Source organism: Streptomyces sp. NPDC048604, assembly GCF_043199435.1.
Classification (GTDB): domain Bacteria; phylum Actinomycetota; class Actinomycetes; order Streptomycetales; family Streptomycetaceae; genus Streptomyces.
The window spans coordinates 114029-168882 of sequence record NZ_JBICVX010000008.1 but is presented as its reverse complement, the minus strand read 5'-3'; the positions used below and the strand labels follow the sequence as shown (position 1 = coordinate 168882).

The 54854-nt window shown below is 73.4% G+C and carries 55 protein-coding genes and 1 pseudogene (1 of these 56 cut by a window edge); 28 read left to right on the top strand and 28 right to left on the bottom strand.

The genetic code is table 11. From position 1 onward, the window contains the following. Positions 1-505, bottom strand: partial view of a TerD family protein gene (locus ACGFMM_RS18540; protein ID WP_393647422.1) — the start only. The gene continues 860 nt to the left of window position 1, outside the view; only the first 505 of its 1365 coding nucleotides appear in the window; its start codon is at positions 503-505; the stop codon falls past the left edge of the window. A gap of 270 nt (positions 506-775) precedes the next feature. On the opposite strand from ACGFMM_RS18540, the gene ACGFMM_RS18535 reads away from it, so the two are divergent. The 4 genes from ACGFMM_RS18535 (at position 776) to ACGFMM_RS18520 (ending at position 5385) form a co-directional block, all read left to right on the top strand. Continuing rightward, entirely contained in the window at positions 776-1252 is a 477-nt protein-coding gene (locus ACGFMM_RS18535; RefSeq protein ID WP_393647421.1) for a DUF6643 family protein, read from the top strand. Positions 1253-1297: 45 nt separating this feature from the next. After that, a complete protein-coding gene (locus ACGFMM_RS18530; RefSeq protein ID WP_393647420.1) occupies positions 1298-2122 on the top strand; it encodes an MOSC domain-containing protein in 825 nt (274 codons plus the stop codon). Positions 2123-2244: 122 nt separating this feature from the next. Then, positions 2245-2853: a hypothetical protein gene (locus ACGFMM_RS18525; protein ID WP_393647419.1), complete on the top strand. Its 609-nt coding sequence runs from the start codon at positions 2245-2247 to the stop codon at positions 2851-2853. A 105-nt stretch (positions 2854-2958) separates the two neighbouring features. After that, on the top strand, positions 2959-5385 hold the full coding sequence (locus ACGFMM_RS18520; RefSeq protein ID WP_393647418.1) for a right-handed parallel beta-helix repeat-containing protein: 2427 nt from the start codon (positions 2959-2961) through the stop codon (positions 5383-5385). On the opposite strand, the gene ACGFMM_RS18515 is transcribed toward ACGFMM_RS18520, so the two are convergent. Beyond that, positions 5355-7784: a hypothetical protein gene (locus ACGFMM_RS18515; RefSeq protein ID WP_393647417.1), complete on the bottom strand. Its 2430-nt coding sequence runs from the start codon at positions 7782-7784 to the stop codon at positions 5355-5357. The genes ACGFMM_RS18520 and ACGFMM_RS18515 overlap by 31 nt on opposite strands. A gap of 125 nt (positions 7785-7909) precedes the next feature. On the opposite strand from ACGFMM_RS18515, the gene ACGFMM_RS18510 reads away from it, so the two are divergent. From ACGFMM_RS18510 to ACGFMM_RS18500, 3 genes are all read left to right on the top strand, one after another. Next, positions 7910-8761, top strand: coding sequence for a DeoR/GlpR family DNA-binding transcription regulator (locus ACGFMM_RS18510; RefSeq protein ID WP_393647416.1), 852 nt, complete (start codon positions 7910-7912; stop codon positions 8759-8761). Further along, positions 8758-9201 (top strand): SRPBCC family protein, encoded by a 444-nt coding sequence (locus ACGFMM_RS18505; RefSeq protein ID WP_393647415.1) that lies wholly within the window; start codon positions 8758-8760, stop codon positions 9199-9201. Before ACGFMM_RS18510 ends, ACGFMM_RS18505 begins: the two co-directional genes overlap by 4 nt. A 90-nt stretch (positions 9202-9291) precedes the next feature. Then, complete coding sequence (locus tag ACGFMM_RS18500; protein ID WP_393647414.1) at positions 9292-9777, top strand: SRPBCC family protein; 486 nt, start codon at positions 9292-9294, stop codon at positions 9775-9777. Here the strand turns inward: ACGFMM_RS18500 and ACGFMM_RS18495 are convergent. Next, on the bottom strand, positions 9755-10870 hold the full coding sequence (locus ACGFMM_RS18495) for a PLP-dependent cysteine synthase family protein (protein ID WP_393647413.1): 1116 nt from the start codon (positions 10868-10870) through the stop codon (positions 9755-9757). The genes ACGFMM_RS18500 and ACGFMM_RS18495 overlap by 23 nt on opposite strands. 203 nt (positions 10871-11073) lie before the next feature. Here ACGFMM_RS18495 and ACGFMM_RS18490 point away from each other — a divergent pair, with 203 nt between their 5' ends. Further along, complete coding sequence (locus tag ACGFMM_RS18490; protein ID WP_393647412.1) at positions 11074-11373, top strand: hypothetical protein; 300 nt, start codon at positions 11074-11076, stop codon at positions 11371-11373. Between the two features lie 172 nt (positions 11374-11545). Beyond that, on the top strand, positions 11546-12115 hold the full coding sequence (locus ACGFMM_RS18485; protein WP_393647411.1) for an ATP-binding protein: 570 nt from the start codon (positions 11546-11548) through the stop codon (positions 12113-12115). A gap of 84 nt (positions 12116-12199) precedes the next feature. On the opposite strand, the gene ACGFMM_RS18480 is transcribed toward ACGFMM_RS18485, so the two are convergent. Genes ACGFMM_RS18480 through ACGFMM_RS18470 form a run of 3 tightly spaced genes read right to left on the bottom strand, consistent with a single transcriptional unit; the run spans position 12200 to position 15881 of the window. Beyond that, positions 12200-14767, bottom strand: a complete 2568-nt coding sequence (locus tag ACGFMM_RS18480) for an ABC transporter permease (protein WP_393647410.1) — start codon at positions 14765-14767, stop codon at positions 12200-12202. Next, positions 14764-15573 (bottom strand): ABC transporter ATP-binding protein, encoded by an 810-nt coding sequence (locus tag ACGFMM_RS18475; RefSeq protein WP_393647409.1) that lies wholly within the window; start codon positions 15571-15573, stop codon positions 14764-14766. Before ACGFMM_RS18475 ends, ACGFMM_RS18480 begins: the two co-directional genes overlap by 4 nt. After that, positions 15570-15881, bottom strand: a complete 312-nt coding sequence (locus ACGFMM_RS18470; RefSeq protein ID WP_393647408.1) for an SHOCT domain-containing protein — start codon at positions 15879-15881, stop codon at positions 15570-15572. The genes ACGFMM_RS18475 and ACGFMM_RS18470 overlap by 4 nt, the downstream gene beginning before the upstream one ends. A gap of 169 nt (positions 15882-16050) precedes the next feature. On the opposite strand from ACGFMM_RS18470, the gene ACGFMM_RS18465 reads away from it, so the two are divergent. Both ACGFMM_RS18465 and ACGFMM_RS18460 read left to right on the top strand, forming a co-directional pair. Next, complete coding sequence (locus ACGFMM_RS18465) at positions 16051-16623, top strand: TetR/AcrR family transcriptional regulator (RefSeq protein ID WP_393647407.1); 573 nt, start codon at positions 16051-16053, stop codon at positions 16621-16623. Between the two features lie 36 nt (positions 16624-16659). After that, positions 16660-17241, top strand: coding sequence for a DUF4865 family protein (locus tag ACGFMM_RS18460; RefSeq protein WP_393647406.1), 582 nt, complete (start codon positions 16660-16662; stop codon positions 17239-17241). 7 nt (positions 17242-17248) lie between these two features. On the opposite strand, the gene ACGFMM_RS18455 is transcribed toward ACGFMM_RS18460, so the two are convergent. After that, positions 17249-18010, bottom strand: a complete 762-nt coding sequence (locus ACGFMM_RS18455) for an SAM-dependent methyltransferase (protein WP_393647405.1) — start codon at positions 18008-18010, stop codon at positions 17249-17251. Positions 18011-18183: 173 nt separating this feature from the next. Next, positions 18184-19413 carry an ROK family protein gene (locus tag ACGFMM_RS18450; protein ID WP_393647404.1) on the bottom strand — a complete coding sequence of 410 codons (1230 nt, stop codon included), beginning with the start codon at positions 19411-19413 and terminating at the stop codon, positions 18184-18186. A 168-nt stretch (positions 19414-19581) separates the two neighbouring features. On the opposite strand from ACGFMM_RS18450, the gene ACGFMM_RS18445 reads away from it, so the two are divergent. The 3 genes from ACGFMM_RS18445 (at position 19582) to ACGFMM_RS18435 (ending at position 22342) form a co-directional block, all read left to right on the top strand. Continuing rightward, complete coding sequence (locus tag ACGFMM_RS18445) at positions 19582-20259, top strand: endonuclease (protein ID WP_393647403.1); 678 nt, start codon at positions 19582-19584, stop codon at positions 20257-20259. Between the two features lie 78 nt (positions 20260-20337). Further along, entirely contained in the window at positions 20338-21558 is a 1221-nt protein-coding gene (locus ACGFMM_RS18440) for an MFS transporter (protein ID WP_393647402.1), read from the top strand. Positions 21559-21583: 25 nt separating this feature from the next. Beyond that, positions 21584-22342, top strand: coding sequence for a maleylpyruvate isomerase family mycothiol-dependent enzyme (locus ACGFMM_RS18435; RefSeq protein ID WP_393647401.1), 759 nt, complete (start codon positions 21584-21586; stop codon positions 22340-22342). Positions 22343-22408: 66 nt separating this feature from the next. On the opposite strand, the gene ACGFMM_RS18430 is transcribed toward ACGFMM_RS18435, so the two are convergent. After that, complete coding sequence (locus ACGFMM_RS18430; protein WP_393647400.1) at positions 22409-22846, bottom strand: MarR family winged helix-turn-helix transcriptional regulator; 438 nt, start codon at positions 22844-22846, stop codon at positions 22409-22411. An 87-nt stretch (positions 22847-22933) separates the two neighbouring features. On the opposite strand from ACGFMM_RS18430, the gene ACGFMM_RS18425 reads away from it, so the two are divergent. Continuing rightward, complete coding sequence (locus ACGFMM_RS18425; protein WP_393647399.1) at positions 22934-24448, top strand: MFS transporter; 1515 nt, start codon at positions 22934-22936, stop codon at positions 24446-24448. Between the two features lie 81 nt (positions 24449-24529). On the opposite strand, the gene ACGFMM_RS18420 is transcribed toward ACGFMM_RS18425, so the two are convergent. The 3 genes from ACGFMM_RS18420 to ACGFMM_RS18410 all read right to left on the bottom strand — a co-directional run bounded on the left by ACGFMM_RS18420 (position 24530) and on the right by ACGFMM_RS18410 (position 27260). Beyond that, on the bottom strand, positions 24530-25195 hold the full coding sequence (locus ACGFMM_RS18420) for a response regulator (protein ID WP_393647398.1): 666 nt from the start codon (positions 25193-25195) through the stop codon (positions 24530-24532). A 19-nt stretch (positions 25196-25214) separates the two neighbouring features. Then, on the bottom strand, positions 25215-26471 hold the full coding sequence (locus ACGFMM_RS18415; RefSeq protein ID WP_393647397.1) for a sensor histidine kinase: 1257 nt from the start codon (positions 26469-26471) through the stop codon (positions 25215-25217). A gap of 93 nt (positions 26472-26564) precedes the next feature. After that, a complete protein-coding gene (locus ACGFMM_RS18410) occupies positions 26565-27260 on the bottom strand; it encodes a TetR/AcrR family transcriptional regulator (RefSeq protein ID WP_393647396.1) in 696 nt (231 codons plus the stop codon). Between the two features lie 164 nt (positions 27261-27424). Here ACGFMM_RS18410 and ACGFMM_RS18405 point away from each other — a divergent pair, with 164 nt between their 5' ends. Then, positions 27425-27877 (top strand): nitroreductase family deazaflavin-dependent oxidoreductase, encoded by a 453-nt coding sequence (locus ACGFMM_RS18405; protein WP_393647395.1) that lies wholly within the window; start codon positions 27425-27427, stop codon positions 27875-27877. Positions 27878-27991: 114 nt separating this feature from the next. On the opposite strand, the gene ACGFMM_RS18400 is transcribed toward ACGFMM_RS18405, so the two are convergent. After that, the gene (locus tag ACGFMM_RS18400; protein WP_393647575.1) at positions 27992-29224 is read right to left on the bottom strand and encodes a geranylgeranyl reductase family protein; all 1233 of its coding nucleotides are present in this window, start codon (positions 29222-29224) and stop codon (positions 27992-27994) included. Between the two features lie 324 nt (positions 29225-29548). On the opposite strand from ACGFMM_RS18400, the gene ACGFMM_RS18395 reads away from it, so the two are divergent. Together ACGFMM_RS18395 and ACGFMM_RS18390 are read left to right on the top strand one after the other, a co-directional pair. Beyond that, positions 29549-30913, top strand: a complete 1365-nt coding sequence (locus ACGFMM_RS18395; RefSeq protein ID WP_393647394.1) for a dipeptidase — start codon at positions 29549-29551, stop codon at positions 30911-30913. 72 nt (positions 30914-30985) lie between these two features. Further along, on the top strand, positions 30986-31684 hold the full coding sequence (locus ACGFMM_RS18390; protein WP_393647393.1) for an MBL fold metallo-hydrolase: 699 nt from the start codon (positions 30986-30988) through the stop codon (positions 31682-31684). Between the two features lie 4 nt (positions 31685-31688). Here the strand turns inward: ACGFMM_RS18390 and ACGFMM_RS18385 are convergent, their stop codons facing one another. After that, on the bottom strand, positions 31689-32729 hold the full coding sequence (locus ACGFMM_RS18385; protein ID WP_393647392.1) for an NUDIX domain-containing protein: 1041 nt from the start codon (positions 32727-32729) through the stop codon (positions 31689-31691). 162 nt (positions 32730-32891) lie between these two features. On the opposite strand from ACGFMM_RS18385, the gene ACGFMM_RS18380 reads away from it, so the two are divergent. Beyond that, complete coding sequence (locus ACGFMM_RS18380) at positions 32892-33089, top strand: hypothetical protein (RefSeq protein ID WP_393647391.1); 198 nt, start codon at positions 32892-32894, stop codon at positions 33087-33089. Between the two features lie 68 nt (positions 33090-33157). On the opposite strand, the gene ACGFMM_RS18375 is transcribed toward ACGFMM_RS18380, so the two are convergent. After that, positions 33158-34108 (bottom strand): ROK family protein, encoded by a 951-nt coding sequence (locus tag ACGFMM_RS18375; protein ID WP_393647390.1) that lies wholly within the window; start codon positions 34106-34108, stop codon positions 33158-33160. A gap of 147 nt (positions 34109-34255) precedes the next feature. Between ACGFMM_RS18375 and ACGFMM_RS18370 the strand changes: the two genes are divergently transcribed. After that, entirely contained in the window at positions 34256-35284 is a 1029-nt protein-coding gene (locus ACGFMM_RS18370; RefSeq protein ID WP_393647389.1) for a LacI family DNA-binding transcriptional regulator, read from the top strand. Positions 35285-35291: 7 nt separating this feature from the next. Here ACGFMM_RS18370 and ACGFMM_RS18365 read toward each other — a convergent pair whose 3' ends face one another. The 6 genes from ACGFMM_RS18365 to ACGFMM_RS18340 all read right to left on the bottom strand — a co-directional run bounded on the left by ACGFMM_RS18365 (position 35292) and on the right by ACGFMM_RS18340 (position 41701). Beyond that, positions 35292-37118: a serine/threonine-protein kinase gene (locus tag ACGFMM_RS18365; protein WP_393647388.1), complete on the bottom strand. Its 1827-nt coding sequence runs from the start codon at positions 37116-37118 to the stop codon at positions 35292-35294. 102 nt (positions 37119-37220) lie between these two features. After that, entirely contained in the window at positions 37221-38510 is a 1290-nt protein-coding gene (locus ACGFMM_RS18360; RefSeq protein ID WP_393647387.1) for a DUF6986 family protein, read from the bottom strand. A gap of 167 nt (positions 38511-38677) precedes the next feature. Then, the gene (locus ACGFMM_RS18355; RefSeq protein ID WP_393647386.1) at positions 38678-39640 is read right to left on the bottom strand and encodes an electron transfer flavoprotein subunit alpha/FixB family protein; all 963 of its coding nucleotides are present in this window, start codon (positions 39638-39640) and stop codon (positions 38678-38680) included. A gap of 56 nt (positions 39641-39696) precedes the next feature. After that, positions 39697-40482, bottom strand: coding sequence for an electron transfer flavoprotein subunit beta/FixA family protein (locus tag ACGFMM_RS18350; protein WP_393647385.1), 786 nt, complete (start codon positions 40480-40482; stop codon positions 39697-39699). Positions 40483-40673: 191 nt separating this feature from the next. Beyond that, positions 40674-41180, bottom strand: a complete 507-nt coding sequence (locus ACGFMM_RS18345; RefSeq protein ID WP_393647384.1) for a flavin reductase family protein — start codon at positions 41178-41180, stop codon at positions 40674-40676. Between the two features lie 197 nt (positions 41181-41377). Continuing rightward, on the bottom strand, positions 41378-41701 hold the full coding sequence (locus ACGFMM_RS18340) for a TlpA family protein disulfide reductase (protein WP_393647383.1): 324 nt from the start codon (positions 41699-41701) through the stop codon (positions 41378-41380). 246 nt (positions 41702-41947) lie between these two features. Here ACGFMM_RS18340 and ACGFMM_RS18335 point away from each other — a divergent pair, with 246 nt between their 5' ends. Next, positions 41948-42670: a lysophospholipid acyltransferase family protein gene (locus tag ACGFMM_RS18335; protein ID WP_393647382.1), complete on the top strand. Its 723-nt coding sequence runs from the start codon at positions 41948-41950 to the stop codon at positions 42668-42670. 39 nt (positions 42671-42709) lie between these two features. On the opposite strand, the gene ACGFMM_RS18330 is transcribed toward ACGFMM_RS18335, so the two are convergent. The 5 genes and pseudogenes from ACGFMM_RS18330 to ACGFMM_RS18310 all read right to left on the bottom strand — a co-directional run. Beyond that, positions 42710-43396 (bottom strand): B3/4 domain-containing protein, encoded by a 687-nt coding sequence (locus tag ACGFMM_RS18330; RefSeq protein WP_393647381.1) that lies wholly within the window; start codon positions 43394-43396, stop codon positions 42710-42712. Positions 43397-43519: 123 nt separating this feature from the next. Next, positions 43520-44590, bottom strand: a complete 1071-nt coding sequence (locus ACGFMM_RS18325; protein WP_393647574.1) for a threonine aldolase family protein — start codon at positions 44588-44590, stop codon at positions 43520-43522. An 8-nt stretch (positions 44591-44598) separates the two neighbouring features. Further along, a complete protein-coding gene (locus ACGFMM_RS18320; protein ID WP_393647573.1) occupies positions 44599-45360 on the bottom strand; it encodes an SDR family NAD(P)-dependent oxidoreductase in 762 nt (253 codons plus the stop codon). Between the two features lie 35 nt (positions 45361-45395). Beyond that, entirely contained in the window at positions 45396-46802 is a 1407-nt protein-coding gene (locus ACGFMM_RS18315; protein WP_393647380.1) for a DUF6421 family protein, read from the bottom strand. A gap of 81 nt (positions 46803-46883) precedes the next feature. After that, positions 46884-47487: pseudogene (locus ACGFMM_RS18310) on the bottom strand (LLM class flavin-dependent oxidoreductase); the annotation flags it as partial. On the opposite strand from ACGFMM_RS18310, the gene ACGFMM_RS18305 reads away from it, so the two are divergent. Next, positions 47465-47683 carry a hypothetical protein gene (locus ACGFMM_RS18305; RefSeq protein WP_393647379.1) on the top strand — a complete coding sequence of 73 codons (219 nt, stop codon included), beginning with the start codon at positions 47465-47467 and terminating at the stop codon, positions 47681-47683. The pseudogene ACGFMM_RS18310 and the gene ACGFMM_RS18305 overlap by 23 nt on opposite strands. Positions 47684-47861: 178 nt before the next feature. Next, entirely contained in the window at positions 47862-48545 is a 684-nt protein-coding gene (locus ACGFMM_RS18300; RefSeq protein ID WP_393647572.1) for a glycerophosphodiester phosphodiesterase, read from the top strand. 34 nt (positions 48546-48579) lie between these two features. Here the strand turns inward: ACGFMM_RS18300 and ACGFMM_RS18295 are convergent, their stop codons facing one another. Further along, on the bottom strand, positions 48580-49131 hold the full coding sequence (locus ACGFMM_RS18295; protein ID WP_393647378.1) for a GNAT family N-acetyltransferase: 552 nt from the start codon (positions 49129-49131) through the stop codon (positions 48580-48582). A gap of 155 nt (positions 49132-49286) precedes the next feature. On the opposite strand from ACGFMM_RS18295, the gene ACGFMM_RS18290 reads away from it, so the two are divergent. The 4 genes from ACGFMM_RS18290 to ACGFMM_RS18275 all read left to right on the top strand — a co-directional run bounded on the left by ACGFMM_RS18290 (position 49287) and on the right by ACGFMM_RS18275 (position 52497). Next, on the top strand, positions 49287-49919 hold the full coding sequence (locus tag ACGFMM_RS18290; protein ID WP_393647377.1) for a DUF5134 domain-containing protein: 633 nt from the start codon (positions 49287-49289) through the stop codon (positions 49917-49919). Between the two features lie 110 nt (positions 49920-50029). Beyond that, positions 50030-50965 carry a M56 family metallopeptidase gene (locus ACGFMM_RS18285; RefSeq protein WP_393647376.1) on the top strand — a complete coding sequence of 312 codons (936 nt, stop codon included), beginning with the start codon at positions 50030-50032 and terminating at the stop codon, positions 50963-50965. 104 nt (positions 50966-51069) lie between these two features. Then, positions 51070-51708, top strand: a complete 639-nt coding sequence (locus tag ACGFMM_RS18280) for a phosphatase PAP2 family protein (RefSeq protein ID WP_393647375.1) — start codon at positions 51070-51072, stop codon at positions 51706-51708. 135 nt (positions 51709-51843) lie between these two features. Further along, positions 51844-52497: a TetR/AcrR family transcriptional regulator gene (locus tag ACGFMM_RS18275; RefSeq protein WP_393647374.1), complete on the top strand. Its 654-nt coding sequence runs from the start codon at positions 51844-51846 to the stop codon at positions 52495-52497. Here ACGFMM_RS18275 and ACGFMM_RS18270 read toward each other — a convergent pair. Beyond that, positions 52473-53984, bottom strand: a complete 1512-nt coding sequence (locus ACGFMM_RS18270; protein ID WP_393647373.1) for an LVIVD repeat-containing protein — start codon at positions 53982-53984, stop codon at positions 52473-52475. The genes ACGFMM_RS18275 and ACGFMM_RS18270 overlap by 25 nt on opposite strands. A gap of 185 nt (positions 53985-54169) precedes the next feature. Here ACGFMM_RS18270 and ACGFMM_RS18265 point away from each other — a divergent pair, with 185 nt between their 5' ends. Next, entirely contained in the window at positions 54170-54820 is a 651-nt protein-coding gene (locus ACGFMM_RS18265; protein WP_393647372.1) for a DUF305 domain-containing protein, read from the top strand. The last annotated feature ends 34 nt before the right edge of the window (positions 54821-54854 follow it).

The window sequence follows — 54854 nt, the reverse complement described above, 5'->3', positions numbered from 1 at the left end:
CGAGGCCCTCCAGGCCGGAGCCGTAGCCCTGTCCGACCGCGCGGAACTTCCAGGCGCCCTGCCGGCGGTACAGCTCGCCGAGGATGAAGGCGGTCTCGACGGTGGCGTCGGCGCTCTCGAAGCGGGCGAGCTCGGCGCCGGAGCCGGCGTCGACGACCCGTACGTGCAGTCCCGGCACGCGGCCGAACGGTCCTCCGTCGGCGGAGGCGGCGAGCACGATCCGCTCGATGGCGGGCTCGACGCGCTCCAGGTCGACGCTCAGGGTGTCGGTGACGGACCCGCCGGCGGTGCGCTTGCCGTCGTGCCGCACCGAACCCGAGGCGTGCACGGGCTGGTTGTAGAAGACGAAGTCGGCGTCGGAGCGCACTTTCCCCGATACGAGGAGTAGCGCCGACGCGTCGACGTCCGGAACGCCCGCCGATGAACGCCAGCCCAATTCGACGCGCACGCTTCGCGCCGGGACCGGAACATTGGCTCCTTTAAGCATGGACATGATCGCCCCCATCGAGAGTCCGCATGCACAGCGATTTCGTACGCCAACCTATTCCGAAGACCGTTCCCGCGGGGCGGAAGTGGCACGGAAGACCTTCCGGGCGTCAGCGGGGGACCCGCGGGTAACCCCTCCTCAGCTTGGACTTTGCGAGATCATCACCTTCCGCACCGCCCGTTTTTGTCACGTTCGCTCCCATTGGGGAATCAGTCGCCACACAGAACGCGTCAAACAACCTTCTTATCGGGCTACCCACCAGCCAATCGTGGGCTTAACTTATGTGCCATGACCTCCCCCCGGGCCACCTATGGCGGCGGTTACCACTCCGCCTCGTCGTTCCCCGACACCCCGATCTACGACTCCCTGGTCGCTGAACGGGGCACCCCTCAGATCGCGCCGATCCGAGTGCCTTCCGCGTACGACACCGGCCACAGCTACCTGCCGGCGCTCCCCGCGGCCCTGCCCGCCCTCCCGGCGGCCCCCAGCCCCATGCCGCCACCGGCCTACAACGGCGGCTCGTACGGCTACCCGCAGCAGATGCAGGCGGTCGCGCCCGCGCCGCTGCAGCACGCCCCGGCGCCGTACATCCCGCAGCAGCCCTCCGCCCCGCGCGGCTACCCGGGGCCGCAGGCCCCGCAGCCGCCCCGGCCGATGGCCACCGGCTACGAGGCGATGCGCCCGGCGGCCGCGCCGCGGCCGATGCAGGCGCCCTCGCCGTACGACGACCCGTACAACCGTCCCTACCAGGGCGGCGGATACTGATCGTCCGTCCGGCACGGCGGACGGAGCGGCTGGCAGGATGACCACATGTCGAGTCCTGTGCTGAGCTCCGTCCACATCCACCCGGTCAAGGCGCTGCGCGGCTTCGCGCCCGCCGAGGCGGAGGTCCAGCCCTGGGGTCTGGCCGGTGACCGCCGCTGGACCGTGGTGGACGCCTCGGGCAAGGTCGTGACCCAACGCGAGGTCGCCCGGATGGCGTTGGCCGCGGCGGAGCTGGTGCCGGGCGGGGGCATACGGCTGTCCGCCCCCGGGCTCGAACCGCTCACCGTGGAGGTCCCGGAGCCCACGCGCACGGTCCGGGTGGCGGTCTTCGGCACCCCGGTCGAGGCGGTCCCGGCGGGCGACGCGGCCGACGCCTGGTTCAGCGGCTATCTGGACGCCGAGGTCCGGCTGGTGCACATGGACGATCCGGCGGTCCGGCGGCCGGTCGACCCCGAGTACGCGCTGCCCGGCGAGACGGTCTCGTTCGCCGACGGCTACCCGCTGCTCGTCACGTCGACCGGGTCCCTGGACGCGCTCAACTCGCTGATCGCGCAGGGCGGCCACGCGGACGAGGGCCCGCTGCCGATGAACCGCTTCCGGCCGAATCTCGTCGTCGACGGCACCGGGCCGTGGGCGGAGGACGGCTGGACCCGGCTCGCGGTCGGCGAGGTGACCTTCCGGGTCGCGAAGCCGTCGGGCCGCTGTGTGGTGACCACGACCGACCAGCTCACCGGCGAGCGGGGCAAGGAGCCGCTGCGCACCCTCGCCGCGCACCGCAGGCAGGGCGGCAAGCTGGTCTTCGGGCAGAACCTGGTGCCCGAGCACACCGGCACCGTGCGGGTCGGCGACCCGGTCAAGATCCTCGACTGACCACGCGCCCGGCCCCCGCCCCGGCCCCACCCCGGTTGTCCACAACTTGCACGACCGCCGCGCGCGGAACCCTCCACCGGGGCACACTCGTTGCAGAACAGCGAGCCGAGGGGGTGCGGACCGTGGGGGCGTTCACCGGGCTCTGGCGCTGGCGGCACAATTCCCTGCGCCGGACCACCGACCTGGTCGAGGCCTGGGTCGCGTGCGTCGCCTTCCTGCTGCTCGTGCTCGGCGCGCCCGCGACCGGACTGTGGGCGGGCCTGCGCGCCGACGACGGACTGCAGCACGCGGCCCGCGCGCAGCAGGCGGAGCGCCGGCCCGTCACGGCGCGGGTGGTGCGAGTGGCCGAGCCGTCCGGTCAGGCCCTGCAGTCTCCGGACGCCGCGGACGAACAGCGGCTGCGCACCGCCGTGGTGGCCCGCTGGCCCGCCCCGGACGGCAGCCCCCGGTCCGGCACGGTGCACTCCCTGGACCGCGACCCCGAGCCCGGGGAGACGTTCCGGATATGGACGGACGCCGAAGGGCGGGCCGTCCCCGCTCCGATGCGGGCCGGCACGGCCCGCGCCCACGCGCTGTTCGCGGGCCTGTTCGCGGCCTCGGCGGTGGCGGTCGCGGCCGAGACGGCCCGCCGCACCGTCGTACGCGGACTGATACGCCGGCGGTACGCGGAGCTGGACCTGGAGTGGGCCGGAACCGGTCCCGACTGGGGCCGGGCCGGCACGGGATGCTGAGCCGCGGGGCCGGCGGAGGACGACCCGTCAACCCGCCCGCCCCGCGCGCGCTACGGTGGGGCATCGGATCAGCGGCGACGCATGAGGCGGGGGCAAGACACACCCATGGCACAGGGCACGGTCCAGGTGACGCACACCGGCACGTCGCGGTGGCGGCGCCGTACGGGTGAGTACGCCTCCCTCGCGGCGGCCCTGGAGGCCGCAGGGGACGGAGACGTCCTCACCGTCGCGCCCGGCACATACCGGGAGAACCTGGTGATCCGACGGGCCGTCACGCTGCGCGGCCCGGACGGCGGGCAGGGCTCGGTGCGGATCGCGCCGGCCGACGGCGTCCCGCTGACCGTGCGCGCGTCGGCGACCGTCCAGGACATACACGTCGAGGGGCAGGACTCGGCCGCGCCGGCGCTGCTGGTCGAGGACGGCACCCCCGAGCTGCTCGATCTGCGGATCGTGACCCGCTCGGCCGCCGGGCTCGAAGTACGCGGCGCCGCCCGGCCGACCGTGCGGCGGGTCACCGTCGACAACCCGGCGGGCGTCGGCATCGCCGTGCTCGACGGCGCGGGCGGGGTGTTCGAGGAGTGCGAGATCGTCTCCGCCGGGCAGGCGGGCGTCTCGGTGCGCGGGGCCGCGCATCCGCGCCTGGAGCGCTGCCGGATCCACCACGCCTCGGGCGCGGGCCTCACCGTGGTCGGCGAGGGCAGTGCCCTGGAGGCCCTCGGCTGCGAGGTGTACGAGATCAAGGGCACCGGCGTCCAGGTCACCGGGCGCGGCACGGCCCACCTGACCGACTCGTCGGTCCACCGCACCTCGGCGGACGGCGTCACCCTGGACACCGACGCGGTGCTCAACCTCGCCGACTGCGACATCCACGACGTCCCGGAGAACGCGATCGACCTGCGGTCCCGTTCGGTCCTGACGCTGACCCGGTCGACCGTGCGCCGCTTCGGGCGCAACGGCCTGTCGGTGTGGGACCCGGGCACCCGGGTGGACGCCAACCAGTGCGAGATCCACGACAGCACGGGCGACTACCCGGCCGTGTGGGTCAGCGACGGGGCGACCGCCGTGCTGGAGTCCTGCCGGGTGCACGACGTACCGGACGCGCTGTTCGTGCTCGACCGCGGCTCGCGGGTCGACGTCGTCGACAGCGACCTGTCGCAGGTGCGCAACACGGCCGTGTCCGTGAGCGACGGGGCGTCCGCGCAGCTCGACGACTGCCGGATCCGGGAGGCGTCCACCGGGGCCTGGTTCCGGGACCACGGCAGCGGCGGCACGCTCGCCGGCTGCACCATCGACTCCGTGCAGACCGGCGTCATCGTCACCAAGGGCGCCGATCCGACGATCGACCGGGTCACCGTGGCCTCCCCCGCCGAGGCCGGGTTCTACGTGTCGGCGGAGGGCCGCGGCTCGTTCCTCGGCTGCCGGGTGACCGGCAGCGGCGGCTACGGCTTCCACGTGATGGACGGCTGCCGCACCACGCTGCGCAAGTGCCGTACGGAGCGGTGCGCCCGCGGCGGTTACGAGTACCCGCAGGACGGGCCGACGGTCGAGGACTGCACCAGCGACGAGAGCGGGATGCGCACCGCGTCCGCCGGCTCCGGCGCGCCCGTGCTGACGGCGACGCAGTCGACGGGGCTGCTCGGCACGGTCCCGGCGCCCCGCTCCCCCGCCCCGCCCGCCGCCGCCCCCGCACCGGCGGCGGCGCCCGAGCCGGTGCCCGAGGCACGGTCGTCGCAGGACGTCCTCGGCGAACTGGACGGGCTGGTGGGCCTGGAGAGCGTCAAGCACGAGGTCCGCACGCTCACCAACATGATCGAGGTGGGCCGCCGGCGTCAGAAGGCCGGGCTGAAGGCGGCCTCGGTCCGCCGCCATCTGGTCTTCACCGGCAACCCGGGCACCGGCAAGACGACGGTGGCCCGGCTGTACGGCGAGATCCTCGCCTCGCTCGGCGTCCTGGAGCGCGGTCATCTGGTCGAGGTGTCCCGGGTCGACCTGGTCGGCGAGCACATCGGCTCGACGGCGATCCGCACCCAGGAGGCGTTCGACCGGGCGCGCGGCGGGGTGCTGTTCGTCGACGAGGCGTACGCGCTGTCGCCGGAGGACTCCGGCCGGGACTTCGGCCGCGAGGCCATCGACACGCTGGTCAAGCTGATGGAGGACCACCGGGACGCGGTGGTCGTCATCGTGGCCGGGTACACGGCGGAGATGGAGCGGTTCCTGACCGTCAACCCCGGTGTGGCGTCCCGTTTCTCACGGACCATCACCTTCAGCGACTACGTGCCGGACGAGCTGCTGCGGATCGTCGGGCAGCAGGCGGACGACCACGAGTACCGGCTCGCCGACGGCACGGAGGGCGCGCTGCTGAAGTACTTCACCGAGCTGCCGAAGGGTCCGGCGTTCGGCAACGGCCGTACCGCGCGCCAGACCTTCGAGTCGATGGTGGAGCGGCACGCGGGCCGGGTCGCCGCGCTCGCCGAGGCGAGCACGGACGACCTGACCCTGCTCTACCCGGAGGACCTGCCCGAACTCCCCTGACCGGTCCGGTCGTCGGAGCGCTGCCGGGGCAGCGCCGGCGGCAACCGGTCGAGCAGCACGGTCCGTTCGGCGGCGAACACCGGGTCGGCCTGGTAGTCGGAGTGGCCGAGGACGGGTTCGGGCAGCGGGTGGTCGTGGTCCCGGCCGTACACCAGCGGGTCGAGCAGCGCGTCCCGGTCGACGGCCGGCTTGTCGCCGTCGGCGGGGACCCTGACGGGGCCGCCGATCGGGTCGGTGGCCCGCCACAGGTTCCGCCAGCAGTGCACCTCGCCGTGCAGCGCGGTGAGTTGGTCGGGTCCGAAGTAGGCGGGGAACCAGCGGCCGTAGAGCCGTTCCAGCGGGGAGCCGTACGTCAGCAGGGCGACCCGGTGGCGGGTGTGCTCGGGCAGCTGCCAGACCGCCGCGGCGGCGAGCACGCTGCCCTGCGAGTGCCCGGAGATGACCAGCCGGCCGCCGGTGGTACGGGTCCAGGAGCTCATCCGCCACGTCAGGTCCGGCACGGCCCGCTCGGCGTAGCAGGGCGGGGCGAACGGGTGGGCGGCGCGCGGCCAGAACGTGCCGACGTCCCACAGGATGCCGATGGTGCGGCGGGCGGAGGCGTCCTTGTAGGCGCGCCGGCCCCAGGTGACGAACAGTATGAAGCCGAGTCCGACCAGCCAGGAGCCGGTGGCCTGGGCGGCGTCGGCGGCGCCGGCGATCACGTCGTGGGCGCCGTCGAAGGCGCGGCCGGGCACGTTCCCGCTGGTCCACGCCCCGGCCACGGCTCCGGCGCCGAGCAGCAGGGTCGACCCGGAGACGATGCCGATGAGGACGGGCGCGGCGTCGGTGAGCCCGGCGGCGGCACGGGTGGAGGCGATGCGCCGGGTGCGGACGGGGTCGGGGGTCGCGACGCCGTAGTCGGCGTCCACCTCGGCGGCGAACCGGCGGGCCGTCAGCGCGGTGCGGGCGGCGAGGACTGCGCAGGGCACGACGAGCACCAGCAGCAGCACCGGGATGACCGACGCCTGCCAGCTGAGCAGCACCGGAGGGCCGACGATCCGCCCGCCCCCGGCGCCGGGCGTGCCGGGGCCGTCCAGCCAGTCGGCGACGCGCTGGGCGACGCCGCCGGTCATGACGCCGCCGAGGGCGCAGGCCAGCATGGCGGTGGCGGGGCCGCCGAGCCCGAACATCGCGGTCCGGGCGTGCGGGGCGCTGCGGTACAGGGAGAGCGCGACCACGCCGAGGGCGACGACGAGCAGGCCCTGGAAGAGGGTGAGCACGCCGAAGGTCGTGTCGCCGGGCAGGGTGCCGGACGACTCCCAGCCGGGCCGGGACCAGGCGGCGTACAGGAGGGCCGCGGCGAGCAGGGTCAGCGAGGCGGCCGGCAGCCGGGCCACCAGGGCGCGGTCGACGGCGTGGTCGAGGCGCTTCTCGCTGCGGCCGCGCCGGACCACCACGACGAGGCAGACCGCGGCGGTGAGGGCGAGCGCGGCTTCGAGCGCCGAGCCGACGAGGGCGCCCGCGCCGCCGGTGTCCCGGTCGTGGCGGGCGGCCGCGCCGCACACGGCGGCGGCGACGGTGAGGAACCCGGCGGCGGTGTGCGCCGCGCGCAGCCGGGCGACGAGCCTGCGCCCGTACCAGAAGCCGGGCCGGCCGAGCGCGGGACGGACCGGCGGGTGCTCCTCGGCCGGCGGGGCGTCCGCGCCCGTCTCGTCCCCGGCCGCGTCGTCGGAGGCCGACTCGTCCGCGCCCGGTTCGCCGGGCGGGGGCGTCGCGACGTCGTCGTACCCGGTGGGCGGGCGCTGGGCCTCGTAGGCGCTCCAGGTGCGGTTGGACAGGTACCAGAGCAGGGCGACGAGGGCGGCGGGGACGAGCGCGGCGAGGGCGAGCCGGCGGCCGGGCTGGGACCACCAGCCGCCGCGGTCGGCGGCCAGGAAGCCGAGCCAGGGGCGGTCGGCGGCGCAGGCGGCGGAGCCCGCGCACTGCCAGGCCGTCAGGTCCAGCGCGACCTCGCACGCGGCGGCGGTCAGCAGGACGGTGAGCGTGAGCGCGAGCAGCCGTACCAGGACGCCGTAGAGGCGCATGCTGCGGCGCCGTCCCCCGGCCGGCGGCCGCATCCAGTGCGCGAGGTTCGCGACCATGAACGGCAGGAGCAGCAGCCACAGCGCCCGGGTGCCGTTGCCCGAGGTGAGGTTGGACCAGCAGTACGCCTCCGGCACCGGCCGTTCGGCGTAGCGCTCGGGGTGGTCCTCGGCGTCGAGGTCGACGCCCCGGCGGTGCATGGCCGCGGTGGCGTCGCCGGTGACGCGTAGGGTGCGCGGGTCGTCGAGCATGTCCTGCGGGGTTGCCCCGCCCACTCCGTGGACGAGCAGTTCGAGTGCCGCGCCCCCGCTCTGCGGGGCCGGTGTGGCAGGGGACACTTCGGTGACTCACTCTCTGAGTGGGAGGATTCGACGGCACGTACAGAATCGCGGATGCGCGCGGCCCCGGGCAGAGGTCGCACACAATCCGCACCTTGTCCCCTCTGGAAGGACCGGCCCCGGCGGTGAGCGACAATCAGAATCTCCTCGCGGAGCAGCGGCGCGCTCTGATTCTCGACGAGGTAAGGCGTCGGGGAGGTGTCCGGGTCAACGAGCTGACGCGGCGGCTCAGTGTCTCCGACATGACCGTGCGCCGGGATCTGGACGCGCTGGCCCGGCAGGGCCTGGTCGAGAAGGTGCACGGCGGGGCCGTGCCGGTGGCCGAACCGGCGACGCACGAGCCCGGGTTCGAGGCCAAGTCGACGCTGGAGCCGGGCGCGAAGGAGGACATCGCGCGGGCCGCGGCGGCGATGGCGGCGCCGGGCAGCGCGCTCGCGCTCTCCGGCGGGACGACCACGTACGCGCTGGCGCAGCAGCTCCTCGACGTGCCGGACCTGACGGTGGTGACCAACTCGGTGCGTGTGGCGGACGTGTTCCATGCCGCGCAGCCGCCGGGTCCCTCGGGGGCGGCACGGCCGGGCGCGGCGACGGTGGTGCTCACCGGCGGGGTGCGGACGCCGTCGGACGCGCTGGTGGGGCCGGTGGCGGACCGGGCGATCGCCTCGCTCCACTTCGACGTGCTGTTCCTCGGCGTGCACGGCATCTCGGTCGAGGCGGGCCTTTCCACGCCCAACCTGGCGGAGGCGGAGACCAATCGCCGGCTGATGCGGTCGGCGCGCCGGGTCGTGGTGGTCGCCGATCACACCAAGTGGGGGACGGTGGGCCTGAGTTCGTTCGCGACGCTGGACGAGGTGGACACGCTGGTGACGGACCGGGGCGCGCCGCCGCGGATCCGCGCGGAGATGGCCGAGCATCTGCCGGGTCTGGTCGTGGCGGGCCCGGGCGGGGTGGTGGAGGAGTCCGAGGGCGACGCATGAGCGTGTTCCGGATCGAACGGCGTACGCCGCTCCCGCCGGCGGAGACCTGGCGGCGGCTGACGGACTGGCCGGCGCACGGCGCGCAGGTGCCGCTCACGCGTACCCGCGTCCTGACGCCCGGTCCGACGGCGGTCGGCACCCGCTTCACGGCCCGTACGGGCCTCGGGCGTGCGGCCTTCGACGACCCGATGGAGGTCGTGCGCTGGGAGCCGCCGACCGCGGACGCGCCGGGTGTGTGCCGGCTCGAGAAGCGGGGCCGGGTGGTGCTCGGCTGGGCGCAGATCGAGGTGTCGCCGGGCGTCGGCGGCGGCAGCCACGTCGTATGGCGCGAGGAGCTGCGGCTGCGCGGACTGCCCCGGGCCGCCGATCCGCTCCTCGGCGCGGCGGGGCGGCTGCTGTTCGGCCGGGCGCTGGACGGGCTGCTGAACGCCGGCCGCTGAACTCCGGCCGCTGATCCGACTTCTGGGCATCTGACGGATCGCCAGCTATGGTGTCCGGACCTTCGGCCCCGCCCCTTGGAGGTACGGTCCATGCCCCGCCGACTCCGGCTCGTGGAGCTCGACTTCGCCGCGACCGCGCCCGTACGCCTGACGTTCACGGCCGAACTGGCCGCCCCGCCGGGCGATGTGTACCGCGCGCTCGCCGAGGAGGTGGAGAGCACGCCCGTCTGGTTCGCCGCGGTGGCGGCCGCGACGCCGCACGACGGCGGCGCGGGGCGGACGGTCCGGCTGCGCGGCGGGATCCGGTTCCGGGAGACGATCATGGCGGCCGAGCCGGGTGCACGGTACGCCTACCGGATCGACGAGACCAACGCCCCCGGTGTGACGGCCATGCTGGAGGACTGGGTCCTCTCCCCCACCGCCGGCACGGGCACCCGGGTCGTCTGGACGATGGCCGTCGACGGCCCGGCCGTCTGCCGGCTGGCGCTCCGGCTGGCCCGGCCGGGCGTCGGCAAGTCGTTCCGGGACGCGATGCGCGGCCTGGACCGGCACCTCACTCCGGCCAGTCGCCCGTAGCGAGGAAGCTCTCGAGCTCGGCCGCGTACGGGGCGATGTCCAGGCCCTGTTCGGCGAGCCAGGCGTCGGAGTAGTACTTGTCGAGGTAACGCTCGCCCGGGTCGCAGAGCAGCGTGACGAGGCTGCCGGTGCGGCCCTCCGCGACCATCTCGGCGACGATCTTCAGCGCGCTCCACAGTCCGGTGCCGGTCGAGCCGCCCGCCTTGCGGCCGATCGCGGTCTCCAGCGCGCGGACCGCGGCGACGCTCGCCGCGTCGGGCACCTTCATCATCCGGTCGATGGCGCCGGGCACGAAGCTGGGCTCCATGCGCGGCCGCCCGATGCCCTCGATGCGGGAGCCGCAGTCGGCGGTGGCGTTCGGGTCGTTGTGGGTCCAGCCGTCGAAGAAGCAGGAGTTCTCCGGGTCGGCGACGCAGACGCGGGTGTCGTGCTGCATGTAGTGCACGTACCGGGCGATGGTCGCGGAGGTGCCGCCGGTGCCGGCGGTGGCCACGATCCAGGTCGGCTCCGGGTACCGCTCCAGGCGCAGCTGCTGGTAGATCGACTCGGCGATGTTGTTGTTGCCGCGCCAGTCGGTGGCCCGTTCCGCGTAGGTGAACTGGTCCATGTAGTGGCCGCCGGTGCGCTCGGCGAGCGCGGCGGACTCCTCGTACAGGGTGCGCGAGTCGTCCACGAAGTGGCACTGGCCGCCGTGGAATTCGATGAGCCGGCACTTCTCCGGGCTGGTGGTGCGCGGCATCACGGCGACGAACGGGACGCCGATCAGCTTGGCGAAGTACGCCTCGGAGACGGCCGTCGAGCCGCTGGACGCCTCGATGACCGGCTTGCCCGGCCGGATCCAGCCGTTGCACAGCGCGTACAGGAACAGCGAGCGGGCCAGCCGGTGCTTGAGGCTGCCGGTGGGATGCGTCGACTCGTCCTTCAGGTAGAGGTCGATGCCCCACTCGTCGGGGAGCGGGAAGCGCAGCAGATGCGTGTCGGCCGAGCGGTTCGCGTCGGCCTGCACCTTGCGGACGGCTTCCTTCAGCCACGCGCGGTACGCGGGGTCGCTGCGGTCCACGTCGATGGTGGCGGGTGGCATGGTGGTGCTCATGAGGTTCTCCTCGTCCTGTTCCCACTGCCGACGATAACCCCCTCACCTGCGCAAACGATCGCTTTGGGGAGCCATAGGAGTCGCTTGGGAGGGCCGCGGGAGAGCCTTGGACGGGCCTTGGGAGGGCCTGGGGAGGGCCTTGCGGGGCCGGTAGCGGGCGGTCAGACTTGCGGTGGAGACCGGTGCGAAGGGGGCGGTGAGCCATGACGGAGCCCGAGTTCAGTGCCACGGGGGTGCGCATCGAGCGCTGGCCGCGGTCGTTGACCCGGGCCGGCGAGGTGCGGATCGAGGACGGCCGGCTGGCGCTGCTGACCAGTTACGGCCGGGAGATCGACAGCGCTCCGGTGAAGGCCGTACGGGCGGGCCGGTCCTGGTTCTCGGGCCCGGACTCGGCCGTCGCGACGGTCAACGGCACCCGCTACCGGCTGACGATGGAGCCCGCGCGCTCGGGCGGCTTCCTGGAGGCGCTGCAGCGCGCGGTGGGGAGCACCCACGAACAGTGACGCGTCGCCGCGAGTTGCGGGGTCGTGACGCCTGGTTCAGGCTGGGTGGCATCACTCAGGGTTCATGAGCGGTGACGCTGTGACCCAGCCGCCGCTCCGCACGAACAGCAGGCAGCTGACTGCTGGATCGGATCTTCGTCTTCTTCCGGACCTATTTCGGGGAGTCGCAGCCGTGATCAGCGAACCGAGCAGGCACTGCACGGTAGAGGTCCAGGCTCTGCCGTCGCGGATCGGTCAGGTCCGCAGAATCGTGTCGGCGCATCTGCGCTACTGGCACCTGGACGCACTGATAGACCATGCGGCGCTCGGCCTGACCGAGCTGCTGACCAATGTCCACCGGCACGCACAGCCGGACAAGAAGTGCACCGTCGAGGTCGAGCTGCTGCTCGACCGGCTCACCGTGTCGGTCCTGGACCACGACCCGCGGCTGCCGTCCGAGACGGCCGGCGACCCGGACGGGGATCCCGATCCGTACGCCACCTCGGGGCGCGGTCTCGCGATCGTCGAGGCCGTCAGTGAGAGCTGGGGCGTCCGGCAGGAGGGCTCCGGGAAGGTCGTCTGGTTCACTCTTCCGGCCCCTTCCCTGTCGCTGACCGCGCCGCCGCGTCCGCACGCGGTGCACGGCGCGACCACGGACGGGCCGTTCGCCCCGGCGGCCTTCGTCCCGGACGACGTCCCGTTCGGGGTGCCCGCCGAGTCGGTACGGCCCCACGCGACGGCCAGGTCCGCGATCGCCGGCTGACGACCGCGGAACCCGCCGGACGCGGACCCGCTGGACACGGACCCACCGGACACGGGCCGCGCGGTCGCGGGCTCGGGCCGCGGCTCACTCCGTGGCGATCGCCCGCAGTACGTCCAGCCGGGCCGCGCGCCGGGCCGGCCGCCAGGCGGCGAGCACGCCGGCGGCGACCCCGACCAGGGCGACGACCGCCAGCGACAGCGGCGGCAGCGCGAAGGCGAACGGGCTGTCCCCCGCCGCCCCCGACGCCTCGACCAGCACCCAGCCGAGGAAGCCGCCGAGCAGCAGCCCGCCGGCCGTGCCGAACGCGGCGATCAGGACGGACTCCCAGCGGACCGTCGCCCGCAGCTGGGCGCGGGTCTGGCCGACGGCGCGCAGCAGGCCGAGCTCGCGGGTGCGTTCGTGCACGGCGAGGGTGAGCGTGTTGGCGATGCCGAGCAGCGCGATCACCACGGCAAGCGCGAGCAACGCGTACACGAGGGTGAGCATCATGTCGATGCCGCCGGCGGACGCCTCGGCGTACGCGTCCCGGGTCTGCACCTCCGGGTTGCCGTACTGCCGCGCGACCTCCTCGACCGCCGCCCGGCCGTCGTCGGCGGCGACGCCGTCCTTCAGGGTGACGGAGACGAGCGTGTCGGCGTCCTGCGTGCGGTGCGGGGCCCAGGCGTCGCGAGTGACCACGTACGGGCCGGCGAGCTCGGACTCCTGGTAGACCGCGCGGACGGTGAAGGTCTGCCGGGCGCCGTCGGTGAAGACGAGCTGCGCGGTGTCGCCGGGCTCCAGGCCGGCCTTCCCGGCCTCGGTCTCGGCGACGGCGAGGCCGTCAGGGCCGAGCCGGTCGAGCGAGCCCCGTACGGTCCCGAGGTCGAACGCGCGGGCCAGCACGGCGGGATCGGTGACGGTCAGCGCCCGTCCCTCGCCGTCGACCTGAGCGACGCCCCGGCCGAGCCCGACCGCGGTCTCGACCTCGGGCAGCGCCGCGAGCGCCGGGGCGAGCCGGGGGCTCAGCCCGCTGCCGCCCGCACCGAACGCGGGCGTGGACACGGCGAGGTCGCCCGCGAAGGAGCGCGACACGGTCTGGTCCATGGTGGCCTTCAGGGACGCCCCGAAGACGGTGAACAGGGAGACCACGGCGACGCCGATCATCAGCGCGGTCGCGGTGGCGGCCGTACGGCGCGGGCTGCGCAGCGCGTTGCGGCGCGCGAGGCCGCGGTTGACGCCGCGCAGCGGCCCGCCGAGGACCCGTACCGCGGCGGACGAGGCCACCGGGCCGAGCGCGACGAAGGCGGCGAGGGTCAGCACCGCGCCCGTGCCGGCCAGCCAGAGGGAGGGGACGACGAACAGGCCGGTCAGCGTGACGGCGAGGGCGGCGGCCAGGAGTCCGGCCCCGGTCAGGGTCCGGGCGCGTGAGGACGCCGAGTCGTCGACGGCCGTCTCGCGCAGGGCGGCGAGCGGCGCGGTGCGGCCGGCCTTCACGGCGGGGAGCAGCGCGGAGCCGAGGCAGACGAGGAGTCCCACGGCGAACGGCAGCGCCAGCGAGAGCCCGCCGATCACCAGGTCGCCTTCGGGGAACGGGAAGCCGATGGCCGGGAAGAGGGCCTGCAGCCCGGCGGCGACGCCGATCCCGCCGAGGAGTCCGGCGGCGGAGGCGAGCACGGCGACGACCGCGGCTTCGGCGAGGGTGGCCGCGAGGACCTGCCGCCGTACCGCGCCGAGCGCCCGCAGCAGCGCGTTCTCGCGGGTGCGCTGGGCGACCACGATCGCGAAGGTGTTGTGGATCGAGAAGACCGAGACGAGCAGCGCGATCCCGCTGAAGACCAGCAGGAACACGGTGAACAGCGTCAGGAACTGACCGGAGATCATGTCGGTGTTCTCGGCTGCGGACTGCTGTCCGGTGATGGCCTCCACGCCTGCGGGGAGTACGGGGGCGAGCGCGTCGACCAGCTCCTGCTGGCCGGTGCCGGGGCCGGCGCGGACGAGGATGCCCGCCGCGTCGCCGGGCTTCGCGGTGAGGTACCGCTCGGCGTCGGCGAGGGTCATGCCGGTGTACGTCACCTGGCCCATGCCGTCCTCGCCGCCGAAGGTGGCCAGACCCACGACGGTGACCTTGACGGGGTCGGGGGTGCGCAGGGTGGTGCGGTCGCCGATGCGGAGCTTCGCCGCCTCGGCGGCGCCCCGGTTGACGACGACCTCGCCGGACTTCTGCGGGGCGCGGCCCTCGGCGAGCCGGTACGGGTTGAGGGCGGTGTCCGCGATCCAGTTGCCGGCCAGGGTCGGCGGGCCCTGGCCGCCGACCGGCTCGCCGTCGGCGCCGACGAGCTGACCGGCGCCCTGGATCTGGGGTTCGGCGGCGGCGACGCCGGACGTCTTGCGCAGGGTGTCGGCGAGGGCGGCCGGGACGGGGTTCCGGGTGCCCTGGCGGTCGCCGGGCACGGTGACCACGCTCGTACTGCGGACCACGGCGTCGGTGCCGGCGGTGGCGCTGCCGAACAGCGAGTCGAAGCTCGCGCGGAGCGTGTCGCCCATGATGAGGGTGCCCGCGAGGAAGGCCACGCCGAGCAGGACGGCGGTGAAGGTGCCGGCGAAGCGGCGCTTGTGCGTGCGCAGGGAGGAGAGGCTGAGGCGAAGCGCTCCGAACCTCGTACCGGTGCTCATGGCCGGCCCCCTCCCCGGGTGTCGAATCCCGGTGCGTCGAATCCCCGGGTGTCGAATCCGCGGGTGTCGAACGCCTTCATCCGGTCGAGGACGCGTTCGGCGGTGGGCGCGGGCATCCGGTCGACGAGCCGGCCGTCGGCGAGGAAGACCACCTCGTCGGCGTGGGCGGCGGCGACCGGGTCGTGGGTGACCATGACGACGGTACGGCCGGTCCGCCGGACGGTGTCGCCGAGCAGCCGCAGCACCTCCTCGCCGGAGCGCGAGTCGAGGTTTCCGGTCGGTTCGTCGGCGAAGACGACGTCGGGCGTGCCCGCGAAGGCGCGGGCGACGGCGACGCGCTGCTGCTGTCCGCCGGACAGCTGCGAGGGCCGGTGGTGGAGCCGGTCGCGCAGACCGACGGCATCGATCAGGGCGTCCAGCCGGGCGCGGTCGGGGGCTCGGCCGGCGAGGTCGAGGGGCAGGGTGATGTTCTCGGCGACGGTGAGGGTCGGCAGCAGGTTGAACGCCTGGAAGACGAACCCGACGCGTTCGCGGCGCAGCAGGGTGAGGCGGCGGTCGTCGAGCGTGGACAGGTCGGTGTCGCCGATGAGCGCGGAGCCGGAGGTGAGGGTGTCGAGCCCGGCGGCGCAGTGCATGAGCGTGGACTTGCCGGAGCCGGAGGGCCCCATGATCGCGGTGAAGCGGCCGGCCGGGAAGCCGACGCTCACCCCGTCCAGGGCCCGCACCTCCGTGTCGCCGCCGCCGTAGACCTTCACGGCGTCGACGACCCGGGCGGCGGTGCCGGTGCGCAGGGCGGTGGCGGTCATGCCGCGCCTCCCTTGCGGTGCGCGACCCGGCCGAACTGCTCCTCCAGGACGGTGAGGCGGCGCCAGTACTCGTCCTCGTCGATCTCCCCGGCCGCGAAGCGGTGCCCGAGGAGGGCGATGGGCGAGTTCTCGTCGTAGCCGCCGCCGTCGCGGGCGCTGCCGTCGTACCCGGCCCACGGCCCGGACCAGCGGCGGCCGCGCCCGCCGGTGCGGCGCAGGACGGTGACGACGGTGACGATCACGGCGGCCCAGACCAGCGGGAAGAAGAGGACCCACGGTGCGGGACCTGCATGGGCGAGGGTGTTCATCTCGGTCAGCTCCTTGCGGTTCGTTACTGCCGAGCGTCCCGCGCGCAGGGGGTCCGAGTCGTCGTACGGCCAGCGGCTTCGCGCGTACGACGGAGGGAGTACAGGACCGCCGGGGATGTGCTCCTTCCTCTGGGCTTCTTCTGTACCTACTAGTATGTACAGTGGCCGAATGAGCACTCCGGACCGACTGATCGAGGCAACGCGCGAGCTGCTGTGGGAGCGCGGGTACGTGGGCACCAGCCCGAAGGCGATCCAGCAGGCGGCGGGAGCCGGCCAGGGCAGCATGTACCACCACTTCGCCGGGAAGCCCGACCTCGCGCTGGCCGCGATCCGGCGCACGGCGGAGGAGCTGAGGGCGGCGGCCGAGGCGGCCCTGGGGGGCGAGGGGTCGGCGTACGCGCGGATCGAGGCGTACCTGCGACGCGAGCGCGATGTGCTGCGGGGCTGCCCGGTGGGACGGCTGACGATGGACGCGGACGTGATGGCGAGCGCGGAGCTGCGCGCGCCGGTCGACGAGACGCTGGACTGGTTGCGCGGCCGGCTCGCCGGGATCGTCCAGGAGGGCCTGGACCGTGGCGAGTTGACGGGGCCGCTCGACCCGGGGGTGCTGGCGGCGACGGTCGTGGCGACCGTGCAGGGCGGCTATGTGCTGGCCCGGTCGTCCGGCTCGGCGACGGCCTTCGAGGCCGCCGTCGACGGACTGCTCATGCTGCTGTCGGCCTACAAGGGCCGTATGGCGTAAGGCCGTTCAAGAAGAACTTCGAGGGGAGTCCGGCACGTGCACGCCATGCAGTACGAGATCACCCTGCCCGCGGATTACGACATGGGGATCATCCGCGAACGGGTCGCGACCCGGGGTCATCTGCTCGACGCCTTCCCGGGTCTGGGGGTGAAGGCCTATCTGATGCGGGAGCGGGCGGACGGCTCCCCGGTGAACCAGTACGCGCCGTTCTACCTGTGGACGGCGCCGGAGGGCATGAACGCCTTTCTCTGGGGCCCCGGTTTCCAGGGGATCGTCGACGACTTCGGCCGGCCCGTCGTCCAGCACTGGACGGGGCTCGGGTACACCGAGGGGCCGGCGGCCGCGAGTCCGCCGCGGACGGCGACGCGCCGCCGCAGCCCGCTGCCGGCGGGCGCTGCCCCGGCGGCGGCCGTCGAGGAGGCGCTGGCGCGGCACGAGGCGGAGGCGCGGGCGGACGGCGTGGTGGCGAGCGCGCTCGCCGTCGACCCGCGCCACTGGGAGCTGTTGGCGCTCACGCTGTGGGCGGCGGAGCCGCCGGCGGACGCGGGCGAGCGCTTCCGGGTGCTGCACCTGTCGGCCCCGGAGCGCGCCAAGCTGCCCCGGGGCCGACAGTGGTGACGAACCGTCAGCCGACCGGGACCAGCGTCAGATAGGCGATGCCGAGGATGCCGCGATATCCCATCCAGCCGGCGCGCTGCCGGTCGACGCGGGCGCGGGTCTCCTCGGCGAGCGGGTGCTCGGGGTGGGCGGCGAGCCAGACTTCGGTGTCGTGGCGGTAGCCGGACTCGAACGCCTCCCACTCGTCGCGGCTCGCGGTCTCGATCCAGGCGGGCCGGAAACCGGCCTCGACGGCCAGGTCGACGAGTTCGGGGAGGAGGAAGTGGTCGGCGGCCGTGGCCCCGGGCCACATGCCGGCCAGCTCCGCGTCGGTGGGGGTGCGCTCCCAGAAGCCCTCGCCGAGCACGACCCGGCCGCCGGGCCGGACGAGCCGGCGCAGCTCGCGCAGTGCGGCCGCGGGGTCGTGCGGCAGTTCGGGGTCGCAGAGCGCCTGGCTGGACCCGAGGCAGAGGATCGCGTCGACGGGTCCGCGGGTGGTGCCGAGCGCGGACTCCTCGACGAACTCGACGCGCTCGGACAGCCCGCGCTCCTTCGCCAGGAGCCGGCCACGCGCCAGGTCCTCGGCGTTGATGTCGAGCCCGACACCGGTCGACCCGGGCGCGGCCTCCAGCACGCGCAGCAGCAACTCGCCCCAGCCGCAGCCGATGTCGAGGACGGTGGCGGGCGAGGCGTCGGCGAGCCGCCGGATGAATCCGTCGGCCCGGCTCCCGGAGAGCGGACCGTGGAAGGTGAGACTGCCGAGGCGGGGCGGAAGATCGTTGTCGGTCATGGGGCCGGACGCTAGCGCGCGAACGGGGCGGCGGCCAGCCAATTGGCGGAGGCGAGGTCGGGAACGGGGTGGGCGACGGCAGGCGTCGGGCTCGGCCCGAGCCGCCTGCGCCACGGCTCCGGGGCCGACCTCGAGCCCGTACGTGGCGCGACTCCAGGAGCCGGCCCGCGCCCTCACTCCGTCTTCTGGGCGCCCAGCGCTCCGATCGGGTCGTCGAGGACGGGCTGCCAGGCGAGTTCGGCCGCGCCGACGAGGCTGTTGTGGTCCAGGGTGCAGGGCAGGATCGGCACGCCGCCGCTGCGGCCCCACAGGCTGCGGTCGGCGACGACCGCGCGCAGGCGTTCCGGGTCGGCGTCGAGGAGTTCGCGGTGCAGGCCGCCGAGGATGATGCGGTCCGGGTTGAGGATGTTGACCAGGCCGGCGAGCCCGAGGCCGAGCCGGTCGATCAGCTCCTCGGTGGCCGCGCGCACGCCCGGGTCGTCCCGGCGGGCGCGCAGCAGTTCGCGGGACTGGGCGAGCAGCGAGACCTCGGGGCCCGGGTCGCGGCCGGCGGCGACGAGGAAGGCCAGCGGGTCGGTCTCGACGTCGAGGCAGCCGCGGCTGCCGCAGTAGCAGGCGCGGCCCTCGGGGTTCACGGTGAGGTGCCCGACCTCGAGGGCGAGGCCCGAACTGCCCGTGTGCAGGCGGCCGTCGAGGACCAGCGCGCCACCCACGCCGCGGTGGCCGGTGGCGACGCACAGCAGGTGCTGGGCCCCGCGGCCGGCGCCGTGGCGGTGCTCGGCGAGGGCGGCGAGGTTCACGTCGTTGCCGGTGAAGGCGGGACCTTCGATGCCGGCGGCGCGTACCCGCTCGGCGAAGATCTCGCGGACCGGCGCGCCGGCGGGCCAGGCGAGGTGGAGCGGGTTGAGGGCGGTGCCCTCGGGTTCGGCGACGGCGGAGGGCGCGGCGAGCCCGGCGCCGACGCAGCGGCGGCCGCTGTCGCGGAGCAGCGCCGCGCCGGCCTCGACGACCTCGCCGAGGACCTGCGCGGGGTCCTCGGAGACGGTGACGCAGCCGGGCGCGGTCGCGACGATCCGTCCGCCGAGGCCGACGAGCGCGGCGCGGAAGCCGTCGGCGTGGACCTGGGCGGCGAGGGCGACGGGGCCGGTGTCGTCGACGGACAGACGGTGCGAGGGCCGGCCCTGGGATCCGGCCGCGGCGCCCGGGTTGGAGTCGACGCGGATGAGGCCGAGGGCCTCCAGTTCGGCGGCCACGGCCCCGGCGGTCGCGCGGGTGACGCCCAGCTCGGCGGTGAGCACGGCGCGGGTGGGGGCGCGTCCGGTGTGCACGAGTTCCAGCGCGGGGCCGAGTGCGCTGCGGCCCCTGTCAAGCCGTGTCCGGGTCGTGGTCGCCTTGCCGTTCATGGGGGCGAGTCTCCCATGATCGGCCGCTTCGGTTCCCGTACGGGCGGGAAGGGGCGGTTTCGGAGGGGGTGCCGGGGCCGTTGCGGGGGCGGTGTGCCGGGGCCGTTTCGGGGGCGGCGCGCCGGGTACCGCGCGGGGTGAGAGGCGGGGGCTTCCGCGGGAGGCGGCATGCCCGGCACCGGCACTGGCACCGGCACGGCTACGAGGACACGCGCGCGGGCGCGCGTGGAGGCGCTGCTCGCGGAGCGCGGGCAGACGTACGCGGAGGAGGCGGGGATCCGGTTGAAGGACACCCCGCAGCCGCTGTACGAGCTTCTCGTCCTGACCCATCTGCTCAGCGCGCGGATCCGCGCCGCCACGGCCGTGGCGGCGGCCCGCGCCCTGTTCGCGGCGGGGATGACCAGCCCGCGGCGGATGCGGGACGCGACCTGGCAGGAGCGGGTCGACGCGCTCGGCGAGGGCGGCTACCGGCGCTACGACGAGAGCACCGCGACGCAGCTGGGCCGTGAGGCCGAGCTGGTGCTTGCGGAGTACGGCGGCGATCTGCGCCGTATGCGGGAGGCGGCCGAAGGCGACGCGGACGCGCTCCGCGAGGCCCTGCGCGCCTCGCCCGGCATCGGGCCCGCGGGCGCGGACATCTTCCTGCGCGAGGTCCAGGGCGTCTGGCCCGAGTACGCCCCGGTCCTGGACGGCCGCACCCTGGACGGCGCCCGGAAGCTGGGCCTGCCGGCGGACCCGCGGGAACTGGCCGGGCTGGTCCCGGAGGGCCGGCTGCCCGCCCTCGCCGCGGCCTTGGTCCGCGTCGCCCTGGACCGCCGCTCCCCGGAGCTGGACGCGGCCGCCTGAGCGGGGCTCGACCCGCGCGGGGGCCGTCGCGCCCCGGCCCGGCTTGATGCACGCTCCCCCGACCCCTATCCTGACTTTGTGCCGCTACTAAACAAACTAGCGACGGCCGTACCGGGGGGCCTCGGCGGAGACACCGCCGTCCGTTCCCTGTCCCGCCTCCGCGTCGCCCTCACCCTCTTCTTCGCCCTCGACGGGTTCCTCTTCGCCGGCTGGGTCGTCCGCATCCCCGCCATCAAGCAGCAGACGGGCGCGTCCGCCGGCGAACTCGGGCTCGCGCTGCTCGGCGTCTCGGCCGGCGCGGTCGTGACCATGACCCTGACCGGCCGGCTGTGCCGGCGTTACGGCAGCCATGCCGTCACCGTCGCGACCGCCGTCCTGCTCTCGCTGAGCATCGCGCTGCCCGCGCTCACCCGCTCGCCGCTCGCCCTCGGGCTCGTCCTGCTGCTGTTCGGCGCCGCGTACGGCGGGATCAACGTGGCGATGAACAGCGCCGCCGTCGATCTCGTCGCCGCGCTGCGCCGGCCCGTGATGCCCGGCTTCCACGCCGCGTTCAGCCTCGGCGGGATGCTCGGCGCGGGGCTCGGCGGACTGGTCGCCGGCTCCGTAGCGCCCGGCGCGCACCTGTTCGGGCTCACCGTCGCCGGTCTGCTGCTCACCGCCCTCGCCGGCCCCGTCCTCCTGCGCCACCCCTCCCCCGCACCGCCGGAGCCCGCCGTCGCCGCGCCGCGCCCGGCCGGCCGGTCCGGGTCCCGTCACGCGGTGCTGGTCTTCGGGGTGATCGCGCTGTGCACGGCGTACGGGGAGGGCGCGCTGGCCGACTGGGGCGCATTGCACCTGGAGCAGGACCTGCACGCCCACCCGGGCGTCGCCGCGGCCGGGTACTCGGTGTTCGCGCTGACCATGACAGCCGGCCGGCTCTCCGGCACGGTGCTCCTCGAACGCCTCGGCCAGACCCGAACGCTGGTCGCCGGAGGTGCGACGGCGGCCCTGGGCATGCTGCTCGGCTCGCTCGCCCCGAACGTCTGGGCCGCGCTGCTCGGCTTCGCCGTCACCGGCCTCGGCCTGGCGAACATCTTCCCGGTCGCGGTGGCCCGCGCCGGTGCGCTCGCCGGACCCAGCGGCGTCGCGACCGCCTCGACGCTCGGCTACGGCGGCATGCTCCTCGGGCCCCCGTCGATCGGCTTCCTCGCCGACTGGTTCTCCCTCCCGCTCGCCCTCACCACCGTCGCCGCGCTCGCGGCGGGCGCGGCCCTGATCGGCTATCTCGCTCGCAACGCCGCCGCCGAAGGCGGGGCCTGAGGGCCCGCCTGGCAGAATCGTCCGCATGGAGCCGATCCTCGGCGTCGCCGAGCACCTCACCGCACTGGACGCGTCGGGCCGCGCGCTCGCCGCCGCGGCCGCCGAGGCGGGCCTCGACGCGCCGGTGCCGACCTGCCCGGGCTGGCAGATCCGCGACCTGCTCCGGCACACCACGATGGTGCACCGCTGGGCCGCCGCCTTCGTGGCCGAGGGCCACACCTCGTACCGGCCCGACGGGGGCGAAACCCGGCTCGACGGCGCGGAGTTGCTCGCGTACTTCCGCGAGGGGCATGCCGCGCTCGTCGACACGCTGGCCAAGGCGCCCGCGGAGCTGGAGTGCTGGACGTTCCTGCCGGCGCCGTCGCCGCTCGCGTTCTGGGCGCGCCGCCAGGCGCACGAGACCCAAGTACACTGCGCGGACGCCGAGTCGGCGCTGCCGGGCGGGCCGCGCCCGGTCGACGCGGCTCTCGCCGTCGACGGCGTCGACGAGCTGCTGCTCGCCTTCCACGGGCGCAGTCGCAGCCGCGTACGGACCGAGTCGCCGCGCGTGCTGCGGGTCCGCGCGACGGACACCGGCGACGTGTGGACCGTACGGCTGTCGCCGGACGCCGCCCCGGACACCGCGCGCAACGCCGAAGGGCCCGCCGACTGCACCCTGTCCGGGCCCGCCTGGCGGCTCTATCTGACGCTCTGGAACCGGCTGTCCGCCGACGCCGTGGAGGTCTCCGGCGACGCCTCGCTCGCCGCGTTGTGGCGCGAGCACTCGGGAATCACCTGGTCGTAACGGGCGCGCGACCGGCCCGAGGGGTCGACCCGAGGGGCACGTCCCGGCCGTTCACACCCGCCCGTCTCAGGCGTCCGGCGTCCGCTCTTCCGACGTTCGCTCGTCCGCCGTTCGCTCGTCCAGCATCCGCTTCAGCACCGCCCGTTGCAGGGGCCGTGCCTCGGCGTGCCGCTGACGACCGGCGTCCGTGAGGGCCACCTTCACCCCGCGCCGGTCCTCGCCGCACATCCCGCGCACGACGAGCCCGCCCTTCTCCAGGCGGGCGACCAGACGGGACAGCGCGCTCTGGCTCAGGTGGATGTGGGACGCCAGTTCCTGGACGCGGCAGGCGTCGCCGCCGTCCGCCGGCTCGACCTCGGCCAGCACGTCGAGCACCTCGAAGTCGCTGGCCCCGATCCCGAACGGCTGCAGGGCGCGGTCCAGTTCACAGGTCGTCCGGGCGTGCAGCGCGAGGACGTCCCGCCACTCCTGGACGAGCACCCGTTCGGACTTCTTCCCTGCCATGGCCGCACGTTAGCAGAGACGCCGCTCATTGTTGCACCGGAATTAAATGCGTGCGCATTCAATGCGCGTGCATGTACTGTGCCGTGCATGACCACACCGCTCGACTCCTCGCTCAACTCCCCTGCGTCACAAGACCGATGGAGCCCCCGCCTATGGGGGACCCTGCTCGTGCTCTGCGCCGCGATGTTCCTCGACGCACTCGACGTCTCGATGGTCGGCGTCGCGCTGCCGTCCATCGCCACCGATCTCGGCCTGTCCACCGCCACGCTCCAGTGGATCGTCAGCGGCTACATCCTCGGCTACGGCGGACTGCTGCTGCTCGGCGGCCGCGCCGCCGATCTGCTGGGCCGCCGCCGGGTCTTCCTGATCGCGCTCGCGGTCTTCGCGCTCGCCTCGCTGCTCGGCGGACTGGTCGACTCCGGCCCGCTGCTCATCGCCAGCCGCTTCATCAAGGGCCTGAGCGCCGCGTTCACCGCGCCCGCCGGACTCTCGATCATCACCACGACCTTCAAGGAGGGCCCGCAGCGCAACCGGGCCCTGTCCATCTACACCACCTGCGCCGCCACCGGCTTCTCGATGGGCCTGGTGCTCTCCGGCCTGCTGACCGAGCTCAGCTGGCGCTGGACGATGCTGCTGCCCGCGCCGGTCGCGCTGATCGCGCTGGTCTTCGCCCTGAAGCTGATCCCGCACAGCGAGCGCGAACAGGGCCGCGGCGGCTACGACCTGCCGGGCGCCGTCACCGGCACGGCCGCGATGCTGCTGCTCGTCTTCACCGTCGTCCAGGCCCCCGAGGCCGGCTGGGGCTCGGCCCGCACGCTGCTGTCCTTCCTGGGCGCGGCCGTCCTGCTCGCCGCCTTCGTGGCGATCGAGCGGCGCAGCGCGAGCCCGCTGGTCCGGCTCGGCGTGCTTCGCTCCGGCTCGCAGGTGCGGGCCCAGCTCGGCGCGGCCGCGTTCTTCGGCTCGTACGTGGCCTTCCAGTTCATCGTCACCCAGTACATGCAGGCGCTGCTCCACTGGTCGGCGCTGCAGACCGCGCTGGCGTTCCTGCCCGCCGGCCTGCTGGTGGCACTGTCGTCGACGAAGATCGGCGCGATCGTCGACCGGTTCGGCACGCCGCGGGTCATCGCGGCCGGCTTCACGCTGCTCGTCGTCGGCTACGCGCTCTTCCTGCGGATCTCGCTGACCCCGCAGTACGCGGCGGTGATCCTGCCGGCGATGCTGCTGATCGGCGCGGCCTGCGCCCTGGTCTTCCCCTCGCTCAACATCCAGGCCACCAACGGTGTCAAGGACGAGGAGCAGGGCATGGTCTCCGGGCTGCTGAACACGTCCATCCAGGTCGGCGGGGCGATCTTCCTCGCCGTCGTCACCGCCGTGATCACGGCGGACGGACAGTCGAACGGCTCGCCGCAGGCGGTCCTGGACAGCTTCCGGCCCGGTCTGGCGGTCGTCGCCTTCATCGCTCTCGCGGGTCTGCTGATCACCCTGCCCGGGCTGCGGACCCGGCCGGGCCGCCAGGAGTCGCTGGTCGTCGCCACGTCCGACCCGACCGACCTGAAGTCCGACCGCAGGCCCGCGCAGGAGCCCGTGGGGGCGCGCGACTGACGCAACGATCACCGAACGTCCGTACCTGCACGGGGGGTACGGAACCGGGGCGGCCGCAGGCATGCGGCCGCCCTCGCGCGTTCAGCCCAGCCAGCCCGGCCGGACGAGGCCCGACTCGTAGGCGAGTACGACCAGTTGGGCGCGGTCGCGGGCGCCGAGCTTCACCATCGTCCGGCTGACGTGGGTCTTGGCGGTCAGCGGGCTGACGACCAGGCGGCGGGCGATCTCCTCGTTGGACAGGCCGATGCCCACCAGGGCCATCACCTCCCGCTCCCGCTCGGTGAGTTCATCGAGTCCCTGCGGGCCGGAGGGGCCCTTGGAACGGGCCGCGAACTCCGCGATCAGGCGGCGTGTGACACCGGGCGAGAGCAGCGCGTCGCCGTCGACGACGGCGCGCACCGCCCGCAGCAGCTCCTCCGGTTCGGTGTCCTTGACGAGGAAGCCGGAGGCTCCGGCGCGGATCGCCTCGAAGACGTACTCGTCGAGCTCGAAGGTGGTCAGCATGACCACCCTGACGTCGCCCAGTACGTCGTCGCCGGTGATCGCGCGGGTCGCGGTCAGGCCGTCGAGCCTGGGCATGCGGATGTCCATCAGGACGACGTCCGGGCGCAGTTCGCGAACCAGCGCCACGGCTTCGTCGCCGTCCGCGGCCTCGCCGGCCACCTCGATGTCCGGCTGGGCGTCGAGCAGGGCCCGGAAGCCCGCCCGGACCAGCGACTGGTCGTCGGCGAGCAGGACGCGGATCACGGGGTCTCCTTCTGCCGGATCACGGGGTCTCCTTCGGCCGCAGGGGGAGCGTGGCGCGCACCCGGAAGCCGCCGTCGGGCCGGGTGCCCGCGTCGATCGTGCCACCTAGGGCCGCCGCCCGTTCCCGCATTCCGGCCAGGCCGTTGCCGCTGCCGCCGGCGTCGTCGCCGGTGGCGGGGCCGTCGTCGTCGATCTGCAGCCGCAGCGCGTCGGGGCGCTGCTCGACACGGACCCGTGCGGTGCGGGAACCGGAGTGGCGGACGACGTTCGTCAGCGCCTCCTGGACGATCCGGAACGCCGCGAGGTCGGCGCCGGGCGGGACGGGGGCCGGGTCGCCGGTGCGGGTGACCGCGACGGTGAGTCCGGCGGCCGCGGCCTGTTCGACGAGTTCGGGGAGCCGGTCGAGGCCGGGGGCGGGGGCGCGCGGGGCGTCGCCGAAATCAAAGGGGGCTGCGCGCAGCGCATCGTTGGAAGGGTGGTGGCGGGAGACGGGAGGGCGGAGCGAGTCCAGGACCTGGCGGACCTCGCCGAGGGCCTCCTTGCTGGCGGCCTTGATGGTGGTGAGCGCGGTGCGGGCCTGCTCCGGGTCGCCGTCGAGGAGCGCGAGGCCGACGCCGGCCTGCACGTTGATGACGGACAGGGAGTGCGCGAGGACGTCGTGGAGTTCGCGGGCGATGCGCAGCCGTTCCTCGTCGGCGCGGCGGCGCTCGGCGGCGGCGCGCTCGACGCGCTGCTGCGCCCACTGCTCGCGGCGGACCCTGACGAGTTCGGAGGCGGCGAGGATCGCCACCACGAAGCCGGCGACGGGGAGTTCCTGGCCCCAGGGGGCCGGGCCGTCGCCGGCGGGCGGCAGATGGCGGTAGAGCCAGTGGCCGGCGAGAACGTGGCCGAGCCAGAGCAGGCCGAGCGCCCACCAGGCGGCGCGCCGGTGCCCGTGCACGATCGCCGCGTAGCAGGCGACGGCGACCGTGACGAAGACCGGGCCGTACGGGTAGCCGGCGGCGAGGTACGCCAGCGCGGTGGCGGCCACGCCGAAGACCACGGGGACGGGCCTGCGGTGCCGGAACAGCAGCAGCGCCGGTCCGGCGAGCAGCAGGATCCGGGAGTACGCGTCGAGGGGCTGCCGGTCGAGCTGGTTGCGGGCGGCGAAGCCGCTGCCGACGAGGACGAACACGGCGATCAGCAGGGTGGACCGCCAGGGCAGCCCGCCGCCGGGCTCCGCCTCGGCCCAGTGGCGCAGCCACGGCGGGCCGGCGGTGCGGTGCTCAGTGTCCATACGGCCACGCTAGACGCGGCGGGCGGGCGGTGGCGTCCGCCGCGCGTCGTGACCGCCCGTACTCCCGGAGGAGTACGGGCGGGCCGGGGCCCGTCAGCGACGCGGCAGCAGGCCGGCCTCGCGGCCGAGGCGGGCGGCGACGTCGTCGAAGAAGGCGTCGCGGTCCTCGACGATCCGGTGGAACTGGCCGAACACCTCGAAGGAGATCGTCCCGAAGAGCTGCGCCCACACGGCGACCAGGGTGACGACGACGGCGGGCGGCAGATCGGTGGCGAGGTCGGCGGCGAGCCGCTCGGCCTCGGGGCGCAGCCGGTCGTCGAGGGGCGGCAGGGAGACGCGGTCGGTGGTGTAGGCGTCGCGGAGGATCCCGATCAGGACGAGGCCGACGCGGGACGCCGGGCCGATGGTGTCCTGCGGGGCGCTGTAGCCGGGGACCGGTGAGCCGTAGATGAGTGCGTACTCGTGGGGGTGGGCGAGGGCCCAGGCGCGGACGGCGCGGCAGACGGCGGTCCAGCGGGCGGGGTGGTCGGTCTTCGGGGCGGCGGCGAGGGCGGTCTCGGCGGCCTCGCCGACGGCGTCGTACGCGTCGACGATCAGGGCGGTCAGGAGGTCGTCGCGGCTGGGGAAGTAGCGGTAGAGGGCGGAGGAGACCATGCCGACCTCGCGGGCGACGGCGCGCAGGGACAGTTTGGCGGCGCCGTCGGCGGCGAGCTGGCGGCGGGCCTCGTCCTTGATGGTCGCGGTGATCTCGGCGCGTGCCCGGGCGCGGGCTCCTTGGACGCTGGTCATCGGGCTCCTTGAACGCTGGTCATGGGGTCAGTCTGCCATTGAATCGGAGCACTGCACACAAACGAGAGCACTGCTCTTGCTTCGGAGCGCCGATCCGTGCACACTGTTCTCAAGCGAGAGCAGCGCTCTCGAATAGAAGCACCGATCTCGACAGGGAGCACCCGATGAACTCCGCGCCGTACTACCTCCAGGGCAGCCCGATGGCCATCCGCCTCAACCGCGTCGTCGGCTGGCTCGCCCGCCACGGCGTCAGCCTGCTCGGCTCCGCGGAACTCTCCGTCCGTGGCCGCAAGAGCGGCCAGATGCAGCGCATCCCCGTCAACCCGCACTCCCACAGCGGCGCCCAGTACCTCGTCTCCGCCCGCGGCCACTCCCAGTGGGTGCGCAACATGCGGGTCGCCGGCGGCGGCGAACTGCGGGTCGGCCGCAAGGTCCGGACCTTCTCCGCCGTCGAGATCCCGGACGCCGAGAAGCTCCAGGTGCTCCGCAGCTACCTGGAGAAGTGGGGCTGGGAGGTCAACCAGTACTTCAAGGGCGTGACCGCGCGGTCCACCGACGAGGAGATCCTCGCCGCCGCCCCCGACCACCCCGTCTTCCGCATCACCACGACCGGATGAACCCCGCGGCCCCGCCCCCGGCGTCCGCCGTCCGGCCATACGACAGCGGCGGCCCGCCCGGGTTCAGAACCCGCAACGGACCGCCGCCGCACCACCGCCGAAGCCTCCGGCCCGTCAGGACTCCTCGTCCGCCTCCGGCCGCTGCGTCACGCCCCTGCTCGGCCCGGGGCCGCCTGCCAGCCGACGGTCCAGCAGGTCCAGGGTGCGGCGCGCCACACCGTTCGTCCGGACGATGCCGGCGAGCGAGGTGACCCCGCGGGTGATGTCCGCGAACGCGTGCCAGGCCGGCCGCAGTCCGGTGATCGTCGCGTGCAGCAGCCCCGGCCGGCGCTCGAACATGGCGAGCATCCGCCGCCCGACGGCCATCTCCACACCGAGCCCGGCCTTGATCGCGAAGGCGTAGTTCAGCGCCTGCCGCCGGGCGTCCACCGCGTCGCCCGCCTCGGCGATCCGGACCGCCCACTCCCCCGCCAGCCGGCCCGAGCGCAGCGCGTACGAGATGCCCTCGCGCGTCCACGGCTCCAGCAGGCCCGCCGCGTCGCCGCAGACCAGGACGCGGCCCCGGGACAGCGGCGAGTCGTCACTGCGACAGCGCGTCAGGTGCCCGGACGAGATCTCCGGCTCGAAGCCCGCGAGCCCGAGCCGGGCCACGAAGTCCTCCAGATACCGCTTGGTGGCGGCGCCCTCGCCGCGCGCCGAGATCACGCCCACGGTCAGCGTGTCGCCCTTGGGGAACACCCAGCCGTAACTCCCGGGCATCGGGCCCCAGTCGATGAGCACCCGGCCCTTCCAGTCCTCGGCCACGGTGGCCGGCACTGGGATCTCCGCCTCCAGGCCCAGGTCGACCTGATCGAGCTTCACCCCGACATGGGCTCCTATCCGGCCCGCGCTGCCGTCCGCGCCGACGACCGCGCGCGCCAGTACCGTCTCGCCGTCGGCGAGCACCACCGCGACCGTGCGGCGGTCCGGCACCGCCGGTCCGTGCTGCTCGACCCGGGCGACGGCCGCGCCGGTGCGCAGCTCCGCGCCGGCCTTCTGCGCCTGCTCGACCAGGCCGGCGTCGAACTCCGGCCGGTTGATCAGCCCGAACAGCATGCGGCGGGACCTGCGGGTGCGGGCGAAGCGGCCGTTCATCGAGAAGGTGACCGCGTGCACCCGGTCCTGCAGGGGCAGTTCGAACCCGGGCGGGAGCGCGTCGCGGGACGGGCCGATGATGCCGCCGCCGCAGGTCTTGTACCGGGGCAGTTCCGCCTTCTCCAGGAGCAGCACGCGCCGCCCGGCGACGGCGGCCGCGTACGCCGCCGAGGCCCCGGCGGGGCCGGCTCCCACCACGACGACGTCCCACACGCCCTCGGGCGCGCCCGGACGCTCGGCCTCCGCGCCGGTACCGGGCTCCGTGACGGGGTCCGTGTCGGGCCCGGTCGCCTCCGGGTCGCCCGCCCGGACGCCGTCCGCCGCGGACTGCGCCGCGCCCGCCTCTGCCGCTCCGGCGTCTGCGTTCTCGCTGCTCACGATGTGCTTCTGCTCCTGATCCGACCGGTGGTGCCTGCTCTTCTCGGCATCCTACGGCGCGGCCTTCGAGAGGCCGCGCCGTAGGATCGGCCATGCGTTCGCCGTACAACCGAAACGGCGTTCGTCCTCTCTAACGTCGCACCCACCAGGAGCGTGCCCATGACCGCCCATCCGATCGCCGAGACCGTGGCTTCCCTCATGCCCCGTGCCAAGACGGAGCTCGCGGAGCTGGTGGCCTTCCAGTCGGTGGCGGACGAGGCCGTGGCCCCGCGCAGCGAGTGCGAGGCCGCCGCCAACTGGGTGGCCGACGCGCTGCACGCGGAGGAGTTCCAGGACGTGACGCTGCTCGACACGCCGGACGGCACGCAGTCCGTGTACGGCGTGCTGCCCGGTCCCGCCGGCGCGCCGACGGTCCTTCTGTACGCCCACTACGACGTGCAGCCGCAGCTGGACGAGTCGGCGTGGATCTCCCCGGCGTTCGAGCTGACGGAGCGCGACGGCCGCTGGTACGGCCGCGGCGCGGCCGACTGCAAGGGCGGCTTCATCATGCACCTGCTCGCGCTGCGCGCCCTGAAGGCCAACGGCGGCGTGCCGGTGACGGTGAAGGTGATCGTCGAGGGCTCCGAGGAGCAGGGCACCGGCGGCCTGGAGCGGTACGCCGAGGCGCACCCGGAGCTGCTGACCGCGGACGCGATCGTGATCGGCGACACCGGCAACTTCCGGGTGGGCCTGCCGACGGTCACCGCCACGCTGCGCGGCATGACGATGGTCCGGGTCCAGATCGACACCCTGGAGGGCAATCTGCACTCGGGTCAGTTCGGCGGCGCCGCGCCGGACGCGCTGGCCGCGCTGATCCGCGTCCTGGACTCGCTGCGCGCCGAGGACGGCTCCACGGTCATCGACGGGCTGCCCTCGAACGCGGTCTGGGACGGGGTGCAGTACCCGGAGGAGGACTTCCGCAAGGACGCGCGTGTCCTGGACGGCGTGCGCCTGCCGGGCGAGGGCACCGTGGCGGACCGCATCTGGGCCCGCCCGGCCGTCACCGTCGTCGGCATCGACTGCCACCCGGTCGCCGGCGCCACGCCGTCGATCCCGCGGACCGCGCGCGCCCAGATCAGCCTGCGGGTGCCGCCCGGCCAGGACGCCGGCGAGGCGACGAAGCTGCTGTTCGCGCACATGGAGAAGAACGTGCCGTGGAACGCGCGGGTCTCCTTCGAGCAGATCGGCCAGGGCCAGCCCTTCCGCGCGGACATCAGCAGCCCGGCGTACACCTCGATGGCCGAGGCGATGCGGCTGGCGTACCCGGGCGAGGAGATGCAGGCGTCCGGCATGGGCGGCTCGATCCCGCTCTGCAACACGCTGGCCGCGCTGTACCCGGAGGCGGAGATCCTGCTGATCGGCCTGAGCGAGCCGGAGGCGCAGATCCACGCGGTGAACGAGTCGGTGTCGCCGCAGGAGCTGGAGCGGCTGTCGGTCGCCGAGGCCCACTTCCTGCTCAACTACGCCCGCTCCAAGCAGAACTGATCAGCCCTCGGCGGAATCGGCCGTGAGCAGAGAAACATGCGGCGGACGTACGCGGATCCGTACGTTCGCCGCATGGACCTCACCGTCGAACTCACCGAGATCACGCCCCGGCTCCACCAGCTGGACTTCTCCATCGGCCAGGCCTTTCTCTGGCGCGACGACGAGGAGTTGACGCTGATCGACGCCGGCTGGACGGGCGCCGCCGACGCGGTGGAGGCGGCGATCCGTTCCACCGGCGCCGACCCGGCCCGGCTGCGCCGCATCGTGCTCACCCACGCCCACCGCGACCACGTGGGCTGCGCCCAGGAACTGGCGGACCGGTACGGCGCGTCGATCCTCGCCCACCGCCTGGACGCACCGGTGGTGCGCGGCGAGGCCCCGGTGCCCGACCCGGTCCTACTGGACTGGGAGCGCCCGCTGTACGAGCGCGGGCTCACCGTCCCCGTCGCGCCGCCGACCCGGGTGGACCGGGAACTGGAGGACGGCGACGAACTGGGCTTCGGCGACGGGGCGTTCGCCGTGCACACCCCGGGGCACACGGACGGTTCGATCGCCGTCCATCTGCCGCGGCACGGCGTGCTGTTCACCGGTGACACGGTGGCCGCGGTCCAGGGGGTGACGCTCGGCGTGTTCCACACGGACCGGGAGCAGGCCCGCGCCTCGATGCGTCGGCTCGCCGAACTCGCCCCCTCGGTGGTGTGCTTCGGCCACGGCGTACCCCTGACGGAGAACGCCGCGGCCGTCCTGAAAGCGGCGGCGGAGGCGGCCTGAGCCGTCAGCCGACCGGGACGCCGCCCTCCAGGTTGAGCACGGTGCCGCGCTCGCGGGCGCGCAGCGCCCAGCGGAGCCGCTGGTAGCGGACCGGGGGCAGCAGTTCGGCGGCCTCGGCCTCGGTGACGAAGCGCCAGCCGCGCAGTTCGGCCCCGGGCAGCAGGAGGTCGGCGGCGGCCGCGGCGGGCAGCGTCCCGCCGTCGAAGAGGAAGCGGAGTCCGCCGTACCCCGGGGGCCGGGGCTGCTCCCAGTCGACCACGAGCAGTCCCGGCAGGGCGTCGAGCCGCAGCCCGAGCTCCTCGGCGACCTCCCGGACCCCGGCGCGGGCGGGCGACTCGCCGGCCTCGACGACGCCGCCGGGGAACTCCCAGCCGGCCTTGTAGGTGGGGTCGACGAGCAGCACGCGGTCCTGCTCGTCGAAGAGCAGCACCCCGGAGGCCACGGTCTCGCCGGTGGGCTCGGGCGTCTGCACGATCCCGCAGGGCCGGGCGGCGCCGTTGCGGAGCGCCTCGGCGACGGCCTCGGCGGTGGCGGCGGGCGTGAGGCGGGAGTTGTCGACGGCGTGCGCGTCCTCGCCGAGCCAGCCGTCCAGCGCGGCGAGGTACGCGTCGATGTGGTCGTACCCCCAGTTCCGGACCCGCTCGCTGCCCTCCGGATCGTCGGCGAACTCCACGCGGCCGGCTATCCGCCCCCGCAGGATCGTTTCGTCAGGTGCGAGCAGCACATGCCGGACCTCTATGCGACGGGCCGCCAGACCGCCGAAGATCTCGTCCCGGTACTCCTGCCGGAGCAGGGTCATCGGGACGACGAGCGTGCCGCCGACCTCGGCGAGCAGGGCGGCGGCGGTGTCGACGACCATGCGCCGCCAGATCGGCAGGTCCTGGAAGTCGTCGACCTCGGCGAGGCGCTTCGGCGGCAGCACGTGCCGCAGGCCGAAGCCGGTGAGTTCGGGGTCGTACAAGGTGCTGTGCGGGATCAGCTCGAGCAGTTCGCGCGCGGTGCTGGTCTTGCCCGCGCTGAACGTTCCGTTGATCCAGACGATCACAGTGCCCCCTCTGTGTAGGCCCCTCGGTGGGTTGCCTCCACCACCCTGCCACGACGGACGCCGGGGTGTGAGTCGTCTCACGGCCCGAACCGCGCGGCCCGCCGAGGCGTGACACTTCGCAACGGAGCCTCGTTGATCGGGCAATGACAAGGGGGTGCGGACATGCGCACGGTGTTGGAACGGTTTCCCGCAGGCGGCCCGCGGGGCAGCTGGCCGGCCGAGGAGTACGCGCGGGCGCGACGGGACGAGGGCCTGCCGGCCCAGGTCGTGATGGACCTCGACTCGGACGCCTTCCTCGTGGTCGTCCCCCCGCAGCCGACGGGGGAACGGCAGTCGGGGGCGGAACCGGCGGCGGCCTGAGGGCGGGCGGAACAGGCGGCAGCGGCGGCCTGAGCCGTACGCGTGTCAGGCCACCGTCTTCTGGTGCGTCAGGCCGCCGGCTTCTCGCGCGTCAGTGGGCCCGAGGCGGCCGCGGCGGCGCCGAGGAGACCCGCGTCCGTGCCCGTGCTGGCCGGGACCACGGTGAGGCCGCGGGCGAAGGACAGCGTGGCGTACGCGCGCAGGCTGCGCCGCAGCGGCGCGAACAGCACCTCGCCCGCCCCGGCCACGCCCCCGCCCACCACGGCGATGTCCAGCTCGACGAGGTGCGCCGTGGCGGCGATCCCCGCGGCGAGGGCGCGCGCCGCCCGCTCGAAGGATGCCAGCGCGATCGGGTCGCCGGCCCGGGCCGCGGCGGCGACCGCGGCGGCGGAGACGTCGCCGTCGGGGCCTGGCCGCCAGCCGGCGTCGAGAGCGCGCCGGGCGAGGTGCGGACCGCTGGCGATGCGCTCGACGCAGCCGCGCGCCCCGCAGGCGCAGACCTCGCCGTCCAGGTCGACGCTGACGTGCCCGATGTGACCGGCGTTCCCCGTGGGTCCGGTGTGGAGCCGACCGTCGAGGACGAGTCCGCCGCCGACGCCCGTGGAGACCACCAGGCAGAGGGCGTTGTCGTGGCCGCGCGCGGCGCCCAGCCAGTGCTCGGCCGCGGTCATGGCGACGCCGTCGCCGACGAGAGTGACGGGACGGCCGTCGACGATGCGGCGTACCCGCTCGACCAGCGGATAGTCCCGCCAGCCGGGGATGTTGACGGGGCTGACGGCGCCGCGCGCCGCGTCCACGGGTCCGGCGCTGCCGATGCCGACCGCCCGGACCGACGCCCAGAGCGGCCCGGCGGCGAGCTCCGCGAGGACCTCCTCGACGGCGCGCATCACCGTTTCGCCCTCCTCCCGCGCCGGCGTGGGGCGCTGCGCCCGGAGGAGGATTCCGCCGCCTCCGTCCACGAGCGCGCCGGCGATCTTGGTGCCGCCGATGTCGAGAGCGGCGACAAGCTCGGTGTGCATGGGTACGGGATCTCCGGGGAAGACGGGGTGGATGGGGGGTCGAGATCCATTTTCCCCGCCTCTGACAACGTTGTCCAGGGCCTATGCTCGACAACATCTCCGCCTGGAGCGAGAAACACCGGACCGAGAAAAGAGGAACAGCGCACCGTGGCCGACACCACCCGTCGCTCCCACCATCGCTACGGCATCCGGCCCACCATGAAGGACGTGGCCGCGCGCGCCGGGGTGGGGCTCAAGACGGTCTCCCGGGTGGTCAACGGGGAGCCGGGAGTCACCGCCGACACCGAGCGCCGGGTGCAGGAGGCCATCGACTCGCTGGGCTTCCGCCGCAACGACAGCGCCCGGGTGCTCCGCAAGGGCCGTACCGCCTCGATCGGCCTGGTCCTGGAGGACTTGGCGGACCCGTTCTACGGACCGCTCAGCCGCGCCGTGGAGGAGGTCGCCCGGACCCACGGCGCACTGCTGATCAACGGTTCCAGCGCGGAGGACCCCGACCGCGAGCAGGAGTTGGCGCTCGCGCTGTGCGCCCGGCGGGTGGACGGTCTCATCGTGATCCCGGCCGGCTCCGACCACCGTTATCTGGAGCCCGAGATCCGCGCCGGCGTCGCCACCGTGTTCGTGGACCGTCCGGCCGGCGGCATCGAGGCGGACACCGTGCTCTCGGACAACTTCGGCGGCGCGCGCGAGGGCGTGGCCCATCTGATCGCCCACGGCCACCGCCGTATCGGCTTCCTCGGCGACCGGCCGAGCATCCACACCGCGGCCGAGCGGCTGCGTGGCTACCGCGCGGCGATGGACGACGCGGACCTGCCCGTGGACGAGGCGTGGGTCTCCCTCGGTCCCACCGATCCCGGCCCCGTCCGCTCCGCCGTCACGGCGATGCTGGCCGGCCCGGTGCCGGTGACGGCCCTCTTCGCCGGAAACAACCGTGTGACCGTCACCGTCGTCCGCGTCCTCGCCGAACACCCGGCGCCGGTGGCCCTGGTCGGCTTCGACGACATCGAACTCGCCGATCTGCTCGGCATCACGGTCGTCGCCCAGGACGCCGCCGCCCTGGGCCGTACCGCCGCCCAACGGCTCTTCCTCCGCCTGGACGGCGCGGAGGAGCCGTCGGCCCGCATCGAGCTGAGGCCCACACTGATCCCGCGCGGCACGGGCGAGATCCCGCCCGCGTGACGCCGCCTCAGCAGATGCGGAGACCGGGGATCGGGCTGTCGTTGTCGCCGCCCTTGATGTAGACGACGCTGAAGTACACGTTGGTGTTGCCGCTGTCGTCGTCGGTACGGGCCCACCAGACGTTGGTCCACTTGCCGTAGGTCTCGCGGCGGCCCAGATCGACCTGACAGTAGAAGTAGTTGGTGCCGGCGTTGAGGACGCCCATCTCGCCGCCGTCGTGACGGTAGGTCTTCTCGGTGCGCCAGACGGTGCAGTTGTACTTACCGCCCCCGATGGAGGTGCAGGCCGGCGCGGGCTGCGGGTCCGTGCCGCCGCCGCCCGTCGTGGTCGAACCGCCGCCGGTGTCGCCACCGGTGTCGCCGCCCCCTCCGCTACTGGCCGTCGCGCCGCCGTCGGCGCCGCCGCCTCCGGTGGAGCGGCCGCCCGTGTCGCCGACGCCGCCCGGCTTGGGGGCCTGGGAGCCGGGCTTGCTCGGGGTGGGCTTCGCGGAGTCCCTGGGCGCGCCCTTGGAGGGCTTGCCGGACGGGGCGGCGCTCGCGGGCGCGTCCGAGCCGCCGGGGTCGAGCGCCCGGCCGGGCTCGGCGCCGGGCCCGGTGGGCTCCGCCTCGCTGCCGGCCAGCTGCTCCTTCCGCTCGCCGGAGTCGCGCTGGACCAGCGTGTACGTGATGCCGCCGCCGCCCACCCGCCCGGCGGCGACGGCCGCGGCGACCGGCGCCGCGGCGCGCTTCCGGCGAACCGGATCGGGCCGCGGCCCCCGCGGCGCCGTGACGTGCTGCGCACCGACGGGCCCGGCGGGCGGACCGGCCGGCGCGCCGCCCTGTACACCGGCGTGCGGTCCGGCCTGCGAGGCGTACGGCCCCGGAGGCGGGAAACCCGCCGCGGCCGGCGGCAGCGCGGGCCCGAAGCCCGCCGGCGGACGCTGCGCCGTGTCGACCTCCGTCGGCACCGGCGCGGGTCCCGCCGTCGGCGCCGGCGGCGGGACGGCGTCGGCCGGTCCCCGGTCCTCCGCCGCCGCGATGAGCAGCCGCGCCGCCGTCCGGGCGTCGGGGCGCTCGGCGGGGTCCTTGTGCATGAGCTGCCGCAGCACCGGCGCCAGGGCGCCCGCCCGGCGCGGCTCCGGCAGCGGTTCGACCACGATGGCGTTGAGCGTCGACCAGGTCGAGGTACGCCGGAACGGCGAGGCGCCTTCGAGCGCCGCGTACAGCGTCGCGCCGACCGCCCAGACGTCGGAGGCGGGTCCGGGCTGCTGCCCCTGGGCCCGCTCGGGCGCGAGGAAGTCGAGGGAGCCGACGATCTCGCCGCTGCGGGTGAGCTGGGTGGCGGCGCCGTCACCCGGGTCGTCCATGGCGGCGATGCCGAAGTCGGTGAGGACGACTCGTCCGCCGCTGTCGAGCAGGATGTTGCCCGGCTTGACGTCGCGGTGGAGCACGCCGGCGTCGTGGGCGGCGGCCAGCGCCTCCAGGACCGCCGCACCGATCCTCGCCGCCTCCCGGGGCTCCAGCCCGCCGCGCTCGGTCAGCACGTCGGCGAGCGAGGGGCCGTCGATCAGCTCCATGACGATGACGGGCCGGCCCTCGTGGTCGGCGACGTCGTGCACGGCGACGACCCCGGGGTGGCGGACGCGGGCGGCGGCGCGCGCCTCGCGCTGCATCCGCAGGTGCAGGTCGGCCAGTTCCTGGCCGGACGAGTCGTTGTAGGTGCGCAGTTCCTTGACGGCCACCTCGCGGCCGAGGACCTCGTCGACGGCGCGCCACACCACGCCCATGCCGCCGCGGCCCAGTTGCCGCACCACCCGGTAGCGGCCCGCGAGCCGCTGGTTCTCCCCCGAAGACACCGATGCCCCGTTCTCTGTCGCGTGCGTGGAAACGCGTACAGATTACGGGGCCGGTGTGACGGGACCGTCCGGGTGAGGCGTGCCGTTACGCGGCCGTTGCCATCACTGGGCGGTGGCCGTCAGGTCGCCGCGCCGCGGGGCGGCGAAGCGGTCGAGGTCGGCGCGGGTCATACCGGTGAGGGCGTCGACCTCGGCGGTGTCGAGGGCGCCGCAGTCGATGCCGCGCAGCAGGTACGAGCTGAGGGCCTTGGCGGTGGCGGGCTCGTCCATGACGTCGCCGCCGGCGTGGTTGGCGTACGCGGAGAGGCGCTTGGCGGCGGCCTCGAAGCCCTCGCGGTAGAACGCGAAGACGGCGGCGTACCGGGTGGGGATGTGGCCCGGGTGCATGTCCCAGCCCTGGTAGTAGGCGCGGGCCAGGGCGCGGCGGGTGAGGCCGTAGTGCAGCTTCCAGGCCTCGTGGACGTGGGCGGTGGAGCCGACCGGGAGGACGTTGGTGGAGCCGTCGGAGACGCGTACGCCGGTGCCGGCGGCGGCGACCTGCATGATCGCCTTGGCGTGGTCGGCGGCCGGGTGGTCGCTGGCCTGGTAGGCGGCGGAGACGCCGAGGCAGGCGCTGTAGTCGAAGGTGCCGTAGTGCAGGCCGGTGGCGCGGCCCTCGGCGGCGTCGATCATGCGGGCGACGGCGGCGGTGCCGTCGGCGGCGAGGATGGACTGGCTGGTCTCGATCTGGATCTCGAAGCCGAGCCGGCCGGCGTCGAGGCCGTGGGCCTTCTCGAAGGCCTCCAGGAGGCGGACGAAGGCGGAGACCTGCTCGGGGTAGGTGACCTTGGGGAGGGTGAGGACGAGCCCGTCGGGCAGGCCGCCGTGCTCCATCAGGCCGGTGAGGAAGACGTCCGTGGTGCGGATGCCGCGGTCGCGCACGGCGGCCTCCATGCACTTCATTCGGATGCCCATGTACGGGGCGGCGGTGCCCTGCGCGAATGCCTCGCTGATCAGGCGGGCGGCGCGGGCGGCGTCGGCGTCCTCGTCGGCGCCGGCGTAGCCGTCCTCGAAGTCGACGCGCAGGTCCTCGATGGGCTCGCGCTCCAGCTTGGCGCGGACGCGGCCGTAGACGTCCTCGGCGAGGTCGTCGGAGAGGCCGAGGACACCGGCGAAGGTGGCGGCGTCGGGGGCGTGCTCGTCGAGCGCGGCGAGCGCCTGGTCGCCCCAGGAGCGGATGGTGTCGGCGGCGAAGACGTTGCCCGGTACGTAGACCGTGTGGACGGGCTGGCGGGTGCCGGGGTCTCCGGGGTAGCGCCGGTCGAGCTCGGCGTCCACCGTGGCGAGGGAGGCGCTGATGCCCTCGCTGACCGCGCCGGCGAGGCTCGTCGACACCTTCTCCTGCTGACCCATCCTGCATCCTCCTGTTTTCCGCTTCACGGAATCAACAATCCGTATAGCGAAGTTAGTAGCCTGCCGGGACCTGCGTCAATGGTTGCCCGAAACGGCCGGGGGCCGCGCGGCGATATCCACCACGCGGCCCCCGGGCCGTACAGAACAGCAGGTCAGCCCTGCGAGGCTCAGCCCTTGCGGGTCTTGACCTCTTCGGTGAGCTGCGGGACGACGTCGAAGAGGTCGCCCACGACGCCGTAGTCGACGAGCTCGAAGATGGGCGCCTCGGCGTCCTTGTTGATCGCGACGATCGTCTTCGAGGTCTGCATGCCGGCACGGTGCTGGATCGCGCCGGAGATGCCGGAGGCGATGTACAGCTGCGGCGACACGGACTTGCCGGTCTGGCCGACCTGGTTGGAGTGCGGGTACCAGCCGGCGTCCACCGCGGCGCGGGAGGCGCCGACGGCCGCGCCGAGCGAGTCGGCGAGGGCCTCGATGATCGCGAAGTTCTCGGCGCCGTTGACGCCGCGGCCGCCGGAGACCACGATCGCGGCCTCGGTCAGCTCCGGGCGGCCGGTCGACGCGCGCGGGGTGCGCGAGGTGACCTTGGTGCCGGTGGCCAGCTCGCCGAACGTCACGGACAGGGCCTCGACGGCGCCGGCGGCCGGGGCGGCCTCGACCGGGGCGGAGTTCGGCTTGACCGTGATGACCGGGGTGCCCTTGGAGACGCGGGACTTGGTGGTGAAGGAGGCGGCGAACGCGGACTGCGTCGCGACCGGGCCCTCGTCACCGGCCTCCAGGTCCACGGCGTCGGTGATGATGCCGGAGCCGATGCGGACCGCGAGACGGGCGGCGATCTCCTTGCCCTCGGCGGAGGACGGGACGAGCACGGCGGCCGGGGAGACGGCGTCGTACGCGGCCTGGAGGGCGTCGACCTTCGGGACGACCAGGTAGTCGGCGAACTCCGGGGCGTCGGCGGTCAGGACACGGGTGGCGCCGTGCTCGCCGAGGACGGCGGCGGTGTCGGCGGCGCCGTTGCCGAGCGCGACCGCGACCGGCTCGCCGATGCGGCGGGCGAGCGTCAGCAGCTCCAGGGTGGGCTTGCGGACGGCTCCGTCGACGTGGTCGACGTAGACGAGAATCTCAGCCATGGGACTTCAATCTCCTGCGAACGAAAAGGGGCGGACGGAACGGCTCTGCGCGAGCCCTAGATGAACTTCTGGCTCGCGAGGAACTCGGCCAGCTGCTTGCCGCCCTCGCCTTCGTCCTTGACGATCGTGCCCGCGGTGCGCGCCGGACGCTCGGCGGCGGAGTCGACCGCGGTCCAGGCGCCCTCGAGGCCGACCTCGTCGGCGTCGATCTCGAGGTCGTCGAGCTCCAGGGACTCCACCGGCTTCTTCTTGGCGGCCATGATGCCCTTGAAGGACGGGTAGCGGGCCTCGCCCGACTGGTCCGTCACCGACACGACGGCCGGGAGGGACGCCTCCAGCTGCTCCGACGCGGTGTCGCCGTCGCGGCGGCCGGTGACCTTGCCGTCCTCGACCTTGACCTCGGAGAGCAGGGTGACCTGCGGGACGCCCAGGCGCTCGGCCAGGATCGCGGGCAGGACGCCCATGGTGCCGTCGGTGGACGCCATGCCGGCGATGACGACGTCGTAGCCGACCTTCTCGATCGCCTTGGCGAGCACCAGCGAGGTGCCCATGACGTCCGAGCCGTGCAGGTCGTCGTCCTCGACGTGGACGGCCTTGTCGGCGCCCATGGACAGCGCCTTGCGCAGCGCGTCCTTGGCGTCCTCGGGGCCGACGGTGAGCACGGTGACCTCGGCCTCGTCCGCCTCTTCGGCGATCTGCAGCGCCTGCTCGACCGCGTACTCGTCGAGCTCCGACAGCAGGCCGTCGACCTCGTCGCGGTCGACCGTCAGGTCGTCGGCGAACTTCCGGTCGCCGGTGGCGTCCGGCACGTACTTCACACAGACAACGATCCTCAAGCTCACGCCGGCTCTCCTACTGCATCGTCATTACTGAGCTGCCTTGTCTATGGGCAGCATAGGCGCCTGAAGGGCGGGTTTTCCGGTCGGGGCGCCTGACGCCCCGGACGGGATATTACTCGCCAGTACACCCAGTTCGTTACCACTGAGCAAGCGCTCAGGCGTGTGACCTTGCCAACGCGGCGCGGCGGGAACGCTCAGTCGCGCAGCGCGTTGAAGCGGCCCTGGTGATAGAGGAGCGGGCGGCCCTCGCCCCGCGGGTCGCCGTCGACGACCTCGGCGAGGACGATCCGGTGGTCGCCGGCCGGGACCTTCGCCACGACCCGGGCCACCATCCACGCCAGGACGCCGTCGAGCAGGGGCACGCCCTCCGGGCCGGTGCGCCAGCTCGTCGGCGGCGCGAAGCGGTCGGCGCCGCTGCGGGCGAAGGTGGCGGCGAGTCCGGCCTGGTGCTCGCCGAGTATGTGCACGCCGATGTGCCCGGCCTCGGACAGGACGGGCCAGCTGGAGGAGCCGGTGCCCACCCCGAAGGAGATCAACGCGGGTTCCGCGGAAACGGAGTTGAGGGAGGTGGCGGTGAAGCCGACGGGGCGATCCCCGTGGGCGGTGACGACCGCGACGCCGGCGGCGTGCTGCCGGAAGACGGAGCGGAGAAGATCGGAGCTGGCCTGCCGACTGGTGCGGAGCTCGGGCGAAACCGTCATCGAGTTGTCCTTCTGCGGGGGAGACGTACGGGGCCTGGGGTTACCGGACACCCGGACAGCGCGCGCTCGCGTTGCGGGCCAGGTCGACGTGGGCCCGCCCGTGGAGAAGGAGTTCTGGAGGCAGCACGTCGTCAGACTGACGATCGTTGCCGTGCACAGTCAAGTGGGGCCCGGCATGTGGGAGACATGTCACGCCGTCAGACCGCGCGACCGAGCGCCGCGATGACGTCGGCCTTCCGCGGCTGCCCCGACGCCCGCCGGACGATCCGGCCGGCGCGGTCGAGCACCAGCACGGTGGGGGTCCGCTCGATCCCGAGCTCGCGAACGAGGTCCAGCCGCTCCTCCGCGTCGATCTCGACATGGCCCACACCCTCGACCATGGCGGCCACCTCGGCGAGGGTGCGCCGGGTGGCCCGGCACGGCTGGCAGAAGGCGGTGGAGAACTGCACAAGAGTCGCCCGCTCCCCCAGCTCCACGCCCAGCCGGTCGCCGCCGAGTATCACTCCCGACCCGTCCTCCATCGGTGTCGTCCCCGCTTCCGCTGCCGCTCCGGCGCCCTTCGCCGCTCCCTGGGTGCAGCGTCCCACGCGGCCGTTCGATTCCCGCCACGACCACCGGGCGTGACGAGAATCTCCCCGTACGAAGTCGTCAGGACTGGTCACGGGGGCCCACATGGGGCACGATCTGCCCCAAAGCCGAAAACCTACGGCTGCGTAACTTTCGCCGGGAGAACCCTCCCCAGGCATTCGAGAAGGGGTTCCTCCCAGATGGCAGAGCTCGTCTATCGGCCGGTCATCGGTGCCGCACTCACGATGTTCAAGGCACTGGACCTGAAGATCGACACCCAGGGTTCCGAGAACATCCCGCGCACCGGGGGCGCGGTGCTCGTGAGCAACCACATCAGCTATCTGGACTTCATCTTCACGGGTCTGGCCGCGCTGCCGCAGAAGCGGCTGGTGCGGTTCATGGCAAAGGACTCCGTGTTCAAGCACAAGATCTCCGGCCCCCTGATGCGCGGCATGAAGCACATCCCGGTGGACCGCTCCCAGGGCGAGCACGCGTACCAGCACGCGCTGGAGTCGCTGAAGAAGGGCGAGATCGTCGGCGTCTTCCCCGAGGCGACCATCTCCCAGTCGTTCACCCTGAAGAGCTTCAAGTCGGGCGCGGCGCGCCTGGCTCAGGAGGCCGGGGTGCCGCTGATCCCGATGGCGCTGTGGGGCACCCAGCGGGTGTGGACCAAGGGCCGGCCGCGGAACTTCAAGCGCAGCCACATCCCGGTGACGATCCGGGTCGGCGAACCGGTGCAGGCCCCCGCCGACCAGTACGCCGGGGCCATCACCCGGCGGCTGCGCGAGCACGTCCAGGAGCTCCTGGAGGCGGCGCAGCGGGCGTACCCGGTGCGCACGAAGGACGCGACGGACACCTGGTGGATCCCGGCGCACCTCGGCGGCACCGCTCCGACCCCGGAAGAGGTCAAGGACCGCGGCTGACCGCGGCCGCACGGAACCTCCCCCGGGACCGGCGGGAGGTCACTGAGGGCTGTGCACGGTGATCCGCGCCCCCGGGTTCAGCTTCTCCAGCGACTCGGCCAGCTCGGCGCCCGCGGCGACCAGTTCGTCCACGGTCATCGGCGCCAGCGACTCCAGCAGGAAGACCGCGTTCTCGGTGGCGTCGTCGATCCGCGTGCGCGGACCCTGGCGCCAGTTCCAGCGGCGGCAGGTGACGCCCTCGTCGTCGCACCAGACGATCTCGCCGGTGTCCGGGTGCTCGACGGTCTGCTCGCCGCCGGCTGTGGTCACGAACGGCTCGTCGCCGGCCGCCCGGATCAGCCGCATGTCGCCCTTGATGCGGTCGAGGTCCTCGCCGCCGGCCGGGATCAGATGGGCCACGCTGATCGCGTTGTAGGCGTCGACGAGCCGGTTGATCCGGGGCAGTCCCCCGTCCGCGAGCGCCCGCCGGGCGAGCGCCTCGGCGGAGTTGCGGGTACGGGAGGGCTTGGCGCCGAAGGCACTGTACGCGGCGCGCCAGGCGGCGACGTGCGGGTCCTGGTCGGGCGAACGGCCGTCGAGCCGCTCGGCGAGCCGGCGTGCGGCGGCGTCGAGCAGGGCCGAACTGGCGTCGTCGCTCGGCCCGTTGACGAGTCCGCGCGCCTCGATGGCGAGATGGGTGAAGCCGGGGACGAGGGTGCGCACCTCGTCGGAGACGATGAATCGCATACGGTGCAGCTTACAGGACTGCACGGTCCAATCCATTGGACTGAATCTCTGGATCTCCGGCGATGAGAACGGCCCGCCGGAGTCGGTGTCGACTCCGGCGGGCCGCCGTTCGTTCGCTCGGCCTCAGCCGCGCGCCATCTCTTCCTTCAGCGCCTGGAGGAACGCGTCCACGTCGTCCTCGCGGGTGTCGTAGGAGCACATCCAGCGGACGTCGCCCGCCGCCTCGTCCCAGAAGTAGAAGCGGAACCGCTGCTGGAGCCGTCGGCTGACCTCGTGCGGCAGCCGGGCGAAGACCGCGTTGGCCTGCACCGGGTAGAGGATCTCCACCCCGTCGACCTCGCGCACGCCGGCCGCGAGCCGCTGCGCCATCGCGTTGGCGTGCCGTGCGTTGCGCAGCCACAGGTCCTTGGCGAGCAGCGCCTCCAACTGCACCGACACGAATCGCATCTTGGAGGCGAGCTGCATGGACAGCTTGCGCAGGTGCTTCATGTGGCTGACCGCGTCCGGGTTGAGGACGACGACCGCCTCGCCGAACATCATGCCGTTCTTGGTGCCGCCGTACGAGATCACGTCCACGCCGACCGCGTTGGTGAACGCCCGCATCGGCACGTCCAGGGAGGCGGCCGCGTTGGCTATCCGGGCCCCGTCGAGGTGCACCTTCATGCCCTTGCCGTGGGCGTGCTCGACGATGGTGCGGATCTCCTCCACCGTGTAGAGGGTGCCCAGTTCGGTGTTCTGGGTGATCGAGACGACCTGCGGCATCGCCCGGTGCTCGTCCTCCCAGCCCCAGGCCTGCCGGTCGATCAGCTCGGGGGTGAGCTTGCCGTCCGGGGTGGGCACGGTGAGCAGCTTGAGGCCGCCCATCCGCTCCGGGGCGCCGCCCTCGTCCACGTTGATGTGGGCGGTCTCGGCGCAGATCACCGCGCCCCAGCGGTCGGTCATCGCCTGTAGGGCGGTGACGTTCGCGCCGGTGCCGTTGAAGACCGGGAAGGCCTCGGCGGTCGGGCCGAAGTGGCTGTGGATGATCCGCTGGAGGTGGTCGGTGTACTCGTCCTCGCCGTAGGAGACCTGGTGGCCGCCGTTGGCGAGGGCGATGGCCGCGAGGACCTCCGGGTGGACGCCGGCGTAATTGTCGCTGGCGAAGCCCCGGACCGACGGGTCGTGGTGACGACGCGCGTCGGTCTTCGGGGCGATGCCGCCGGTCACGGCTTGGGGGTCAGCCACAGACGCTGTCCATTCACTTCGGAGGCGGGCTGGTCCCAGAGCCCGGCGATGGCGGTGGCCAGTTCCTTGACGTCCGTGAAGCCCGCGAACTTCGCATTGGGGCGCTCCGCGCGCATCGCGTCGTGCACCAGTGCCTTGATCACCAGGATCGCAGCGGCCGCGTGCGGCTCGGCGTCGCCCCCCGCCTTGCGGAAGGAGTCCGCCATGGCGAGCGTCCAGGCCTCGGCCGCGGCCTTGCCGGCGTTGTACGCGGCGTTGGTGGCCACCGGCTTGTGCGCGCCGGACTGGCTGACCAGCACGTAGCGACCGCGGTCGCTGCGCAGCAGCGGGTCGTGGAACGCCAGGGAGGTGTGCTGGACGGTGCGGATGAGGAGCCGCTCCAGGAAGTCCCAGTCCCTGATGTCGGTCTCGGTGAAGGAGGGCGCGCCGCGCCAGCCGCCGACGAGGTGGACCAGGCCGTCGACCCGGCCGAACTCCTTCTCGGTCTTGGCGGCCCACTCCTTGGTGGCCTCCAGGTCGAGCAGGTCGACCGTGTCGCCGGTGACCGTGGCGCCGCCGTGCGCGTACCGGGCGGCGTCGACCGCCTCCGCGAGCCGCGCCGGGTCGGCGTCGGACGCCACGACCGTGGCGCCGGCCTCCGCGAGGCGCAGCAGGGCGGCCCGGCCGGCCGGGCCTGCCGCGCCGGCGACCGCGACCACCGCGCCGTCGAGCGGTCCGCCGTTTCCATTGCCGTTCGTCATGGGCGACGCCTCCTCCGTGTCCTCCGTGCGAGAGCTCACGCGGCAGCCTGCTCGGACCCCGCAGCGCTCTTGGCAGTGATCCCCTTCGTGGCGGCGATCACACCCTTGAGCTTCTTGGAAAGGGCCTCATAGAACATGCTGAGCGGAAACTCGTCCGGAAGCACGTCGTCGACGAGCTTGCGCGGCGGCTGGGTCAAGTCCAGGGCGTCGGGGCCCTTGGCCCACTTCGAGCCGGGGTGCGGGGCGAGGTAGGTGGAGACCAGGTCGTACGCGGCGAACCAGTGGACCAGCTTCGGGCGGTCGATGCCGTCGCGGTACAGCTGCTCGATGTCGGCGCAGAGCTGGTTGGTGATCTCGGGGGCGCGCTGCCAGTCGATCTTCAGCTTGTTGTCGGTCCAGCGGACGACGTCGTGCTTGTGGAGGTACGCGAAGAGCAGCTGGCCGCCGAGGCCGTCGTAGTTGCGGTTGCGGTCGCCGGAGACCGGGAAGCGGAACATCCGGTCGAAGAGCACCGCGTACTGGACGTCACGGCCGTGCTCGTTGCCCTCGGCCTCGAGCTTCACGGCCTCCTTGAAGGCGGTGAGGTCGCAGCGCAGCTCCTCCAGGCCGTACATCCAGAACGGCTGGCGCTGCTTGATCATGAACGGGTCGAACGGCAGGTCGCCGTGGCTGTGGGTGCGGTCGTGGACCATGTCCCACAGGACGAAGGCCTTCTCGCAGCGCTCCTGGTCCTCGACCATGGCGGCGATGTCCTCGGGCAGCTCGATGCCCAGGATGTCGACGGAGGCCTCGGTGACCTTGCGGAAGCGGGCGGCCTCGCGGTCGCAGAAGATGCCGCCCCAGGTGAAGCGCTCGGGGGCCTCGCGGACGGCGATGGTCTCGGGGAAGAGGACGGCCGAGTTGGTGTCGTACCCGGCGGTGAAGTCCTCGAAGGTGATGCCGCAGAACAGCGGGTTGTCGTAGCGGGTGGCCTCCAGGTCGGAGAGCCACTCCGGCCACACCATACGCAGCACGACCGCCTCGAGGTTGCGGTCCGGGTTGCCGTTCTGGGTGTACATCGGGAAGAGCACGAGGTGCTGCAGTCCGTCGACGCGGCGGGCCGCCGGGTGGAACTCCATCAGCGAGTCCAGGAAGTCCGGCACGTCGAAGCCCTGCCCGGCCCACTTGCGCAGGTCGGCGACGAGGGCGCGGTGGTACGCGGCGCCGTGCGGGAGCAGCGGGGAGAGCGTCTCGACGGAGGCGACGACGCGCGCGAGGGTCTCCTCGACGTGGGCACGGGAGGGGGCGCCCTCGGCCTCGAAGTCGATCGAGCCGTCCGTCGACTGCCAGGGGCGGATCTGCTCCACGGCCTTCTTGAGCTCCGGCCAGGCAGGGTGCTCGACCACACGCTCGCCGGTCGCTATGCCCCCGCTGATCGCGTCCTGCACAAGAATTTCCGTCATGCCTCTTCCTCCACAGGAGAACCTCGTGTCAAAACACCGTAACCAACCGAGGTTCTTTGAGACAAGAGGCGTCGAAAGAAATTATCCTGCCGACCCCCCATGGTCACCGTGATTTTTCCTGCGCGGTGGGGTTTGATCCGCTCGGAAGTGCGGAATGACCGTCTCCCCCCCAGCGCCTCAGCGTCTCGAGACAGGCCTCCTGCGGCACCGTCCCCATCTGGATCAGGCACATGATCTCGTCGGTGCCCGCGTCGCGGAGCCGCTCCACGTAGGCGATGGCGTCCTCGGCGCTGCCGTACGCGTGGTCGGCGTTGAAGGTGGCCGTGGCGGTCGGCCGCACCGGGATGCGCTGCTCGTGGAGCCGGGCCACGACCTGCTCGGCCGCCCGCCGCATCGCGGCGTCCTCGTCGGCGCCGGGGACCACGGCCTCGTCCGGGATGCCCGCGCCGCCGTACCAGTGGCCGATGGACTGGGCGAAGAACCGCTGGCCGCGGACGCCCACGCGGCGGGCCTCCTCGGGGTCGTCGAGGACGATCGTCGGACAGAGCACCGAGAAGTGGTCGTTCACCACGGTGGAGACGAAGCGCTCCCCGGTGCGGGCCGCGCGGGCGGCGTCGTACACGGACCGCATCGCGCGGATCGACTCCGGCCCGGCGAAGCCCATGACGAGCGCGCCGATGCCGCTGACCCACGCCGAGGGCGTGCCGGACTGGGAGCATCCGCGGATCGCCCTGCGCTGGAGCGAGCGACAGCACCTGGCCGAGCTGGAACTGGCCCGGGCCCTGCTCGCGGACCTCGACGACCCGGCCGCGGCGGACCCGGAACACGGCGGCGACCCGCAGGAACGTCAAGTCGCGGCGGACGCGCCCACGCGCGAGTGAGGCGTCAGACCCCCGGAGGGCGCGTAACCCCTGGAAGGAACGCCTCCGAAGCCCCGTGCACAACCGATGGCATCGTCGGCGGCCGGCATTAGGCTGCGCCCGAGCCGCACCGACGCCCGGACGGGACCCGGGCGTGCGGACATTCGACGGCCCGGCCATCGACGGAAGCGAGAAGATCTTGAGTTTCCTCACCATCGGTCATCGCGGAGTCATGGGTGTCGAACCCGAGAACACCCTGCGCTCCTTCGTCCGCGCGGAACACACGGGCATGGACGTCATCGAGCTCGATCTGCATCTGAGCAAGGACGGCGCGCTCGTCGTCATGCACGACGCGGAGGTCGACCGCACCACGGACGGCACCGGGCTGATCGTCGAGCAGACCCTCGCCGAGCTGCGCGGACTCGACGCCGGACATGGCGAGCGGATCCCCGTCTTCGAGGAGGTCCTGGACGCGATCCGCTCCCCGCTGCAGGCCGAGATCAAGGACGAGGCGGCGGCGCGGGCGCTGGCCGACGTCATGCTCCGGCGCGACCTGGTCGGCCGGGTGGAGGTGTCGTCCTTCCACGACGCCGCCCTCGCCGAGATCAAGGAGCTGGTGCCGGGGGTGCGCACGGCGCTCATCGCCAGCCGCTGGGGTACGGACGTCGTGGACCGGGCGAAGGCGGTCAGGGCGGAGACCCTCGCGCTGAACATCCGGCGGCTCTCCCTGGAGACCGTGGAGCACGCGCACGGCGAGGGACTGAAGGTGATCGGCTGGGTGGTCAACACCCAGGACCACCTGCGCCTCGTCCGCGCGCTGGAGCTGGACGGCGCGGCGACCGACTACCCGGAGATCCGCCGCACCGGCCGTTTCACCGCCTGACCGGGCCCGCCGTACTCACCGGGCCCGCCGTAAGTCAGCCGAGCTCCTTCACCAGGAGCTCGAACTGCAGGTCGTCGCGCTGCGGCAGGCCGAAGCGCTCGTCGCCGTACGGGAACGGGGTCATCCGTCCCGTGCGGCGGTAGCCGCGGCGCTCGTAGTACGCGATGAGCTCGTCGCGCACCGAGATCACGGTCATGTGCATCTCCGTCACGCCCCAGCCCTCGCGCGCCTGCCGCTCGGCCTCGGCGAGGATCTGCCGGCCCAGGCCGCCGCCCTGCACGCCCGGCCGGACCGCGAACATGCCGAAGTACGCCGCGTCGCCGCGGTGTTCCAGCTGGCAGCAGCCGATCAGCTCGCCGTCCCGCTCCACCAGGAGCAGCCGGGAGCCGGGCGCGGCGATGACCTCCGCCACGCCCTGGGGGTCGGTGCGCTGCCCCTGCAGGATGTCCGCCTCGGTCGTCCAGCCGCCGCGGCTGGAGTCGCCCCGGTACGCCGACTCGACGAGCGGGACGACGGCGGGGACGTCCACCTCGACCGCGTCCCGGTAGCTGAGCGTTCCGGTCTCCTCGGGCAGTGCGGTGTCCATGGCGGTGGGGCTCCCCTCGCGGCGGCGATGACTCCCCCGAGCGTAACTCCCGCCCGGCGCGCTCCCCCTGTACACCCCTGCTGCACCCCTGCGCTCGCGTAGCGGCCCGGACGCGCGGGCATCCACCGAACAGCGGCGGCGAGGGGAGGTGGCGCGTGCACGGACCGGCGACGGCCGGCTGGCTGCTGGTGGCGCTGTGCGCGGCGTCGGGGGCGTACTGCCTCTTGCGGATGCGCGGCTGCGCGGGCGAGGAGCGCCGGGCGGCGGGCGGCGAGGCCCTGATGGGGTTCGGGATGGCGGCGATGGCCGTGCCCACGGCGGTGTTCGCGCCGCCGGAGTGGAGCTGGGCGGTGTACGCGGGGGTGTTCGGCGGCGCGGCGCTGCCGGCGCTGTGGCCGGCCCGGCGCGGCGGGCACCATCTGCACCATCTGGTCGGCTCGGTGGCGATGGTCTACATGGCCGTGGCGATGGCGGTCCCGGCACAGGAGGCGCACGGGGCGCACGGCGGGGGCGGCATACGGACGGCGGGGCTGCCGCTGCTGACGGGTGCGCTGCTCCTCTACTACACGGTCTATGTGCTGTGGTCGGGCGCGCGGCTGGTACCGGCGGCGCCCGCGCCGACGACGGCCTTGCCGACGACGTCCTTGCCCGCGGCGGCCGGGGGCGCCTCCCAGGACGAAGCGCTGGGAAGAGGGCCGGTCGCGGGGTGGGCGGTGCGGCCGGAGCTGACGGCGGCCTGCCGGCTGTCGATGGCACTCGCCATGCTGGCCATGCTGGTGACGCTGTGACGCTTCGGACCTCCGCCGGGCCCCTCGCCGGGGGGCGCTCAAACCGTGGCGTACGTCACTTGAACCGCACGCCCATACCCCCGGGTGGCACCGCCTCATAGGCTGGCGGCATGGTGGTCTCTCTCACGCTGCTCGCCCTCGGCGTCGTGACCGCGGCCGTCGCTCCCCGACTGCTGGCGCGGGCGGTCTGGGTGGAGCGCGAGCCGGTGGTGGCGCTGTGGGTGTGGCAGTGCGTGGTGGCCGCCGTCCTGCTCAGCTTCGGCCTGTCGATGACGCTGAGCGCGGCCGTGGCCTGGCAGGCCGTACGGAGCCACCTGTTCGCCGGCGCGCCGAACGGGGTGATCGAGGCGTACGCGCTGGGGTCCCACCAGCCGTGGTCCGCGCCGCTCGCCGTGCTGCTGGCCTGCGGCGGACTGTGGACCGGCGCGATGCTGGTCCGGGAGATCCGCCGGGCCCGCACCCGCCGCCGGCAGCGGCGGCGCGAACTGCTGGTCCGCTCGCCCCTGTTGCCGGGCGAGGAGCGCGGGGCGGGACCGCTGGTCGTCCTGGAGGGCGAGCGGGCCGACGCCTGGTTCCTGCCGGGGTCCACGCCGCAGCTCGTCATCACGACCGCCGCGCTGCAGCGCCTGAAGGGACGTCAGCTCGACGCGGTCCTGGCGCACGAGGAGGGGCACGCCCGGGCCCGGCACGACTGGCTGCTGCACTGCTCGGCGGCGCTCGCCGAGGGCTTCCCCGGGGTCCGGGTGTTCGCCGCCTTCCGCGGCGAGATGCACCGGCTCGTCGAACTGGCCGCCGACGACGTGGCCTCGCGCCGGCACGGCCGGCTGACCACGGCGCTGGCCCTGGTGGAACTCAACGAGGACCGGGGCGTGTTCGGCCCTGTCTCGTCGCCGGAGGCGCACCTGCCGCAGCGGGTGAACCGGCTGCTCGCGGCGCTGCCGCGGCTCCGCCCGCTCCAGCGGCTGCACCTGACGGCCACGGCGGCGCTGCTTCCCGTGGTCCCGCTGCTCGTCGCGGTGGTACCGGGGCTCGCGGCCCTGAACTGACCTGCCCTGAACCGACCGTCCCGGAACTGACCGGCGCGGAACACGTCCTGGCTTTCGGGCGGAAGCGGAGGACTCGCTCCGGCTCCGTCGGCGAAGATCGGCGCATGCGTTCCTCCGCCGTGGTCTCCGGTCTGCTCTCCCTCCTGCTGCTGATGCTCGTCGTCCTGCACTGGTCTCCTCTGCTCGGGGCGGACAAGGATGTGGCGGAGGCCCTGCACCGCAGCGCGGTCGCCGAACCGGGCATCACCGGCGTGAACCGCTTCCTCAGCGACTGGGTCTGGGACCCCTGGACCATGCGCGCCCTGATCGCCGCGACCGTGGTGTTCCTGTGGCTGCGCCGGGAGCGGCGGCTCGCGCTGTGGGTCGCCGGGGCGAGTCTGCTGACCGCGGGCCTGCAGCAGTCGGTGAAGGCGCTGGTGGGGCGGGACCGTCCGCAGTGGCCGGACCCGGTCGACCTCGCGCGGTACGACGCCTTCCCGTCGGGCCACGCCATGACGGCGACCGTGAGCTGCGGGCTGCTGCTGTGGGTGCTGGCGCTGCACTGGCAGGAGCGGTGGCGCGGCTGGAGCGTCGTGACGATCGCGGCGCTGGTGTCGGTGGTCGGCGTCGGCTGGACCCGGGTGTACCTGGGCGTGCACTGGCCGTCGGACGTGGTCGCCGGCTGGCTGTTCGGGGTCTGCCTGGTGTGCGTGACCGTGCTCACGTACCGGTCCCGCCTGCTCCGGGGGACCGGAGGAGAATAGACAGAACCGCCTGTTCTGGACGATCCCCCGCGTCGCCCAGAACAGACGGCAGCGTCCGGCCGGCCAGGCGCGGCGGCGTGGCGACAGGACACGCTGAGTATATTGGCTGGAAGCCAGTCAACGCAGGAGTCCAGCATGTCCCCGCGGAGCCCAGCGGTCAATGAAGAGCTTCGGCGGCGTTCTCGCGAGCGCATTCTGCAGGCCGCCGTCGAGCTCGTCGGCGAGCGCGGATACGAGAACACCACCCTCGGCGACATCGCCGACCGGGCCGGCACGGCCCGCGGACTGGTCTCGTACTACTTCCCCGGCAAGCGCCAGCTGCTGCAGTCCGCCGTGCACCGGCTGATGCACCTGACGCTGGAGGAGGCCCTGGAGCGGGAGCCGCACACCGAGGACGGCCGGGAGCGGCTGGCGCGGGCGATCGACGCGATCCTCGGCCTGGCCCGGGACCGTCCGCGGCTCATGCGGACGCACATGGCCGGCATCCTGCAGGCCGAGGGCTTCGTGCAGTGCCCGGAGCAGCAGCGGCTGGCGTTCCTGCTGCGGGACACCATGACCCGGTACGGCACGCCGGACGTCGACACCGACTATCCGCTGCTGCGGGCGCTGTTGATGGGCGCGGTGGTGGCGGTGCTGCTGCCGGGTGCGCCGATGCCGCTGCCGCGGCTGCGCGCGGAGCTGTTCCAGCGGTACGGGCTCGACTGGGAGCAGGGCATGCCGCCGGACGGGGATCCGCCCGACGGCATGCAACCGCGCGTGGTGCGTCAGTCCTCGAAGTCGTCGAAGTAGTCCGGCTGGGTCTGGACGTTGAGCTCGTCCATCCGGATCCGCTTCGCCGCGTCGGTGCGCGGGTCGCTGAGCTTCAGCACGTCGAAGCCCTTGGCGATGTCGTTCGAGTAGATGTGGCCGTTGTAGTAGTACGCCGACCACGAACCGCCGGTCCGGAGCACGTCCGTGGCGATCGGGCCGCGCTCGAAGTACGCGATCTCCTTCGGCTTGGCGGAGTCGGTGAAGTCCCACACGGAGACGCCGCCCTGGTACCACGCCTGGACCATCAGGTCCTTGCCCTTGACCGGGATGAGCGAGCCGTTGTGGGCGACGCAGTTCTCGGTGTCGGCCTGGTGGCGCGGGATCTTGAAGTAGCTGCGGAACACCAGCTTGCGCTTGTCGCCCTTGCCGACGATGTCGTAGATGCCGTCGGCGCCGCGGTTCGGTCCGACCACCGCGTTGCAGGTCGCGCCGCCGCCACCGCCGAGCTCGTCCGTGAAGACGACCTTGTTCGCCTTCTGGTTGAAGGTCGCCGAGTGCCAGAACGCGAAGTTCACGTTGTCCTGGACCTGGTCGATGACCTTCGGGTGCTCCGGGTCCTCGATGTCGAAGAGGATGCCGTCGCCCATGCAGGCGCCGGCGGCCAGGTCCTTCGACGGCAGGACCGTGATGTCGTGGCAGCCGGTGGTCTTGGACACGCCCGGGTTGGTGGGCCCGCCCGGGTTGCCGCCGCCGTCGGGGCCCTCACCCGGGAACAGGACCGGGAAGTTGACGATCCGGGCCTGCTCAGGAGCCTTGCGCGGGACCTTGATGACCGAGATGCCGTCGTGCGGCGGCTGACAGTCGGGGAAGGCCGCGTTCGGCGAGTACGAGGAGACGTACACGTACACGTTCCGGCCCTTGGGCAGGAGCGTGTGGGTGTGCGAACCGCAGGCGGTCTCGACCGCGGCCACGTACTTCGGGTTGGCGATGTCGCTGATGTCGAAGATCTTCATGCCCTCCCAGGAGGACTTCTCCGTGGCCGGCTGGGTGGTGCTGGCACAGGAGTCGTCGCTGCGGGAGGAGTCCGTGGACAGGAAGAGCAGGTCGCCGGAGACGGAGATGTCGTTCTGCGAGCCCGGGCAGAGCACCTGGGCGACCGTCTTGGGGGCCTTGGGGTTGCTGATGTCGAAGATGCGGAAACCGTCGTAGTTGCCCGCGAAGGCGTACTTGCCCTGGAACGCCAGGTCCGAGTTGGTGCCCGGCAGGGCGTCCTTGGGGATGTTGGTGAGGTGGGTGATGTTGTCGCTGTGGACGACTTCGTCCACGCCGGGTATCTCGCCGCTGCGGACGGCGGTCCGCGCTTCGGCGGCCTGCTCGGCCGTGACGGCGCCCTGGGTGGCGGCGTCGCCCGGGTCGGGCGTGGCGGCCGCGGGTCCGGCCGTCAGCAGGGTGGCCAGCAGTCCGGCGGCGGCCGCCGCCACTGCCAGAGGTCTGCGTCGTACGCGCGTGGTACGCAACGAAGTCACGCGTCTCCTCCCTTGTCTCCGTTCAGAGTTGAACGGTTCCTGGACCCCGGCAGTATCTTCCTTTTCATGGACATCTCAATAGATGGCAACACACTTGTCATGAAGGTTTTTGCTCGACGCTCCTGACGCAGACATGAGAACGTCCCCTCGGTCCCCGTCCGTCCAGCCCGTCCCCGGAGGTCGTCTTGTCGAAGCGCCCAGTCCGCACCGCCGCCCTCGCGTCGGCGGGTCTGCTCGCCGTGCTCCTGCTCGCCGGCTGCGATTCGGGGCCCTCGGAGGCCGCGCCGCAGGCCGGCAAGAGCACCGGGGCGGGAGTGATCGCGCCCGGGAGACCGGGCGAGGCGGCCCGGACCCTCTCCCCGCAGGAAGCGGCCCGCGCCCTGCCGGACGAGCGGCCGAACACGGCCGACCGCACGTACGCCCAGATGATGATCGTCCACCACCGGCAGGCGCTGACCATGACCGCACTCGTCCCGGAGCGGGCCGGATCGGACCAGGTCAAGAAGCTGGCGGCGCGCATCACCGCGGCCCAGCAGCCCGAGATCGCCGCGATGGAGGGCTGGCTGAAGACGAACGGCGCCCCGGCGAAGCAGGGCGGCCACGACCACGGCACGATGCCCGGCATGGCGACCGACGCCCAGCTGGCCCAGCTGAAGGCGGCCCGGGGCGAGGCCTTCGACGACCTGTTCCTCAAGCTGATGATCACCCACCACGACGGGGCGCTGACGATGGCCGCCGAGGTCCTGTCCGAGGGGAACAACGTGCTGGTCGAGGAGATGGCCAACGACGTGATCGCGCAGCAGACGGCCGAGATCAACCGGATGCGCTCGATGTAGGCCGACCGGCGGCGGGCGCGGCTCCCGGTCCGGG

Bases quoted from the DNA above. Each gene is read 5' to 3' on its own strand.
- ACGFMM_RS18395 (WP_393647394.1), top strand. From the start codon at position 29,549: ATGACCGCCCATCCGATCGCCGAGACCGTGGCTTCCCTCATGCCCCGT.
- ACGFMM_RS18330 (WP_393647381.1), bottom strand. From the start codon at position 43,396: ATGCGATTCATCGTCTCCGACGAGGTGCGCACCCTCGTCCCCGGCTTC.
- ACGFMM_RS18425 (WP_393647399.1), top strand. From the start codon at position 22,934: ATGACCACACCGCTCGACTCCTCGCTCAACTCCCCTGCGTCACAAGAC.
- ACGFMM_RS18490 (WP_393647412.1), top strand. From the start codon at position 11,074: ATGACGGAGCCCGAGTTCAGTGCCACGGGGGTGCGCATCGAGCGCTGG.
- ACGFMM_RS18320 (WP_393647573.1), bottom strand. From the start codon at position 45,360: ATGACGAACGGCAATGGAAACGGCGGACCGCTCGACGGCGCGGTGGTC.
- ACGFMM_RS18380 (WP_393647391.1), top strand. From the start codon at position 32,892: ATGCGCACGGTGTTGGAACGGTTTCCCGCAGGCGGCCCGCGGGGCAGC.
- ACGFMM_RS18445 (WP_393647403.1), top strand. From the start codon at position 19,582: ATGCCCGGCACCGGCACTGGCACCGGCACGGCTACGAGGACACGCGCG.
- ACGFMM_RS18530 (WP_393647420.1), top strand. From the start codon at position 1,298: ATGTCGAGTCCTGTGCTGAGCTCCGTCCACATCCACCCGGTCAAGGCG.
- ACGFMM_RS18475 (WP_393647409.1), bottom strand. From the start codon at position 15,573: ATGACCGCCACCGCCCTGCGCACCGGCACCGCCGCCCGGGTCGTCGAC.
- ACGFMM_RS18305 (WP_393647379.1), top strand. From the start codon at position 47,465: ATGACGAGCGCGCCGATGCCGCTGACCCACGCCGAGGGCGTGCCGGAC.
- ACGFMM_RS18340 (WP_393647383.1), bottom strand. From the start codon at position 41,701: ATGGAGGACGGGTCGGGAGTGATACTCGGCGGCGACCGGCTGGGCGTG.
- ACGFMM_RS18465 (WP_393647407.1), top strand. From the start codon at position 16,051: ATGAGCACTCCGGACCGACTGATCGAGGCAACGCGCGAGCTGCTGTGG.
- ACGFMM_RS18275 (WP_393647374.1), top strand. From the start codon at position 51,844: ATGTCCCCGCGGAGCCCAGCGGTCAATGAAGAGCTTCGGCGGCGTTCT.
- ACGFMM_RS18280 (WP_393647375.1), top strand. From the start codon at position 51,070: ATGCGTTCCTCCGCCGTGGTCTCCGGTCTGCTCTCCCTCCTGCTGCTG.
- ACGFMM_RS18335 (WP_393647382.1), top strand. From the start codon at position 41,948: ATGGCAGAGCTCGTCTATCGGCCGGTCATCGGTGCCGCACTCACGATG.
- ACGFMM_RS18345 (WP_393647384.1), bottom strand. From the start codon at position 41,180: ATGACGGTTTCGCCCGAGCTCCGCACCAGTCGGCAGGCCAGCTCCGAT.
- ACGFMM_RS18405 (WP_393647395.1), top strand. From the start codon at position 27,425: ATGAACTCCGCGCCGTACTACCTCCAGGGCAGCCCGATGGCCATCCGC.
- ACGFMM_RS18520 (WP_393647418.1), top strand. From the start codon at position 2,959: ATGGCACAGGGCACGGTCCAGGTGACGCACACCGGCACGTCGCGGTGG.
- ACGFMM_RS18480 (WP_393647410.1), bottom strand. From the start codon at position 14,767: ATGAGCACCGGTACGAGGTTCGGAGCGCTTCGCCTCAGCCTCTCCTCC.
- ACGFMM_RS18415 (WP_393647397.1), bottom strand. From the start codon at position 26,471: ATGGACACTGAGCACCGCACCGCCGGCCCGCCGTGGCTGCGCCACTGG.
- ACGFMM_RS18285 (WP_393647376.1), top strand. From the start codon at position 50,030: ATGGTGGTCTCTCTCACGCTGCTCGCCCTCGGCGTCGTGACCGCGGCC.
- ACGFMM_RS18450 (WP_393647404.1), bottom strand. From the start codon at position 19,413: ATGAACGGCAAGGCGACCACGACCCGGACACGGCTTGACAGGGGCCGC.
- ACGFMM_RS18295 (WP_393647378.1), bottom strand. From the start codon at position 49,131: ATGGACACCGCACTGCCCGAGGAGACCGGAACGCTCAGCTACCGGGAC.
- ACGFMM_RS18500 (WP_393647414.1), top strand. From the start codon at position 9,292: ATGCCCCGCCGACTCCGGCTCGTGGAGCTCGACTTCGCCGCGACCGCG.
- ACGFMM_RS18355 (WP_393647386.1), bottom strand. From the start codon at position 39,640: ATGGCTGAGATTCTCGTCTACGTCGACCACGTCGACGGAGCCGTCCGC.
- ACGFMM_RS18410 (WP_393647396.1), bottom strand. From the start codon at position 27,260: ATGACCAGCGTCCAAGGAGCCCGCGCCCGGGCACGCGCCGAGATCACC.
- ACGFMM_RS18390 (WP_393647393.1), top strand. From the start codon at position 30,986: ATGGACCTCACCGTCGAACTCACCGAGATCACGCCCCGGCTCCACCAG.
- ACGFMM_RS18535 (WP_393647421.1), top strand. From the start codon at position 776: ATGACCTCCCCCCGGGCCACCTATGGCGGCGGTTACCACTCCGCCTCG.
- ACGFMM_RS18435 (WP_393647401.1), top strand. From the start codon at position 21,584: ATGGAGCCGATCCTCGGCGTCGCCGAGCACCTCACCGCACTGGACGCG.
- ACGFMM_RS18375 (WP_393647390.1), bottom strand. From the start codon at position 34,108: ATGCACACCGAGCTTGTCGCCGCTCTCGACATCGGCGGCACCAAGATC.
- ACGFMM_RS18505 (WP_393647415.1), top strand. From the start codon at position 8,758: ATGAGCGTGTTCCGGATCGAACGGCGTACGCCGCTCCCGCCGGCGGAG.
- ACGFMM_RS18495 (WP_393647413.1), bottom strand. From the start codon at position 10,870: ATGAGCACCACCATGCCACCCGCCACCATCGACGTGGACCGCAGCGAC.
- ACGFMM_RS18430 (WP_393647400.1), bottom strand. From the start codon at position 22,846: ATGGCAGGGAAGAAGTCCGAACGGGTGCTCGTCCAGGAGTGGCGGGAC.
- ACGFMM_RS18470 (WP_393647408.1), bottom strand. From the start codon at position 15,881: ATGAACACCCTCGCCCATGCAGGTCCCGCACCGTGGGTCCTCTTCTTC.
- ACGFMM_RS18360 (WP_393647387.1), bottom strand. From the start codon at position 38,510: ATGGGTCAGCAGGAGAAGGTGTCGACGAGCCTCGCCGGCGCGGTCAGC.
- ACGFMM_RS18455 (WP_393647405.1), bottom strand. From the start codon at position 18,010: ATGACCGACAACGATCTTCCGCCCCGCCTCGGCAGTCTCACCTTCCAC.
- ACGFMM_RS18315 (WP_393647380.1), bottom strand. From the start codon at position 46,802: ATGACGGAAATTCTTGTGCAGGACGCGATCAGCGGGGGCATAGCGACC.